We start from the raw sequence: 50,110 nt of genomic DNA, 5'->3' as shown, positions 1-50,110 counted from the left end.
GTGGCTGGTTCTGCTGGTTGGTCTCGGTTTTGTGTGTCGGGGCTTGGTGTGGTAGGGTTGGTCGGGTCGCCTTGGGGTGGTCCTGCTTGTTGGTGGGGTTGTTCTGTGGGTGTGATGTTTGAGAACTCAACAGTGTGTCTTTGATAGTCAATGATTTTTTGATGCATCTTTTTGGTGTGTCGGATTTGTTTATGGATTCCTTTGTGATTCTGGACATGGACTGGATTTTTTGGTCAGTGTTTGGGGTTAGTGTTTTGGATTCTTCATGTTGACACCGTTGCCCTGTGCCTGTGTGGTGTGGGGTGGGTGATATTTTTTCATTGGAGAGTTTGATCCTGGCTCAGGACGAACGCTGGCGGCGTGCTTAACACATGCAAGTCGTACGGAAAGGCCTCTTTTTGGGGTACTCGAGTGGCGAACGGGTGAGTAACACGTGAGTAACCTGCCCACAACTTTGGGATAACGCTGGGAAACTGGTGCTAATACTGGATATGTGCTCCTGCTGCATGGTGGGGGTTGGAAAGCTTCGGTGGTTGTGGATGGGCTCGCGGCCTATCAGTTTGTTGGTGGGGTAGTGGCCTACCAAGGCGGTGACGGGTAGCCGGCCTGAGAGGGTGACCGGCCACATTGGGACTGAGATACGGCCCAGACTCCTACGGGAGGCAGCAGTGGGGAATATTGCACAATGGGCGCAAGCCTGATGCAGCAACGCCGCGTGCGGGATGACGGCCTTCGGGTTGTAAACCGCTTTCAGCAGGGACGAAGCTTGTGTGACGGTACCTGTAGAAGAAGCACCGGCTAACTACGTGCCAGCAGCCGCGGTGATACGTAGGGTGCGAGCGTTGTCCGGATTTATTGGGCGTAAAGGGCTCGTAGGTGGTTGATCGCGTCGGAAGTGGAAACTTGGGGCTTAACCCTGAGCGTGCTTTCGATACGGGTTGACTTGAGGAAGGTAGGGGAGAATGGAATTCCTGGTGGAGCGGTGGAATGCGCAGATATCAGGAGGAACACCAGTGGCGAAGGCGGTTCTCTGGACCTTTCCTGACGCTGAGGAGCGAAAGCGTGGGGAGCGAACAGGCTTAGATACCCTGGTAGTCCACGCTGTAAACGGTGGGTACTAGGTGTGGGGTCCATTCCACGGATTCCGTGCCGTAGCTAACGCATTAAGTACCCCGCCTGGGGAGTACGGCCGCAAGGCTAAAACTCAAAGGAATTGACGGGGCCCCGCACAAGCGGCGGAGCATGCGGATTAATTCGATGCAACGCGAAGAACCTTACCTGGGTTTGACATGGACTGGGAGTGCTCAGAGATGGGTGCGCCTCCTTGTGGGGCTGGTTCACAGGTGGTGCATGGCTGTCGTCAGCTCGTGTCGTGAGATGTTGGGTTAAGTCCCGCAACGAGCGCAACCCTCGTTCACTGTTGCCAGCACGTTATGGTGGGGACTCAGTGGAGACCGCCGGGGTCAACTCGGAGGAAGGTGGGGATGACGTCAAGTCATCATGCCCCTTATGTCCAGGGCTTCACGCATGCTACAATGGCCGGTACAAAGAGTTGCGAGCCTGTGAGGGTGAGCGGATCTCGGAAAGCCGGTCTCAGTTCGGATTGGGGTCTGCAACTCGACCTCATGAAGTCGGAGTCGCTAGTAATCGCAGATCAGCAACGCTGCGGTGAATACGTTCCCGGGGCTTGTACACACCGCCCGTCAAGTCATGAAAGTCGGTAACACCCGAAGCCGGTGGCCTAACACGTTGTGTGGGGGAGTCGTCGAAGGTGGGACTGGTGATTAGGACTAAGTCGTAACAAGGTAGCCGTACCGGAAGGTGCGGCTGGATCACCTCCTTTCTAAGGAGCGTTTTGTAAGGGCTCATTCAGTGCGTCTCGTGTGGGGCGTTGGTGGATGGGTTGGCTTCTTGTGGAGTATTGGCGTCCTGTGTGTTGTGGCAGGGTCTTAGGCATGCTGTTGGGGTTCTGGGGTATCACACTGTGTGTGGTGGCCTGGTGCGGTGATGCTGCGTCTGCTGTGTGGTGGGTGTGGTGTTGATTCGTGTGGTGGTTGAGAACTGTATAGTGGATGCGAGCATCTTATTATTTTTGTGTTTTGTGTTGTGTAAGTTGTGTAGTGCGATCGGTGGATGCCTTGGCACCAAGAGCCGATGAAGGACGTTGTAACCTGCGATAAGCCCTGGGGAGTTGGTAAACGAGCTGTGATCCGGGGGTGTCCGAATGGGGAAACCTGGAATGTCCGGAGTAGTGTCCGGTGGCCCTGCCCTGAATGTATAGGGGTGTGGGAGGTAACGCGGGGAAGTGAAACATCTTAGTACCCGTAGGAAGAGAAAACAATTGTGATTCCGTGAGTAGTGGCGAGCGAAAGCGGAGGAGGCCAAACCGTGTGTGTGTTCAAGCCGGCAGGTGTTGCATGTGCGGGGTTGTGGGGGCCTTTGGGTTCTGCTGCCGCAGGATCGGCCAGTGATAAATGTTGCGTGAAGGTGAAGCGTCTGGGAAGGCGTACCGGAGTGGGTGAGAGTCCCGTAACTGTAAGCGTGGCACTGGTGAGGGTTGCCCCAAGTAGCGTGGAACTCGTGGAATTTTGCGTGAATCTGGCGGGACCACTCGTCAAGCCTAAATACTCCTTGGTGACCGATAGTGGATGAGTACCGTGAGGGAATGGTGAAAAGTACCCCGGGAGGGGAGTGAAATAGTACCTGAAACCGGTCGCATACAAGCCGTCAGAGCCTTGTGGGGTGATGGCGTGCCTTTTGAAGAATGAGCCTGCGAGTTAGTGATGCGTGGCGAGGTTAACCTGTGTGGGGGAGTCGTAGCGAAAGCGAGTCCGATAAGGGCGCTAGTCGCGTGTTCTAGACCCGAAGCGGTGTGATCTATCCATGGCCAGGATGAAGCGTCGGTAAGACGTCGTGGAGGTCCGAACCCACTTCAGTTGAAAATGGAGGGGATGAGTTGTGGATAGGGGTGAAAGGCCAATCAAACACCGTGATAGCTGGTTCTCCCCGAAATGCATTTAGGTGCAGCGTTGCGTGGTTCTTGTCGGAGGTAGAGCACTGGATGGTCTAGGGGGCCTATCAGCTTACCGAAATCAGCCAAACTCCGAATGCCGGCAAGTGTGAGCGTGGCAGTGAGACGGCGGGGGATAAGCTTCGTCGTCGAGAGGGAAACAGCCCAGATCATCAGCTAAGGCCCCTAAGTGGTGACTCAGTGGAAAAGGATGTGGAGTTGCGTAGACAGCCAGGAGGTTGGCTTGGAAGCAGCCATCCTTGAAAGAGTGCGTAATAGCTCACTGGTCAAGTGATTCCGCGCCGACAATGTAGCGGGGCTTAAGTTATCCGCCGAAGCTGTGGCAGACCCTGTGTGGGTTTGGGTAGGGGAGCGTCCTGTGTGAGGTGAAGCTGCCGGGTGACCGTGTGGTGGATTGTGCGGGAGTGAGAATGCAGGCATGAGTAGCGAATGACGGGTGGGAAACCCGTCCGCCGATTATCCAAGGGTTCCAGGGTCAAGTTAATCTGCCCTGGGTGAGTCGGGACCTAAGGCGAGGCCGACAGGCGTAGTCGATGGATAACCAGTTGATATTCTGGTACCGGCTTGTCACCGTTCGTGTCGAGGTGTGTGATGCTAAGCGTGCGAGCCTGCCATTGTGGCATCGTTGATGTTGTGGTGGTGTGGTGAGTGTGTGAACCGATCATGTAGTAGGCAAGCTGCGGAGGGACGCAGGGAGGTAGCTCATCCCCGGCGATGGTTGTCCGGGGCTAAATGTGTGGACCGTCTGGTAGGTAAATCCGCCGGGTGTGTGGTTGAGGCATGATGGCGAGCCCATGTGTGTGGGTGAGTGAGTGATCCTGTACTGTCGAGAAAAGCTTCGTGAGCGAGGTGGCTGGTCCGCCCGTACCCTAAACCGACACTGGTGGATAGGTAGAGTATACCGAGGCGATCGAGATCATCATGGTGAAGGAACTCGGCAAAATGCCCTCGTAACTTCGGGATAAGGGGGACCTGAGCTGTTGCTGCCACGTGCTGGTGGTTGCGGTGAGGGGCGCAGAGACCAGGGGGAAACGACTGTTTACCAAAAACACAGGTCCGTGCGAAGTCGTAAGACGATGTATACGGACTGACTCCTGCCCGGTGCTGGAAGGTTAAGGGGAACTGTTAGCGTGTGCGAAGCGGTGAACTTAAGCCCCAGTAAACGGCGGTGGTAACTATAACCATCCTAAGGTAGCGAAATTCCTTGTCGGGTAAGTTCCGACCTGCACGAATGGAGTAACGATTTCCCTACTGTCTCCACCATGAACTCGGTGAAATTGCATTACGAGTAAAGATGCTCGTTACGCGCAGCAGGACGGAAAGACCCCGGGACCTTTACTATAGTTTGGTATTGGTGATTGGGACGACTTGTGTAGGATAGGTGGGAGACTGTGAAGTGGCCACGCCAGTGGTTGTGGAGTCATTGTTGAAATACCACTCTGGTCGTTCTGGTTATCTCACTTTGGGCCGTGATCCGGTTCAGGGACAGTGCCTGATGGGTAGTTTGACTGGGGCGGTCGCCTCCTAAAAGGTAACGGAGGCGCCCAAAGGTTCCCTCATCCTGGTTGGTAATCAGGTGGTGAGTGTAAGTGCACAAGGGGGCTTGACTGTGAGACTGACAGGTCGAGCAGGGACGAAAGTCGGGACTAGTGATCTGACGGTGGCTTGTGGACGCGCCGTCACTCAACGGATAAAAGGTACCCCGGGGATAACAGGCTGATCTTGCCCGAGCGCTCATAGCGACGGCATGGTTTGGCACCTCGATGTCGGCTCGTCGCATCCTGGGGCTGGAGTCGGTCCCAAGGGTTGGGCTGTTCGCCCATTAAAGCGGCACGCGAGCTGGGTTCAGAACGTCGTGAGACAGTTCGGTCCCTATCCGCTGCGCGCGGAGGAATCTTGAGAAGGGCTGTCCTTAGTACGAGAGGACCGGGACGGACTGACCTCTGGTGTGCCAGTTGTTCTGCCAAGAGCATGGCTGGTTGGCTACGTCGGGTCGTGATAACCGCTGAAAGCATCTAAGCGGGAAGCATGCTTCAAGATGAGGGTTCCTACAGGTTTCTGGTAAGGTCTCCGGTAGACGACCGGGTTGATAGGCCAGGCGTGGACGCATCGTAAGGTGTGGAGCTGACTGGTACTAATAGACCGAGGACTTACACATTCTGTTTTGAGACGTCAAGAATGGTGTTGTGTCGCATCCACTGTACGGCTCCCAGCCCCCACGCGGGGTTGCGCCAAGCCTGACTGGCCCCATAGTTTTCCGGTGGTCATGGCGGAAGGGAAACACCCGGTCCCATACCGAACCCGGTAGTTAAGCCTTCCAGCGCTGATGGTACTGCATGAGGGATCATGTGGGAGAGTAAGACACTGCCGGACTCAATTCATTTCATGAAAAACAGAGGGTGTGGGGAAGAATATGATTCTTCCCCACACCCTCAGTCTTTTTTCCTTTCCTTTCCTTTCCTTTTCTTTTCTATGCGCCCCCACACCAACACATAAGACCCCCCAGCATATGTTGATGTATCGGTGGTTTTTGCGTTGGTCAGGTACGGATTGAGTGCGGTTGGGATTCCGCCGGGCTACCGTTGACGCGAAGCATCGTCAGGTGATTGTTTTCGGTGGAGACCTCAACGAATCCAGCCTTGCGATAGATGGTCATGGCTGGTCTATTTGCGGCGTCAACGCTTAGGCTCACGGCACGGGTGCCGTGGCGGTGGCATTCGGCGAGGAGGCTGTCCAGGAGATACCCACCGTGGCCCCGACCGCGCTGCTGAGGAGAGATGGCCATGGTCAATTCTGGGATACCCGGGGCGACGAAACCATAACCGGGATCGCAGGCCGGCAGGTTTCGTAACCAAGCTGCCCCGATGGGGGATCCATCGGCGAAACAGATCATCCCGATCTGGTCCGGGGTCCAACCGTTGATGTAATGGGCGATGGCTGGATTGGTTTGGCATTCCTTGACGTCTAGTGGTTCCGATATCCCGCCGGCCGCGTGGCGCAGCACATGGACCATGAGCGGAAGGTCAGCTGTGGTCGCGCGTCGTGCTGTGGCCATGCCCTCAGGGTATCGGCCGGTGGCGACGCTCCTTGATCCAACTGTAAAAATGGATTCGTGGCGACGAGTGTGAAGCGAATCCGCGACAGGAGGACTTCCCGTCGCTCTGCCCCTCGCGTCTTTGCCAGAGGTTGCTTGACGATTCACTCCGCCCTGCCCTTCCCGCTGTCAGGGCTCCCCGTCACCTTCATCGGCTACTGCATCATCAACGGACTCGGGTTCCTCATCGATATGAGCCTGCTTGCCGTCTTCTTCCGCGGCGTCGGAATGCCGTACCCGATTTCGGTGTCGCTCGGATACGGGCTGTCGGCCATCTACTCCTTTGTCGTCAACAAGTGGCTGAATTTTCAGTCTCACGGTAATCTGAGCCGTCAGGGCGGTCGCTACGTCATCACGATGGTGACCAATTACGTCTGTCTCACCCTGGGGTTCTCGTCCTTCTTGGAACACATAGGTGTTCATTTCGAACTTGCTCGCTTCACCGCTGCGTGTGTTGAAGGCCTGTACGTCTATTTCATGCTGAGCCTTTGGGTCTTTCCGAAATCTGGAAGACGGCAATTGGCGTGACTGGCCGCGCCCTGTATACCTTTGGGGCCCTGACGGTGGCATAGTAGTCAGGTCAACCTACGGAAGAAGGGGAGCATGTCTGACCTATCGAGCGCATCCACGTCGGCCGAGCCGTCAGGGTCATCAGTACGTGAATTAACGCTCCGGGGCATCATCCTCGGTGGCCTCATGACGTTGGTATTCACCGCGGCGAACGTGTATCTCGGGCTCAAGGTCGGCCTGACCTTCGCCACGTCAATTCCGGCAGCTGTCATCTCGATGGCTGTGTTGCGCCACTTCAAGGGGCACTCGGTTGCAGAGAACAACATCGTCCAGACGATTGCCTCGGCTGCTGGAACCCTTTCCGCAATCATCTTCGTGCTGCCAGGCCTCATCATGGTCGGTTGGTGGACGGGATTCCCGTACTGGACCACCCTCGCAATCTGTCTGGTGGGTGGCATCCTCGGCGTCATGTACTCCATCCCGCTGCGACGAGCTCTCGTCACCGGCTCCGACCTTCCTTACCCGGAAGGCGTTGCTGGTGCTGAGGTCCTCAAGGTTGGCGATTCCGCGGGTGCAGCCGAGGCCAACAAGGTGGGTCTGCGGGTCATCATCGTCGGCTCCTTGGTGTCTGCCGGATACGCGCTGCTGTCTGACGTCAAGCTGGTGAAGTCAGCTCTCACCAAGCCTTTCAAGGTCGGCAACAGCAGTGGCTCGATGGTTGGGGTGAGCATGTCGATGGCCCTCATCGGCGTCGGTCACCTCGTCGGTGTCGCCGTCGCGGCAGCCATGCTCGTCGGCATCATCATCTCCTACGGGGCAATCCTGCCCTGGCGAGTTTCCGGCAAGGTCGGTGGCAACCTCGACGTCATCAAGGAGGTCTTCACCAGCGACGTGCGCTTCGTCGGCGCCGGCACGATCGGTGTGGCTGCCATTTGGACCCTCGTCAAGGTCATCGGGCCCATCACCAAGGGCATTAACGCTTCTGTAAGGTCTTCGAAGACTCGTCATGAGGGTGGCGAAGTCCCGCTCACCGAGCGCGACCTGCCGGTGTCGGTCGTCCTGACCGTCGTGCTGCTCTCGATGATCCCGATCGGGTTCATGCTGTGGGGATTTGCCCGTGACATGGTGGTCTCGAGGTCCATGACCGGCGTCATCATCGTCAGCCTGGTCTTCATCCTGCTCGTTGGCCTGGCGGTTGCGTCGGTCTGTGGCTACATGGCCGGCCTCATTGGTGCCTCTAACAGCCCGATATCCGGTGTCGGTATCCTCGTCGTCCTGGTGGCCGCCCTGCTCATCAAACTCACCTACGGTGCTGTCGGTGGCGACGAGACCGTCAAGCTGGTGGCGTACACCCTGTTCACTGCGTCTATCGTCTTCGGTATCGCGACGATCTCGAATGACAACCTGCAGGACCTCAAGACCGGCCAGCTGGTCGGCTCCACCCCCTGGAAACAGCAGGTCGCCCTCATCATCGGTGTCGTCTTCGGATCGGCGATCATCCCGCCCGTCATGCAGCTCATGCAGACCGCCTTCGGGTTCCAGGGCGCTCCGGGTGCCGGACCGAACGCTCTGCAGGCCCCGCAGGCCACCCTCATCTCATCCCTGGCCACCGGCGTCTTCGGCGGCTCCTTGGACTGGGGTCTGATGGGGATCGGCGCACTGATCGGCGCCGGTGTGATCGTCGTCGACGAGATCTTCACCCACACCACCAAGAAGTTCTCGCTTCCCCCGCTGGCTGTCGGCATGGGCATGTACCTGCCGATGACACTGTCGCTGACCATTCCGATCGGTGCTGCCCTCGGTTGGCTGTTCGACAAGTGGGCTGCTCACACCGGCGGCGACGCCGAGGGCAAGAAGCGCACCGGCATCCTGCTGGCTACGGGCCTGATCGTCGGAGAGTCGATCTTCGGCGTCATCTACGCTGCGATGATCGCGGCCGCGGGTTCCGAGGAGGCCATCGCGATTGCGCCAGAGTCCTGGGACAGTGGCGCCGGGATCGTCGGCGTCGTCGTCTTCGTCGCTGCACTCGCGGTCCTCTACCAGTGGACCAAGCGCGAGGCGAATGAGCGCGTCGAAGCCTGATCTGGGAACGACGCATGGGGCCACCGGAGGATTCCGGTGGCCCCATGCGCCATTCTGTGACGGCGTCATCGTTCGCGTCGTACCACGGGATGAGTCCTTCTGCCGAGAACATCACGACAGCAATTCAGACCAGGGAGAACCTGACCCGGCGTTGTCAGGGCATCTGCTCGCCGAAGATGAGCAGCCCCACCAGGAACTGCAGGATCGGTGCGATGTACTGCAGGATTCCCAACGTCGTCAGGCTGATGCGGGAGGTCGTGAAAGCGAACATCGGCAGTGGAACCGCCGTCAGGATGCCGGCGCTGACAAGCAACAGGCTGTAGGAGCCGGTGAAGGTGGATTCTTCATGGGCGACGACCCACTCGATGTACACCAAAAGCCAGGGGAGTGGTTGCCAGAGTCCCGACAGTGAGTCCGACGGTGGGGTTCACCGTGACCCCGAGCACCTTCTTGACCAGGCCGTGGAATCCGAAACTCATCGCCAGCCCCAGCGAGATGAGCGGCGTGGAAGAATGACCCGGCATGAGGACGACGACGGCAACGATGCCGATGCCGAAGGCCCTGGACGCTCCAGCAACCGGAAGTAGAGGGGGGAAGAACCCCCACATGAGGTTAGAGGGCGATACCGGTCGTCAGTCCCCGTCTTGCCTCCACGTCGTCATGCACCCGGGGATCATGTCATGGCCACCGGGTGCATCGACACATCCGCCACAGGGTGATCGTCAGGGAAGCCGAGCGAGCTCCTCGTCGGTCAGGGAGAGATCGACGGCCTTGAAGGAGTCGAGGATCGTCTCCGAGCGGTGAGATCCCGGGATCGGGACGACGTGATCGCCCTGGGCCAGCTCCCAGGCCAAGATGACCTGGGCCCGACTGACCCCACGCTCATCGGCGACGCGTTGGAAGGCGGTGAATGCGTCCTCCTTGAGGGGACGGCGGTAACCACCCAGCGGGCTCCACGCGACGAATGCCAGACCGAGTTCTCCGCACAACTCCAGCTCGTGCCGTGAGGACAAGAAGCCGGGAGAGAACTGGTTCTGCACGGCCACCAGACGATCTCCGAGAATGCTTTGGGCAAGCTGGATCTGGTCGGTGCTGGCATTCGAGATGCCAGCGGTTCGGGCCAGGCCGTCGTCGAGGATGCCTGCCAGAGTTCTCACCATCTCCTCGTACTCGACCTTCGGGTCAGGACGGTGCAGGTAGAGCAGGTCGATCTGGTCGGTGCGCAGGGCCTCGGCCGAGAGCGTGGCGTCACGGCGCAGTCTCTCCGGGGAACCGTCAACGTCCCAGACGGCCTCTCCGGCATCGTTGAAGCAGCGGTAGTGGCCGACCTTGGTGGCCACCGAGATCGTCGAGCGATCGCCGTGCCAGGATTCCAAGGCGTCGGCCACGAGCTTCTCGCCGTACTGCTCCTCGCCACCGGAGGTGTAGTAGGCCCACGCAGTGTCGATGTGGGTACATCCAGCGTCCAGGACGTCATGGAGGACCTTGATCGCGGTCTCGCGGTCCGGGCGCCCCTCGATCGACAACGGCATCGAGCCATAGGCGATGGCAGAGGCACGGAAGGGTCCGATCGTGCGGTACTTCATGTGTTCAATCCTCCTCGATGGGTGGTCATGTCCATCATGCCCGCGCGGGGGACACCCCGGTTGCGTGGACGGGGCGATAGCCGAAAGGATTCCCCGACAGCTGTGAAAGCAGTCATGGTACACGAGGGCATTGGTGGCGTTGATTGGTCTGTAGGCGGTCGGTGGACAGGCAGTTGCACAGATACATTGAGAAGCTCGATTCCTCAGAGCACGCCAGCCGCGCTGAAGGTGACCACAGCCTCGACCTCACTCGTTGTTCCGTGGCCAGGGCAATCGGGGGGTTCGGCCAGCCACCACAGAATCTTCGAAGGTCACCATATCTTCGAGGGTAACCATCGCGGCGTTGCAACGATGGTCATAATCGGCTCGGGCTGCCAGTTTGGTATCGAGTCATGGTAGCTCAGGAGCCACAGAGACATTCCTGAGCCGCCCCTCCGCCTCCCAGCTCGGCTCGCCTCACTTGCGGGCGTCATGCCCGAAGCGTACGTGAGTAACGCCCGGTCATGTGGCGAAAAGCACAATGTGGGACCAGGTCATAGGCCATGTGGTGCGCATGAGACCCCAGTCCGATGGTCGCATGCGTAGCCCATCGGATTGTCCTCGAGGTACTGCTGATGCTCGGCCTCAGCCAGGAAGAACTCCACGCCGTTGGCCATCGAGATGGTCGTCGTGATCTCCCCGTACCCGGCATTGAGCAGGTTGGCCTGGAAGGACCCCCTGAGGGTGGTGGCCGCCATGAACTGCTCGGTGGTGGTGCACCAGATCGCCGAGCGGTACTGGGTACCGACGTCGTTGCCCTGACGCATCCCCTGGGTGGGGTCGTGGTTCTCCATGAAGAGGGTGAGGATCTCCTCGGTGGAGATTTTGGTCGGGTCGTAGGTGACCCGGACGGTTTCGGCGTGCCCAGTGCGTCCGGTACACACCTCCCGGTAGGTGGGGTTGGGAGTGAAACCGCCCATGTAACCAACGGCGGTTTGCAGCACCCCGTCATTGTTCCAGAACAGCTTCTCGGCTCCCCAGAAACACCCCATGGCCAGGTAAATCGTCTCGGAGCCGGGGAAGGAGCGGTCGAGCCGGTCCCCAGTCACGCGGTGGAAGAACGGCATTTCCAACACTGGGGTTCGGCCTCCGGGCAAGGCGTTGTCGGGTGAGACCATCTCGTTCTTGTTCATGCGTCCCTTTCCTCACGACGTCGACACGGGTGTAACGGACATCGGCTCGGATCAATTCCTGTTATCTCAATGTGTGGTCCATGATCTGATCCCACCTCATCACCATGTGAGACTGGGGGTCAAAGTTCACCGGTGGAAAGGATCAACATGTCTGACCCCGCGCAGCCTGGCGCGACCGTTGCAGGTGACGGAACCACCATTGGAAAGCCCCAGCGGCGTGAGAGTTTCACCGGCCGGGGAGCCTTCCTCATCGCTGCGGTTGGTTCCGCCGTCGGGCTGGGAAATATCTGGAGGTTCCCCTACGTCGCCTACAGCAATGGCGGCGGAGCCTTCATCGTGCCCTATCTGATTGCGCTGCTGACGGCCGGTATCCCGCTGCTCTTCCTCGACTATGCCGTCGGACACAAGTTCCGTGGCTCGCCGCCCATGGCCTTGCGTCGTCTCAACAAGCGCACGGAGGCCATCGGATGGTGGCAGACCCTCATCTGTTGGGTGATCGTCATCTACTACGCCGCCATCATCGCCTGGGCCATTCGCTATGTCGGGTTCTCGGTGACGAAGGCATGGGGGGACGACCCCGAGGGATTCCTCACAGGCAGCTTCCTGCACGTGGCCAGCAACATTGACGTCGAGTTCCACTTCGTGCCCGGAGTCTTCTGGCCGTTGCTGATCCTGTGGCTCGTCGTGTTGGCCATCATGGCCACCGGCGTCGAGAAAGGCATCACCCGCGCCTCGTGGGTCTTCATGCCGATCCTCGCGGTGATGTTCATCGCACTGGTCATCGTCGCCCTCACCCTGGACGGCGCATCGACTGGCCTTGACGCCCTGTTCACCCCGGCGTGGAATGCGTTGGGGAACTACCAGGTGTGGATGGCCGCCTACGGCCAGATCTTCTTCTCCCTGTCAGTGGGATTCGGCATCATGGTGACTTATGCCTCCTACCTCAAGCCGAAGTCTGACCTGACAGGTTCCGGCCTGGTCGTCGGGTTCGCCAACTCCTCGTTCGAAATCCTGGCTGGCCTCGGCGTCTTCGCCGCCCTGGGCTTCATGGCAACCGCCTCCGGCAAGCCGGTGAGCGAGGTTGCTGGCTCGGGAATCGGCCTGGCGTTCATCGCGTTCCCACAGATCATCAGCCAGGCGGGTGCTGTTGGACCGATCATGGGCGTGCTCTTCTTCGTCTCCTTGGTCTTCGCCGGCATCACGTCGATGATCAGCCTGCTGGAGGTCGTCATCGCCGCCTTCCGTGAGAAGACCGGCATGACGCGAGTTGCGGCAACCTGGGTCATCGGTGGCGTGACGGCTGTTGCGTCGATCGTTCTCTTCCCGACGACGACGGGCCTCAACCTGCTCGACGTCACCGACCACTTCATCAACAACATCGGCATCGTCGGTGTCGCTCTGCTGGCCTGCCTCGTCATCACCTGGGCGCTGCGCAAGCTCCCGGTGCTGCGCGACCACCTCAACGAGTACTCCTCGTTCAAGGTCAACAAGGTATGGATGGCCCTGGTCGGCGTCGTCGCCCCACTGGTCCTGCTGGGCCTGTGGATCACTGAGATCGTCACCGTCTCCACCAAGGGTTACGGCGGAATGCCCGGCAACTTCGTCGGACTCTTCGGATGGGGAGTGTCGGTCCTCGTCGTCGTGCTGGCAATCGTGCTGTCCCTCATCCCGTGGCCGAACCGCTCGGCCATTCACCACGAGCTCACTCACGAGGAAGAGCTCGCTCGGGCGAATGCCCAGGCATCTCAGGAAGGAGCGTTGTTATGAGTGGATCTGCCATCGTCATGATGATCATCGCGATGCTCACGGTGTGGGGCGGGTTGGCTGCATCAGCCGTCTCCCTGTTCCGCCATCCCGAGCAAGACTGACACCCCGCCGGCGTGAGGGGCCGGCCCGATCAGTGGGAGGAAAGATCCCAGTCGATCGGGTCGGCTCCTTGCCGTACCAGCAAGTCGTTGGTACGGCTGAAAGGTCGAGACCCGAAGAAGCCGTATCGGGCCGACATGGGGGAGGGGTGTGACGACTTGATGATCGGGACCTTGTCCAACATGGGTTCCAAGGATTGCGCGTCGCGTCCCCACAAAATGGCCACCAGCGGACCACCACGCGCCGCCAAGGCCTCGATGGCGGTCTGGGTGACCTCCTCCCACCCCTTACCGCGATGCGAGGCGGGCCGGCCCGGCTGGACGGTGAGGCACCTGTTGAGGAGCAACACTCCCTGCTCGAACCAGCCGGTGAGATCGCCATGCTCGCAAGGGTCAATTCCCAGGTCGGACTGCAATTCAGCGTAGATGTTCTGCAGCGACCGTGGCAACGGACGCACGTCGCGCTCCACCGAGAAACTCAGGCCGACGGGGTGGCCAGGTGTCGGGTAGGGGTCCTGACCGACGATGAGTACTCGAACATTCGCCATGGGACGGGAAAAAGCGCGCAGGATGCGATCCCCGTGAGGCAGGAAACCTCGTCCGGCAGCTGTCTCGGCGCGTAGGAAGTTCCCCATCTCATGGATGCGTGGTTCCACCTGCGTCAACGCCTCTGCCCAGTCGGGGGCGACCAATGCGGCAAGGGGACGGGCTACCACGGTGACCTCCAGATGGATCATACGGTTGACGTGCCAGACGCTACACTGCGTAGACGCGTTCCGGGGCCACGACCCGTCTCACAATTCCGGAAGGATGCCATGAAGCTATTCGGCTCGGGCAAGAAGGCCCCAGACCCGACACGAGTTTCCCCGTGTGCCGGCGCTGAGGGGGAGACGATTGAGACCGCTGTCGGTCAGGAGGTGGCCGTGCCAGTTTCTCAGTCCGTCACGGCGACGGGCACCCCGGCCGAAGACATTCCCAACGGTGTACGTACCGCCGCTGGATGGTGCTGGCGTCTCATGGTCATCGCGGTCTTCATCTATGGGCTTTACCAGGTGCTTCACGCTGCGTCCGAGGTGTCAGTGCCCGTCGCGGTGGCCCTGATGCTGACGGCAGCCATGTGGCCGCTGGCGAACTGGTTGTCGCACCATCACATCCACCGAGGCATTGCCTCGGGGATCTGCCTGCTGCTGCTCATCATCCTGGTCGGCGGCGTGTTTACCCTCGTCGGCGCCCAGATTGCGATGCAGTGGCGGGAATTGGGCAATCAGGCGGTTGCGAGCTTCAAGCAGGCCCTGGCATGGCTGGCCGACAGCCCCCTGCACACCGACAAGGCCCAGCTCAATGACCTCGTGCACAAGGCCGAGACCGCCATGGCTGGATCCCAGGGACGTATCGCCTCGGCTGCGGCTGCCGCCGGAACCCAGATCGGCCGTTTCGCAGCGGGACTCGTCATGGCCCTCTTCGCCACCTTCTTCTTCGTGTACGAGGGAGACACCCTGGCTGAGAAGACGGCTGTTCTCATTCCGCGTGAGCATCGCGTCAAGATCCTCGATGCAGCCAAGCGTGGCTGGGTCGCCCTGGTGGCCTACGTGCGAGCCGCCGTCATCGTTGCTTTCGTGGACGGCCTGGGAGCCGGCATTGGAGCGGCCATCATCGGTTCATCGATGTCGGTTGCGATTGGTGCCCTGACCTTCATCCTCGCCTTCGTACCGATTGTCGGTGCGCTGACGGCCGGCGTCGTCGCGGTCGGTGTGGTACTGGTGACCCTGGGCTTCTTCAAGGCCGTCATCATGCTGATCGTCTTCGTTGCCGTCATGCAGATCGAGGGACACGTCCTGCAGCCTTTCCTGCTGGGCAAGGCAGTCTCGATCCACCCGCTCATCGTGCTGGTCGGTATCGCGGTCGGCGCCATCATCTCTGGGATCGTGGGTGCCCTGTTCGCCATCCCGATCGTTGCCTTCGGCGTGGCCTTCATCAAAGCGCTGAGCCCCGAGACCCCGGAAGATGAGGTCCCGCCACGCCCGGACGACCTCGCTGCCGAACACACGTGAGTTGGGCTCCCCCGTAAAGTTGATGTCATGAGCGCTGATATCACCGCCATCCTCGAGGACCTTGTTGCCGGGAGGATTGACACCGCCGAGGCCAACCGCCGTATCGCGGCTGCTGGAGGACAGGAGAAGCCCGCATCTGGGAGCACCAGCGGCCCCGACGAAGGCACCGGGCCCCGTCGCGGGGCGTCCGAAGACGAGACTTTCGCAGATGACAAGGGCCCCCTGGGCGGTTTCACCATTCCTCCGGAGGCCAAGGAGGGGCTTCGCTCCGCCTGGCGCATGGTTTCTGGGGTGGCAGAGAGCGTCGGTGAGACAGTCGCCTCGACGATGTCGCCAGGACCGCGTCGCGCCAGTGGCGAGAGCGAACCACAGAAGAACGTTGACGTCGCGACCGATCTGGACCGTGTCCGTCTGAACTGCACCGGACGTCGCATCCGTCTTGTCGGGGACCGCTCGGTCTCCGGTCTGCAGATCGAGGGCAAGCACACCCGCCGGCGGATCGGACGCGTCGTCGAGGTCGGTATTGAAGGTCACCTCGCCCCTGACCTGGGCGTCCTCAAGAGGTTCCGACTCCCGGCTGACATGGACGGGGTCAAGGATCTCGGTCTGGGACGGGAGGTGACGGTCCGGGTGCATCCCGATCTACCCGTTGACATCGAGCTGTCGGGCGGCTCGGTGCATGCCACTGGCGTGCAGCACCTCGGGCGGGTGCGCGTCACGGCTGGCGTCACCGAGATCGACGGCGTCCATCGGTTGGAGGACGGTCTCTTCCAGGCTGGAAGCGGCACCATCACCGGATGCATCGACAGTGGCCGTTCCCAGATCCGCGTCGAGTCGGGCAATCTACTGGTCAAGCTGGCCGGAGGGTCCAACGTCTCGGTTCGTGGCAAGGCCCAGACCGGCATGATCTCCTGGCCTGAGGGCGGAGATGTCGACGAGTACGTCATGGGTTCCGGAGCCGCCCGTCTTGACCTCACCTGCCTGGTCGGACGGATCGCGGTCCGCGCTATGTGAGCCCGTAACAAAGCACAATGAGGGCGGGGCGCCATGGCACCCCGCCCTCATGACGTCTGTGGACGTGTGTCACTCCTGGAACGGCTCGACATCAAGGATCGTCACCTTGATCGTCTTGCCGTTGGGAGCCTTGTACTCGGTTGATTCTCCCTTGGAATGACCCAGAACGGCGCCGCCGAGGGGGGACTGCGGGGAGTAGACGGAGATGTTGACGGAATCGTCGAGTCCCATCACCTGCCGCGATCCCAGCAGGAAGGTGTCAGTGTCGGACTCGTCGTCGAAGTAGCAGACGGTCACCTTGGAACCGGGCACGACCTCGTCCGGAGAGGACGGGGCTTCGCCCACCTCGGCGTTACGCAGCATCTGCTCCAACTGACGGATGCGGGCCTCGGCCTGTCCCTGCTCCTCCCGGGCAGCGTGGTAGCCGCCGTTCTCGGAAAGGTCGCCTTCGGAACGGGCGTCGGCAATCTTGGTGGAAATGATGGTGCGGCCCTCACCCTTGAGGTACTCGAGCTCTTGAGTGAGCTTGTCGAAGGCCTCTTGGGTCAGCCACACAGTGTCTTGGGACTCAAGCATTAATACATCTTACCGCGTGTGTCACCTCAATGGGCCCGCACTTGTCCAGCTCAGCGGTGAGGGCAGGCGAGAAGGCCGTGATGGGGGTGTGGATCGTCTCGTCCTTTGACGAGTCTGCCGGGAACGTCACCGGCATCTTCCCGACGCGCACGTGGTCAGCGCCGGAGGCGGCCAGCACCAGGATGAGGATCACCCACGGGGCGCGACGCTGTGTGGGGTAGCGGCGTGCGATGCGGTCGTGGTCCTCGTCGTTGAGGACGTGATCCTGGCTGCTGGTTGGGCCGACACGTGGGCTGTCGTGTCCCAGGGCCCACTTGGCCGGGAACGGGATTGTACTCGTAGGCTGACGACCATGCCCAACCACCTCGGCGAGTCCACCAGCCCGTATCTGCTCCAACACGCCGCGAACCCCGTCGACTGGTTCCCCTGGGGAGAGGAAGCGTTCGCCGAGGCACGCCGTCGCGACGTTCCAGTCATGGTCTCGGTGGGGTACTCGAGTTGCCACTGGTGCCACGTGATGGCCTTCGAGTCCTTCTCCGATCCGGACGCGGCTGAGGTCGTCAACGCCAATGTCGTCGCCATCAAGGTTGATCGCGAGGAGCGCCCCGAGGTTGACGCCGCGCTGATGCAGGTTACCCTGGCGATGACTGGCCAGGGTGGCTGGCCCAACACCGTCTTCCTGACTCCTGACGGCAAGCCTTTCTTCGCCGGTACCTATTTCCCGCCGGTGCGCCGGGGAGGTCAGCCTGCCTTCGTGGAACTCGTTGAGGCCCTCGGCGGTGCGTGGCGGGAGCGTCGCGACGAAGTGGTGTCCTCGGCCGACGCCATTGTCGAGCACCTGCGTCCCATCGAGAAGGCTCCTGACACCCCACGACCGATTGCCGGTGAGCTCATTGACGCCGTGGGAGCGGACTACGACATCGTGCACGGCGGGTTCGGTGGGCCGACGAAGTTCCCGAACGCCACCCTGCTGGATGCGCTGCTGGTCAAGGGAGATCCGACCAGCCTCGACATGGCGCAGAACACGTGTGAGCACTTGGTGCGCGGTGGCATCTTCGACCAGGTCGGTGGCGGATTCCACCGTTACTCCACGGATTCCCAGTGGGTGGTGCCCCACTTCGAGAAGATGCTCTACGACAACGCCCTGCTGTTGGGGACGATGGCTCGCTGCTGGCGCCGTACCGCTGACCACGACCCGGATCGTCGCGACCTGTACTCCCACGCCGCTCGTCGCACCGTGTCTTGGCTCAACCGGGAGATGCGGCTGCCGAACGGCCTGTACGCCGCAGGACTCGACGCCGACTCCGACGCCGCCGGCCACACTCGCGAAGGGATCTACTACCTCTGGAGCCAGGATCTCGTCACGGACGTCCTGGGGGCCGAGGAGGCCGAGTGGCTGCGTCCGCTGGTGCACCTGGAGCCCTTCGACGAGAACGGTCTGGGCACCCTTCAGCTGCGCGGACGGGTTGAGTGGGAGCGCATCAACGCTGACATGGACACTCTGCTGGAGGCTCGCGATCGGCGTAGTGCTCCTGCTCGCGACGAGAAGGCCATCACGGCGTGGAACGCCATGCTCGTCGACGGATTCGTCGAGGCCGGAATGATCCTGCGCGAGTGGTCCTGGGTGTCGCAGGCTCGCGATCTGGCCGAGGCGCTGTGGACATCCCACTGGCATGACGGCGACCTGTTGCGCACCTCCTTCCACGATCGTCCTGGACCGTCGGCAGTCTGCGAGGACTACGCGTGGGTTGGTCTGTCCTTTGCCAGTCTGGCTGGTGCGACGGGGAAGTCGGTGTGGCTTGACCGCGCGGTCGAGGCGCTTGACCAGGCCGTGACGCGGTTCGGTGCTCCCGATGGCAGCTTCGTGGACGCGGAGGGCTTGGATCTGCTGACGGTGACCGCTCACACCCTGACCGACGATGCCAGCCCCAGCGCGACGGCCGTCATGATGATGGCCCTGCGCCGGGTGGGCCTCATGGCTGAGCGTGACGACTTCGTCAGCCGTGCGGAAGAGGCTTCCGCTGCCCTGCTGCCGGTGGTGGCGTCCGCTCCTCGCTTTGCTGGATGGGCACTGGCCGACTTCCTCATCGCCGATGAGGCCCGTCGTGGTCTCAAGCCGGCTGGTGTCGTCATCGCCGACACTCAGGAGGAGCCCACGGATCTGGCCGTTGCGGCGTGGCGCATGGCCCCGGCTGGGTCGGCCATCATACGTCGAGTTGGTGAGGAGTCCGGGTTCGGTACCTGGTTCGAGGATCGGGTTCCGCGCGATGGTCAGCCGACCTGCTGGGTGTGCCGTGGCACGGTGTGCCTCGAGCCGGTGACCGATTACCTGGAGCTCAAGGAACCGCTCTGGCGGCGGGTTTGAGATCGTGCACCTGGCGGGTCAGCGACCGTAGCGCCGCTCCCGCTGGGTGAAGGAGCGGAGTGCCCGCAGGAAGTCGACCTTGCGGAAGTCGGGCCACAAGGCCTCGCAGAAGTAGAATTCGGAGTGGGCACTCTGCCACATGAGGAAGCCTGACAGTCGCTGCTCACCCGAGGTGCGAATGATGAGATCAGGATCGGGCTGACCGCGGGTGTAGAGGTGGTCCTCGATCTGGTCGATCTCGAGGGTTTTCGCGAGCTCGGCCAGACTGGTGCCCTTCGCGGCTTCCTCGGCAAGCAGCGAGCGGACGGCGTCGCGCAGCTCGTGACGACCGCCGTAGGCCACTGCGACGTTGATGTGCATGCCGACATGGTCCGCCGAGTTGCGACCGGCGCGACAGAGGGACTCGGCCATGTCGGCGGGAAGCAGATCGAGGTCCCCGACGGCCTGGACCCGCCAGCGTGGATTCTCTGCCAGGGAGTCGACGAGGGATCCGATGACCTTGAGAAGTGGTCCAAGCTCGCCCGTCTCCGCGCGCTGCAGGTTGTCGGTCGACAGAACCCACAGCGTGATGATCGGGATACCGACGGCGTCGCACCAGGCACAGAACTCCCGGAGGCGATCCGCGCCCGCCTCATAACCGGCCACCAACGGTTGTCCCGGCGCGTTGAGGCGAGCCCACCGTCGGTTGCCGTCGGCCAGCACGGCGACGTGCTGGGGCAGACGGCTGCGATCGAGCTGGTCGAGCAGTCGAGCTTCATAGGTGGTGTAGAGCAGTCCGGACGGGTGCATGCGGTCGAGGGTCTCACTGACCTTCGACAGACGGTGGTCCAGGCTGCTCATGGGTCCAGATTAGTCAATGCTTGGTGCAAGCGATCAGCACCTCACGCCGTGAGGCACAGATCGAGTCGTGGGCTGACCTCGTTGGCAGGGTAGGGTGGAGGTGGAACCTACCGAACCGTAGGTTTGTTGAGAAGAGGGGAGACTCGTCGGATATGTCGCCTCAAGGCAGTAGTGACGAGAGTCGTGGCACCGTGCTCCCCAAACCGAGGATGCGTGGATGGGTCCACACCGTCATGGCACCGCTGATCCTGTTTGCCGGAGTCGGTCTCATGATCGCCACGCCGACCTGGGGGAACCGGTTCGCCGTCGCGATCTGGATGCTCACCGGTTTGGAACTGTTCGGAAATTCGGCGATCTATCACCGGGTGCCGTGGGGCGAGACGATCAAGGACGTCCTGCGGCGCATCGACCACGCCAATATCGCGGTCTTCATTGCTGGTACGTACACCCCGTTGGCCGTTTCGCTGACGGCGGGCGCCTCCCGGGTGATCCTGTTGTCGATCATCTGGGCATGCGCCCTGCTCGGAGTGGCCTTCCGGTTCGTGTGGAACGGCGTTCCCAGATGGGCGTCGACGATCCTTTACGTCGTCATGGGATGGACGGCGTTGTGGTGGTTGCCGCAGTTCTGGCGTGTGGGAGGGCCGGCGGTGGTCATTCTGATCCTCATCGGAGGGGTGTTCTACACGGTCGGTGCAGTCGCGTATGCCCGTCAGAAGCCCAATCCGTCACCAACGTGGTTCGGGTTCCACGAGGTCTTCCACACGTGCACCGCGGTGGCTGCGATCTGTCATGCGGTTGCCATTGGTCTTGCTGTCATCTGACCGTCTGATGAATTCTGGGTGGATGGCCGGACCATCTGCTTCGGTGCCACCGATCGGGCTCTAGGTTTGATGCCAGAGGGGCCGCTTCCGACGCCTCGACGACGTTGCCTTCCTCGATGCGACCTCTCACGTCACGGGAGGTTTTCGTGTCCGTCCGTCCAGAAGGCTCCGAGCGAGCCCACAGCCCGATCCCGGAGGCACCTGAGGGGAGGCGGACCTACGTCATCGACACCTCGGTGCTGCTGTCCGATCCTCGCGCCCTGCTCAACTTTGCCGAGCACGAAGTGGTGGTGCCGATCGTCGTCATCACCGAGCTGGAGGGCAAACGTCATCACCCGGAATTGGGACATTTCGCCCGCGCGGCGTTGCGTATCCTCGACAAGTTGCGACTCGACAACGGCGGCCTCGTCGGTCCGGTGCCGGTCAATGACGAGGGAGGCGAGCTGTTCGTCGAGCTCAACCACTCCGACCCGAATTGCCTGCCGGATGGCTTCCGTCTCGGTGACAACGACACTCGGATTCTGGCGGTTGCCCAGAATTACAGACTGGCCGGGCATTCTGTCGTCCTGGTGACGAAAGACTTGCCGCTGCGCGTCAAAGCCTCGGCGATTGGTGTGGAGGCCGAGGAATACCGGCACGAACTTGTCCCGGACAGCGGATGGAAGGGGATGGCCACTCTTGAGGTTCCCGATGAGATGATCTCGACCCTCTACGAGGACGGGCACGTCGTTGACGCGATCTTTGACGAGATCCCGGTGCACGCCGGACTCGTGCTCGAGGGGCCAAATGGCAGTGCTCTGGCCCGTAGAATGCCTGACGCCTCGGCTCGGCTCATCCCCAATGATCAGGAGGCCTTCGGGATTCGTGGCCGCTCGGCCGAGCAGCGGGTCGCCCTCGACATGCTGCTCGATCCGCAGGTCGGCATCGTCTCCATGGGAGGACGAGCTGGTACCGGAAAGTCGGCGCTGGCTCTGTGTGCTGGCCTTGAGGCGGTGCTGGAGCGTCAACTCCACAAGAAGGTCATGGTCTTCCGGCCGCTGTACGCCGTCGGTGGCCAGGATCTGGGCTATCTACCCGGTGACGAGGGAGAGAAGATGGCCCCGTGGGGTCAGGCGGTCCTCGACACCCTCACCAGCGTGACGAACAGCTACGTCATCGAAGAGGTCATGTCGCGTGGCATGGTGGAGATCCTACCGCTGACGCACATTCGCGGACGTTCTCTCCATGACGCCTTCGTCATCGTCGATGAGGCTCAGTCCCTGGAGCGCAACGTGCTGCTGACGGTGCTCTCGCGAATCGGGCAGAACTCTCGGGTGGTACTCACCCACGACGTCGCGCAGCGAGACAACCTTCGGGTGGGTCGCTATGACGGTGTGGCAGCTGTCATTGAGCGGTTGCGCGGACACGATCTGTTCGGCCACGTCACCCTCACCAGGTCGGAGCGTTCGCCCATTGCCGCACTGGTGACCAACATCATGGAGGACATGGTCGGTTGATCAGCTGAGACGGCGCCGCGTGGCGCATCTGTAACGATTCGGGGGCGGTCGCTTCCTCGGAGGTCGTCGTTGTCGCCGATGCCAACTTGGGCTCTCACTGCCGACGCGGGGATGCTGAAGACGTCCTGACCGTCGTGGGTGCCCAGTCAGCCCTGGGAGTCCTCGGCCTCGGAACGTGCCGCCTCAATGCGGGCGCGCGCCCCATCGAGCCAGGTCTGACAGATGTCGGCGAGCGCTTCGCCGCGTTCCCACAGCTTCATGGTCTCGGCCAGGGAGATGCCGCCGGACTCCAGCCGGGTGACGATGCCGACCAGCTCGTCGCGGGCGGCCTCGTACGGGATCTCGGGCTCTTCGGAGGTGGGTTTCTCGGGTGTCGACTCGGACTTCTTCTCGCTCATGAATCCTCCTGGGACGGTGGTCGGTTCGGGGTACGTCGGTCAAGGGAATCGACGGTGACGCCGAGGGTCCCGTCGGACAGGTAGACCGACAGATTCGCCCCCGGATCGGTGTCATCGACGGAGGCGATGGAGTCGCCCTCGGAGTCGGCAAGAATGGCGTAGCCGCGATCCAAGGTGGCCTTGGGGGACATCGCTCGTACCTGCTCCAGCATGTGGTTGACCTCGCGGCCCTCGGAGTCCAGGGCACGGTTGGTTGCCAGGCGAAGACGCTGGAGGGCCGAGGCGAGTTTCTCGGCAGCGACGTCAAGGGTGGCTGTGGGATTGATCATCACCGGGCGGGAACGTATCTGAGCGAGGCGAACAACCTCAATGTCGACAAACCTCGTGACGGTTTGGCGAAGCCGAGTTCTGGCCGTCTCGATACCCTGGGCTTCCTCAGCGACGTCCGGGACGATGAGCTTTCCGGCATCGGTCGGAGTGGAAGCTCGTAGATCGGCGACGAGGTCGAGGATGGGGTTGTCACGTTCATGGCCGATGGCCGAGACGACCGGGGTTCTGGTGGCGTAGACCGCTCGGACGAGGGCTTCGTCGCTGAAGGGGAGGAGGTCCTCAAGGGATCCGCCACCACGTGCGATGACGATGACGTCGACGGTGGGGTCTGCGTCGAGCTCAGCCAAGGCCGCAATGATCTGCTGGGCAGCCATGAACCCCTGAACCAGGGTGTTGCGCACCACGAATCGGGCAGCAGGCCACCGCAGGGTGGCATGACGCTGAACGTCACGCTCGGCGTCGGAACCAGCTCCCGTGATGAGGCCGATTCCGCGCGGCAGTACCGGGATGGCCTTGTGAAGGGTGCCGTCGAAGAGTCCCTCGGCCTCCAACAGACGTTTGCGCCTCTCCAACTGGGCCAGCAGCTGCCCCTCGCCGGTGGGAGTGATCTCGGAGACCTCGAAGGAGAGCCGACCACTACGCGACCAGACCGTCGGGCGGATGAGGGCGGTGACCGTCATCCCTGACTCGATTGGCCCCGCAGCATCGAGGACGCGACGGTGGCAGGTTGCGCTGGCCGAGATCTCCTCGGTCGGGTCGCGCAGGGTGAGGAACTGGGTCGGGCCCGAACGGCGGGTGACCTCGATGACCTGGGCTTGCACCCAAATCGCCCCGCAGCGCTCCACCCACACCTTGACGGCGTTGACGACCCACGCCAAGGAGCGGGGATTGTCAGCGGTGTTCAGCTCTGCCATGGGCGACACGCTATCCGAGGATGACGACAGTCTGCAGGAAGTGGCTTGGGCGCGAGGTATCCTCCGGGCCCGGCGTCATCGCATCCTCGATAGGCGAATTCGAGGAGATTCGCCAGATGATGGCGTACCCGTAGACTCGGAGCCATGGCTGTTTCGGGGGCTGACACTGACAAGAGGCTGTTTCTCGCCGCACCGCGCGGTTACTGCGCTGGCGTTGATCGCGCGGTCGTGACCGTCGAGAAGGCGTTGGAGGCCTACGGTGCGCCGGTGTACGTGCGCAAGCAGATCGTGCACAACCGTCACGTCGTGGAGACCCTGGAGGAGCGCGGTGCCATCTTCGTCGACGAGCTCGACGAGGTGCCCGATGACGCCTTGGTGGTCTTCTCGGCCCACGGCGTCTCCCCCCAAGTCAAGAACGAAGCGGCCAATCGTGGTCTGCGGACCATTGATGCCACCTGCCCGCTGGTGACGAAGGTGCATCACGAGGCCAAGAGGTTCGCCAACGACGACACCCAGATCCTGCTCATCGGCCACGCCGGCCACGAGGAGGTCGAGGGGACGACGGGTGAGGCTCCCGAGAACATCACTCTTGTGCAGACCCCCGAGGACGTCGATGGTCTGCAGCTGGACCCTGATCGTCCGGTGGCGTGGCTGTCCCAGACGACCCTGAGCGTTGACGAGACGGTGGAGACCGTCGACCGGATCCGTCAGCTGCACCCCCAGCTCATCGATCCGCCGTCCGACGACATCTGCTACGCCACCCAGAACCGTCAGCATGCCGTCAAGCAGATGGCTCCCAAGTGCGACCTCGTCATCGTGGTGGGGTCGAAGAACTCGTCGAACACCGGCCGCCTGGTCGAGGTCGCCCTCGAGTCGGGGGCCAAGGCGTCCTACCGCGTCGACAATGCCGGTGAGATCGAGGAGTCCTGGCTCGACGGGGTCGACAGCATCGGTGTCACCTCGGGTGCGTCGGTGCCGGAGACCCTCGTCCAGGGTGTGCTCGACCTGCTCACCTCGAAGGGTTGGCCGCAGGCCGAGGAGGAGACCCTCATCGAGGAGTCACTGTCCTTCGCCCTGCCTCCGCAGCTGCGTAAGCGTCGCACGGCCGCCAACTGAGGTAGGGGAGTCGTCCTCGCCCTGATGCTCCGTCAGTTCCGGCGCTGTGAGGGGGCGTGCTGTCTCCTCGATCGGCGCAGGTGAGGAAATGTCCTCGTCGGTGACCCCGAGATCCTCGAACCGCCGGGCCTGGACGAGAACCCTTGTCTCCATGCCACCCAACAGGGTGTTGTATGCGCGCACCGTCGAGTTGAGGGATCGTCCCATCTTGTCGAGATTTCCGGCCAGGGTGCCGAGCCTCTTGTGCAGGTCGCGTCCCAGCGCGGCGACCTCCGCCGCGGACTGTGTGACGGCTTCCTGACGCCATGCCAGGGCGACCGTTCTCAGCATCGGGATGAGAACTGACGGGCTGGCGAGCACGATTCCACGACGGTTGGCGTACTCGTGCAGATCAGGCATTTCCTGCAGGGCGGCCTGGAGGAAGGCATCGGACGGCAGGAAGCACACCACGAATTCCGGGGAGTCCAGGTCTGTGCGCCAGTACCCCTTGGCCGACAACTGGTCGATGTGGGTTCGCACGTGGCGGGCGAACCGCGCCATCTGGGCGTCGTACTCCTCGGGATCCTCGCACTCGGCGGCGTCGAGGAAGGCCGCCAATGGAGTTTTGGCGTCGATGTGGATGCACCGATCACCCGAGAGCCTCACCGTCATGTCGGGACGCTGAGGAGTGCCCTGGGCGGTCGTTGTCTGCTGGGTCTGAAAATCGCAGTGTTCCAGCATTCCGGCCACCTCGGCGGTGCGCTGCAACTGCATCTCGCCCCAGGCGCCGCGCACCTGCGGTTTGCGTAGGGCGGTGACGAGGCTGGCGGTCTCCTTGCGCAGGTTCTCCCCGGCGTTGCTCACCCCGGCGACCTGCTCGCGGAGACTCGCCGTCATGGCTGTGCGTTCTTGTTCCACCTCGGCCAGCCGCCGGTCCAGCCGTTCCAAGGCAAGGGAGACGGGGGCGAGCAGGCGTTGGGCGTCACTCATCGTCCGTTGCGCCGCCCGGGTGGAGCGTTCGTCCTGATCGGCCATGGATTGGGCGGACAGCGCCCGGAACTGTGTGGCCAGGGCGTCACGGTCGGCGGTGACCTTCTCGGCAGCCTCCAGACGCTCGGTGGCAACCTGCGCCGTCGTGGTGGCTTCAGCGACCCGCTGGGAGGCCCTCAACTGGGCGATGAGCCAACCGATACCCACTCCGATGGCCAGACCGATGACCAGACCAATGAGCCCGACAACGATGTTCGTCATGGCACGAGGGTCGCAGCCGCCTCCGACATGGTTGACGACGGTCGTGTTCCACCGTGGAGAACAACGGATGATGGTTGAATGGTCGCCATGGTTGACACCGCGACTTCGGATCACATCCGCGACATCATCTCCTTCGTGGAGGCGTCTCCCACGTCGTATCATGCGGCCGCCGAGCTGGCGCGACGGCTTGACGGGGCCGGGTTCCAGAAGCTTGAGGAGACCGAGTCGTGGTCGTCGGTCGAGGGACGTTGCTACGTGGTCCGTGACGGAGCGGTCATTGCCTGGGTCACCCCGGAGAAGGTCACTGACAAGGTTGGCGTCAGGATCGTCGGCTCCCACACCGACTCCCCGTCCTTCAAGCTCAAGCCGAATGCCACCGTCACCAATCAGGACTGGCAGCAGGTCGGCATGGAGGTCTACGGCGGTGGTCTGCTGAGCTCCTGGCTCGACCGCGACCTCGGCCTGTCCGGCCGTCTCGTCACCAAGGATGGCCAGGTGCATCTCGTGCGCACCGGCCCGATCCTGCGCATCAGCCAGTTGGCCCCGCACCTGGACCGCACCGTCAACGACGACCTCACGTTGGATCGTCAGCGTCACCTCATGCCGATCCTGTCGGTGGGTCGCCCCGACCTCGACGTCGAGGACCTGCTGTGTGAGGAGGCCGGCATCAAGCGTTCCAACCTCGCCTTCCACGACATCTTCGCCCACCTGACCCAGTCCCCGGCCGTCATCGGGCCTTACGGGGAGTTTCTGGCCAGCCAGCGCATGGACAACCTGTCCTCGGTGCATTCCTCGGTGGCCGCCTTCGTCGATGTCACGCCCACTGATGACGTGGCGCTCATGGCGTGTTTCGATCATGAGGAGGTCGGCTCGTCGACTCGATCCGGCGCCTGTGGGCCCTTCCTCGAGGACGTCCTGGTGCGGATTGCTGAGGGTCTTGGCATGACGGGCGCGGCTTACCGGGCGATGATCGCGAGGTCGTCGTGCGTGTCCTCGGATGCCGGCCACGGCGTGCATCCCAATTACGTCGAGAAGTTCGATCCGGCCAACCATCCGCTGCTCAACGAGGGTCCGCTGCTCAAGATCAATGCCAACCAGCGGTACGCCACTGATGGTGTCGGCGGGGCGCTGTGGAAGCGTGCTTGTGCGACGGCCGGGGTGCCGACCCAGGAGTTCGTGTCGAACAATTCGGTGCCGTGTGGCTCGACGATTGGGCCGCTGACGGCGACGAGGCTCGGCATGCTGACGGTTGACGTCGGCGTTCCGCTGATGTCGATGCACTCCACCCGCGAGCTCGCCGGCGTCAAGGACCTGGAGTACATCACGGCTGCCCTGGCGGCATACTGGCAGGGAGCCTGAGGCCGGCGGTGTCGCCGTCGCCCTTGTCGCAGGCGGCGACTACCATGACTCGACGTGGCACTTACGATTGGAATCGTCGGTCTTCCCAACGCCGGCAAGTCGACCCTGTTCAACGCGCTGACCAAGAATGACGTCCTGGCGGCGAACTATCCCTTTGCGACCATTGAGCCGAATGTCGGCGTGGTCGGGGTTCCGGACAAGCGTCTGGACGTGCTGACGGAGATGTTCCACTCCGCCAAGACCATTCCCGCGACGGTGTCCTTCGTCGACATCGCTGGAATCGTCAAGGGCGCCAGCAAGGGCGAGGGGATGGGTAACGAGTTCCTCTCCAACATTCGTGAGGCCGACGCCATCTGCCAGGTGACGAGGTGTTTCGACGACGACGACGTCACCCACGTCAATGGTCACGTGGATCCTTCCGACGACATCGAGACCATCACCACCGAGCTGGTGCTTGCCGACCTGCAGACGATGGAGAAGCAGCTGCCCAAGCTGCAGAAAGAAGCCGCGATTAAGAAGGAGTCGCGCCCCAAGGCCGAGGCGTGGGAGCAGGCCAAGAAGGTGCTCGAGGAAGGCAGGACGATCTTCTCGGCTGGGCTTGATCCCGAGCCGCTGCACGATCTGTTCCTGTTGACGACAAAGCCCTTCATCTACGTCTTCAACTGCGATCAGGATCAGCTGGGTGACGCCGATTTCCAGGCCAAGATGGAGGAGCTGGTTGCTCCCGCTGAGGCGATCTTCCTGGACGCCGAGTTCGAGGCCGAGCTGGCCGAGATGGAGCCTGAGGATGCCGCCGAGTTCCTCGCCGACGCCGGTATCGAGGAGCCCGGTCTGGACAAGCTCGCCCGTGTCGGTTTCGACACCCTCGGTCTGCAGACCTTCCTGACTGCTGGGGACAAGGAGTCCCGAGCATGGACGATCCGCAAGGGCGACACTGCTCCCGAGGCTGCCGGCGTCATCCACACCGACTTTCAGAAGGGGTTCATCAAGGCCCAGGTGATGTCCTTCGACGACCTCGTCGAGTTCGGTGGAGAGAAGGAGGCCCAGGCCGCTGGAAAGTTGCGTCTGGAAGGCAAGGACTACGTCATGCAGGACGGTGACGTGGTCGAGTTTAGATTCAACGTCTGATAGCGGGCCTCAGTCGGCCCACTGCCTAGAATCATTCTCGCCTCTTGAGGGCCCGTTTTCTGGTCGTGCGTCGTCCCTCCGGGGGTAAGAACCTTCGCTCGCGTGTGAGCGCGAAGCCAGAGGTTCACGTTGTTAAATCAGGGTTGACCGCTCGTTTACTCCGGCTCCCTTCCCCGGAGACACCCCACCGGCATTGACCCGACGTCACTCATCGACTTCGGGCATCTACCCGAAACCTTCGTCGTTGGGGAGTTGCGCAAGCAGGCCTCCTGGTTGGAGGAGCCTGTCACGTTCGGGCACTGGCGCACGAGTGGTTCGTACGAATGGACTGGATGTTAGAGCATGGAACAATGATTGTTCCATGCATATTGGGACGCTAGTTGCCCTCTTAGTTGTCTGTGTAGTTGTCCGGATCGCGATGACGAAGTTGAAAGCTGCGTTCGCTCGTGACCACCTTCGAAGCCTCGCGGCCACGAAAGAGATCAGCATTGTGTCTGCGGCACTCGCCGTAGCGACCATGGTTATCGCTCCGAGGTCTGTGTTGGCGGTCTATCCCGTGGCGCTCATTGCTATGAGCACGGCGTATGTAACGTGCAGACTCCTCCAGGGAGCCGAGCGCCAGGGCTCCACAACAGTGCGCGCGTACGTGCGATATCGCTGCGATAGGACATGGCAAGAGACAAAGTCCAAGGCCAAACGGTTCTTCACACTTGCCGCGCCTTGCGGGTGGCGGGAAGTTCATATCACGGCCGACAGCTTCGACAATGTTGTCTCTATTCCCACAATGATCTGGATCGTAGGGGTGATATACATCGCAATCGTTGTTGTCGTATTAGTCGGGATTTTTGTGAGTATCACTGGTGTGAATGATGGCATCGTATCGGCGGTGCTCTCTGCTGCAATCAGCTACAACATGTTGGTGATCAGCTGTCTTCTCACCGTCTCAGCATTCATCTGCATCGCGCTCTTATCCCTCCTCCGGCGGATCAAATTCCTGCAGTTGCGTTTGGGAGTCGGCTCGTGTGTGCGTCGCATCGCCACATGGATTGGATACGGTGGAGCAGTCGGTGCCGTTATGGCCTCGCTCGTGCCTCTCGCGAGGCTTGTAATGCCGATCCTCACACAGCCGGCAAAGAGCGCCGCAGTACTTAACACGATCACGCCACGCTCGATGCTGGATTATCCTGCCGCCGGGGCTGTCGCAGGCTATGCGTTCGGTCTTATCGTCGCGATAGCGTCCTTGTTTCCAAATTCCACGAACAGTTGGCTTCGGCGCGTCCTATGTCCAGGACTGTTCGTCGTGGTTCTCGTCGGATTGAGCCATTTTTTGGGCGGCCCCCGTGGGCTCCTGCGACCAGTTATTGACGCCGCCGCTCTGCGATCTGGGGTCAGCCAGACATTCTGCACCAGCGCCGCACCGACGGATATCGCTTCGGGAAGTATTGACGCGAAGGCATGGGTTATCACGGCGATGGACCAATGCGGCGGCGGACTTCTCATCTCGACCACAGCCATTGGATGGATCGTTGGCGTAACAGCTCTCTTGGTCGGCGTCAGCCTGTTCGTCAGCGACATTTGCGGTCGGGCACCTGGGGCGCGTGGCATCAGTTCGGGAAATCGGCGACGGCAATCTCAACCTCGTCTTCCTGTTAAAAGATGAAGACGGGTGGGGTCTTTACATCAAGCTAGCGCTGCCATACGTCCGGATGACGGGCGAGGGGCGGCCTATGACTCCCGACCGGGCACGCCATGAGGTCGAATCTCTCCAGACACATGGGGCCTTGGTTCCCGATCTGGTACCCAAGGTCTACTTCTATGATCCTATGCGCTACATCTTTTGTCATCGAAGATATGTTCGATCACGAAGTATGGCGCGGGGCGCTCAACAAGTCCGAGGCCCACGATGGAGTAGCTGCAGAGGTCGGGCTCCATATAAATCTCTGCCCGCTCGGTCTGGTGGTTCGTGTCAGTGGAACGATCTGCACCACATTGGGTCTGCTGCGTAGCACATCGTCATTGATTCTTGTGGGTAATCACGGCTCGGATTTAAGGCGGCTGACGATAACGTGTGGGTATGGGGTCGATGGAAGTAACCGTCGCCGCCACGGAGCGTGAGGTGCATGAGGCGGCTGTTGCGTTGTGGCCGTTCGTGCAGTCGGGGCAGGTCGGTTTTCCTCTGGCCGGGAAGAAGTCGCGCGAGGGTGTGGAGCTCGCATCCAGAACGCGAAGGTGACGAGTTGTACATCGTTCGGTGCGGTCCTGTGATCATGGGGGCGTGTGGCTTCTTTCTGTCCGATGCGAAGAACGCTCAGACGGTGTGCGGCCCTGTCGCCGTCAACAGTCACGAGGCGGTGTATGCGCAGCTCCTCGCCAACATGCAGGAGCGACACCCACTCGCCTCGATCATTGTGGGGATCTCCCACCGTCATGTAACAGCGCGTGCTTGGTTGAAAAGTGCGGGAGAGCTGTTGGAACACTGTCTCCCGTTTGAGGGGATCAATCTGGCCGGTTCCCCAGAGGCGCACGTCTTTGCTGATGATGAGCAGGACGAGTTCGCGCGACTCTTCGACCGATTGACTGGTCACGGCTTCTGGTGGCGCGCCGATCGTATTCGGGCGCATTGGGGAGAGTGGATCTGCGTCACGGGAGGGGATGGCCAGCCGGTGTTGGCGGCGTCGGCTCTGGATGATGCGACCCTGCGTGCCATGCTCTCGACCTGGATCTCTACGGCTACCACCCGTGGGTACTCAGACTTCGTCTATTTCGCAGATCTTTCAGAGCGCGAGGTGGTTGAGTCCTTGGGGTTCTCGTGTGACGACGAGTATCTGGCCTTTCGCGTGCCCGCCTGTAAGTGAAGCGGGACTGGTCGGCCCTGCTCAACTCATGCCGACGGGCTCGATGGTTGTCGAGTTTAGGTTCAATGTGTAGTTGTCATGGCAGAGGCATGACCGAGTTTCCCGGACACTGATTCTGAGGCGATAATGGCCTCAGGAAAGGAGTCCGGGCTGCCTGTTGGTAAGCCGCCGGAGTTCCGGTGTCGTGAGCTGACCGACAACGCCATGCCACCGGTCCCAGGCATGGCGCGACACCTGAGACGAGTTAATGGATTAAGGGGATCAGGATACTAGGCTGAGGGCCGTGAGTGGTGACCCTTCCGGCTCGCCCAGAGCCGTCGACTGGACGCCGTCCAAGGCCCAGTGGGCCTGGATCAACTTGGTCGGTGTGGCTCTCACCGTGTTGGGATTCGTCGGTCACTTTGCAGCGTGGGCTCTGTCGCGCAGTGCCTCAGGAGGCCGCTTCGGACTGACCGATGTGGTCGTGGTTATCGCGGTCACCGTCGTCCTTATTGTTGTCCACGAGCTTGGTCACGGGCTGGCATTGCTCACCCTTGGGCATCGACCGACTTTCGGGGTGGCGCGTGTCGGCCGGGTTGTCGTGGGTTTGACGACGACCGCGCTCGGGGTTCGGACGTCCCGGCGTGCGTTCGATTACGTCGCCCTGGCCCCACTCGTACTGCTCACCTCGGCGACTCTTTCTTGGGCCGCCTACGGGCCGATGGGCGGGGCAGCGGTCGTGCCGGGGGCGATTCACCTGGGCGGGTGTGTCGGGGACCTCGCCCTCGTCGCCCGCGCGTCGCGGACACCGCAGGGCAGCTTCATTGAGGACCGTCAGACCGGGATTCGTATTCATCCGCCGGAGAACACTGCCGCCCGCGGGCATCGTGATTGAGTTGACGTTTCACCGGAAGCTTCCGGCTCAGCGTGGCTTCCGCCGGGGCCGAATGCATGGGAGCCGGAGCAGTCAAGACTGCCCGTAAGGTTCAGGGCACAGGTCTCAAGAGCGGACAAGACAAAGTGCTATACACTACCAAGTATTTACAGTTCTAGCCTCAAGCAACATAGTTAGCGCATAAAGGGAAGAGATTTATGGTGCACCCAAGGAAGTACGATGGTCGCTCTTGGCCTATGTATGACATGTGCGCTGTCCCTGGAGTGTTGCAACGAGGGCACTTGCGGATGGAATGGAGGCCAGGTCAACACATTCAGATCGTTTGTCTAGCCCCTTGCTCTCAGCTGCATACGAAGCAGGAATAGATGTCGATGGGGCTCGGATTGAATCACACGATGGATATACCATGGTATCAGAGGATGGATCTTGGATAATCGGTCCTTCTGGTAATCCAAAACAATCGTCCATATCGTCCAATAGATCATCATTTGATGCGGGAATATGTACGGGAAAGTTTCATACCGTTATGGTTATCAAGAATCGGCTTGAGTGGGGTGCGCAGACAAGCTGCGTTTCGACGGCGAGTCCAAATGACTTTTATAGACACTCTCTTCATATTGAGCTTCGCCAACAAGACGAGGGGCAGTTTCTTTTTAAAAAAGGTCAGCGGTTGTACCCCGCCAAATGGCCCGTACTCTCGTGTTATCTCTGCAGTGGCAACTAATCCTTGTAGAAACAGCCATAAGGCGCGATATGACGTGGTTGCTTACCCCATGTTCACAGTGCTCAGTTCGGGCTGGTGGTATCCAGTCTCAGTGGGGCTAAAAGTTGCAGAGTTGAGGCATGATGGACAATTTGAAGGCGGAGGCCGAAGTCTTTCGGTTAGCGGCAACCAGATTCGAGATAGACGAAGAATCGTTGATATCGACGCTGCATTACTTGGGAAACAAGTTGAATGAGCTCGGAGCCAATGTGAATGATGTGGCTGTACAGTTTGGAGTCTCACGCTCTTTCGCGACTCGCATTCTCGAGGAAACTGCAAAGCCTGACGAGATAGCAGCCTGGCGAGCTTCTGCCGTTGCTCATTTGGTCCAGGATGTGTATCACGATATCGACTCTTATCGGAATGGGCTTCTTTGTTGTCAAATTGATGACCTCCTAACTCTCACGATATCTGCAACTCACGTTTCGGAGGAGTTTCGGGCCAGGTACAACAGGAGAGCCAAGGAGCTCAATATATCAATATACTGGATGGAGTCAGAGATATCCTTGCTGGATCTGAAGGATATACTTCCAGAAATTGATAAGATGGCCGTCGGGGACGGTTTCGATGTCAGCGAAGGTGAGATCGCTTCTACCCGGATCACTCTCATCACTGAAGCGCCATCGATCCGCCATGACTCCATTATGAAATGGTACTCATGGTTGGATGTTAGATAGAACAAAATGCCACTATGGCAATAGTGTCGTTGCGTGGATTGGAGTGTGACTTGCGCTGTGTGGGACAAGTGTCTGATTCTATGAGATGATGGGGTCTCGTTAAAAGAACACATCACGTCCTGGGTCCAACCGGGGAACATTCCCGTCTTTCTCGGTGTGTGCCGGGAAAGACCGAAGATGGCAGCGAGTCATATCACCGCACTGCTCGGCATTGCCTCGATGGTCGCGGAGTTCCAGTTTAACGTGTAGCGCTATTGACGGAGCCCATTATATGCTGGGCGCGTGATCAGATCGTTCGGGAGCAAAGACACCGAGCGGGTGTGGCATCGTGAGCGTGTGCCCGCCATGATCCCCGAATCCTCCGGGTGGCATTGCGCAAGCTTCGTCAGGTGGGATCTGCGGAGATGCTCGAAGACCTCCGCGTTCCACCTGGTAACCGACTCGAGGTGCTCAAGGGCGACCGAGCTGGTCAGGACAGCATCAGAATCAATGACCAGTGACGGATTTGTTTCAGATGGACAGACGCCGGACCAGGGGAGGTGGAGATCGTTGACTACTACTGACGAGATCGAGCCGATCCATCCGGGAGAAGTTCTCATGGAGGACTTCATCGAGGGCTTCGGGATCACACAGCACAAGCTCGCTGTGTCGATAGGTGTGCCGCCGCGGCGGATCAACGAGATCGTGCACGGCAAGCGAGGGATCTCAGCGGACACCGCATTGTGACTCGCGAAGTACTTCGGAATCTCGGCGACATTCTGGACCAATGTGCAGAGCCACTACGAGCTCGACCGTGCGGAAGACGCGGCAGCTGAGCAGATCATGCCGCTGCACGTGGCGTGACTGATGTATGTTGCTGGCGTGGGCTCCAGCAGCGCCTCAAACGCAAGCGGTTATTCGTTTTCACATCGGGCTGTGAGACGGTGGCCATGGCAGAGGAAAAGAAGGATGAACGTGCGAATCGATGTGCTTGACGAGCGCATGGCAGATTGTGTCGCCGGGTGGCTTCATAGTCGCGCAGATGTCATGTTGTTCGGAGGGGCGCGTCTGCCTTTCCCGTTGACCGGGAGGGATCTGCTTGCTACGTCTGACGATGGCTGGGTGGTCTTGGCGATGAAGGTCAACGACATGCTGGTGGCGTCTGGTTCCTACAAGCTCTTGGCTAGTGGTCGGGTTCGAATCGGGCGCATTATCGTGGCCCCGGCCTGTCGTGGGCGAGGTCTGGGACGGGCGACGGTCGTTGGACTGATAGAAACGGCAACGAAAGCCGTTGATGCAAGCGTCGTCGAACTCGGCGTATACCAGCACAATACGAATGCCATCAACCTCTACGAGTCGCTGGGCTTTTGCCAAACTCGCGTTGGCGCTACGACCACTATTGATGGAAAACCCTTTACTGGCATCGAGATGGAATACCGCGTGGCATAAGAGGAATGGTGACTGAATCTGGGCGTGGGGTCCGGAATGTGGGCTTGCTGGCACGCTGGGTTCGATCGGTGATCGCGAATATCAGTTGAGGCTCGTCAGCAGGCGGGCTCGCGGGGCAGCTGCATGGTCGTGGGCCTCGATGAGCATCCGTCGCGACCAGGATCTCGGCCACCCCTCTTGTGCCTGGTGAGCGATCCGGTGTCGAACCGGACATGCACGTAGACCGGTAACTACTCACCCGGTGCGACATTGGAGGGTATGGCCATCGCCGTGAGCATCGACTGAGACGCGATCAGTCGCGCCGCGAAACGGCACAGCGTCGCGGAACTGGCCGTGTTTGGTCCTTTGGTGTGGGGAGGGCTCGACGCTGACAGTGACGTCGATTTCTTGGTCGACTTCATTCCTGGCCAGTCGGATCCCTTTGAGGATTTCTGTGGTTTGCGCGACGAGCTGGGGGGATTGTCGATCGTGACGTTGACCTTGTCGTGAAGCGATCGATCCGCAACCTGTACTTTCGTGACTCGGAGCTAGCTTAGCCGGAGACCATCTATGTTGCCGACGTCTAAAGCTCACCTGCGGGACGTGCTGAACTGACTTCGTCATACTGATCCGGAGACTGCTGACGAGGTGCCAGATCTCGGCCGCAGCGTCGGGATTCCCTGCTCGAACGCGACCAATGATCTCGGTCGTCGGTTGGGACTAGTGGTTGCGTGGTCGTGGTGAGCCGACTCTCGCTGGTTTCGTAACTTGGTGGAGCTTTGGTGCGGCGACCTTCCAGCCCGATGGTGATACCACTCTGGTATCATCATCTCGTGGCCATGACGTTGCGGTTGACAGAAGAGGACGAGCGGATTCTCGCGCGTCTTGCCGAGGATGACGGGATCAGTCGTCAGGAGGCGACGATTCGCGCGATCCATGAGGTGGCGGCGCGGAGGGGGCACACGAAGGATGTGGCTGACGCCTCGGCGAGGGCGCGGGCTCGGTATGCCGATGTCCTTGATCGGCTGGGTCGATGACCGTTTTTCTCACGGTTGAGGACCTTATGGCCTTGGTTGAAGACTTGGGGGTTGGTCCCGTACGTGATGTTGGTTTGCTTGAGTCTGCGGCGGCGCGTCCACGCACCTCGCTGTGGGGCGGTGATGCCTATCCAACACTGGGGTCCAAGGCTGCGGCTCTCCTGGACTCTTTGGTGAACAATCATGCGCTGGTGGACGGCAACAAGCGGTTGGGATGGTTGGCGATGGTGGTGTTCTTGGACCTCAATGGCTGGTGGGTGGAAGCTCCGGACGACGATGCATACAACCTCGTCGTCGCCGTGGCGAGTGGTAGGGCTGATCTGGATGAGGCTGCTGCGTCGCTTCGGTCGTGGTGCGTTGATCCCAAAAGACGTTAGTTCTGCCCGGAAGCCGGTGGAATTCCGCTTCAACGTGTAATTGAGTTTCGTTTCACGTTTAGATGGTGTCTGAGCTGGGCTTGGGACCTCTAGCTTGCCTGTAGTGAGTATGTCAACGGTGGTGGCTGATCCTGACGCCAACTGAACCTGTCCGCCCTTGCCCTGTGAATATGAGATTGGGACCGGAGGCGTCGGGTGGTCGTGGAAGTCGGCGCTGCGGTCCGTCAGATCGATGGCGAGGTAGGCGCCGCCCGAGCGGAGCATTGTGCGCACGCTGGTCATGAGGTGCTCGAGGTCGGCGACGTGGTGCATCGTCATGCGGGTGATCACCAGGTCGTACGCGGGGCTGGGGCGAACCCGGCGCCGGCCACGATCTCCAGGACTTCGTGGGTGGCTGAGGGGGTCACCCGCCCATGATGACCGCGGGGGCCTCCCCGCGTCGACCTGGCTTGTCGTCCTGGGTGCGGGCGCGCTCGTCGAACTCGCTGGTCACAGGGAGTGCATCGGCCTCTGGTCGGGCGCGAGGTCCCGGCGGTTGGTGATCTGCTTGCCGAAGGAAAAGCACGAGGCCGCCGCCCCGAAGGGCAGCGGCCTCGCCGAAGATCACGTGATATTAGCGGTTCAAGGTGATGCTGGACGCCTGTGGGCCCTTGGGGCCCTGCTCCACGTCGTACTCAACCTGGTCGCCCTCGTCCAGCGAGCGGTAGCCCGAGGAGTTGATAGCGGAGAAGTGAGCGAAGACGTCGGCGGAGCCGTCGTCGGGCTGGATGAAGCCGTAGCCCTTGTCGGCGTTGAACCATTTAACGGTGCCGGTTGCCATGGTGCAATCCTTCGATTTGTGGAGCGACCGCTTTTCGGCCGCTTCCGGATGTTGCTCTTCACACTTGCCAGAAGGAACTGCTCGGATCCGTGAGAACCCGTCTTGCGTAATGCAAACCAACCCTACTGTCGAACAATGGCTTCAGTCTACATGCCCTGGACCCGCCCGCTGCCCACGGGGCCAGGAAATTGGCTGTGTATTTGGTTCTCAGGTCTATGAGGATGGCTGTATGGCTCAGTAAGAAGACTTTGACGCCAAACCTCGCGCCTTCTACGCGAACTGCTCCGAGGCGGGCTGGTTGCGGGGTCGCCACACCGCCGGGCTGCTGGAATTGGAGGCGACGCGACACTACCTGAGCTTCATTCCGCCCGAGGCCCGAGTCTTGGACATCGGCGGCGCCACGAGTGTTTATGCCAGTTGGTTGGCGGCGCGCGGTCTCGATGTCGTCTTCGTCGGTCCGGTATCCGAGCAGGTGGGCATGGCCGCGTCGCCGCTGCAGACGATGGAGCGGATGCGCGAACTCGACCGCACTGGCGAGATTCGAGAGCGCCTCACCGAGTTGTCGGCGCACATCATGACGGTCGGGATGAATCCGCTGGCCTAGAGCGCGTAGTCCACGATGACGGGAGCGTGGTCACTCATGCGCGGCCGCGCGGCTGATACCCATTTCGGCGCCGACGTGGGTGATTGGACGGGTCTGACAGCGTTGGACCAGACGTCGGCGCCCCAACCGACAGGGGTGCATGAGCGTGAGTGCTCAAGGGTAGGCTCCTTCCAAGGCTGGATGGTTTCGCAACTCCCATCCTGACGAAGGGCGGCCCCTACGTCATCTCCCCAGCGTCAATAACGTCATGCGCCGTAACAGTCAGCCTTCGCTCGCTCAGCGGCGATCAGCTCGTCGAGATGGGCGGTGTCAGTGATGATTGTTCCTCCCGGTTTGAGCGGCTGTCCGGCCGCAGATTGGTGATGCGCTTCTTGATATACCAGTTGTCGGTCGACCAGTCCTCGCGGATGGCGTGGAAGTTGCGGGTGCCCCACTCGGGAATGAGCGCGACGACGGTGACGGCGACCTCTGCACCGTGCTTGCGAGGGGCCTCGGGATGGTGAGCCAGCCCTGGCGACGGTGTCGTCGGAACCGGTGAGAATCTCTCCCAGTGCAGCGCGGTTGACCACGAGGCTGGCGTGGGCACGGACTTGCCCGTGGTGGCGAAGGTCAAGGTGTCGACGGTGTAGTCATGGAGTCACTTCACGCAGCCTCGACACAGGATGAGGCTCGCGGTCGAACTCGATGGTCTGCTGCTTGTGGGCGAGGACTGGTGAGAAGCCCAGACAGTTGTGGACGCGGGTCAGATGATCAATCGACGGGAAGACCCTCATTGTCGCCGGTAGGGCCCCCGTCACGGGAGACCATCAGCGCCTCACGGACTCGCGTCACAGGTCTGACAGCCTGTACAGCTCCAGACCATCCACCACGGGCAGCTCAGCGTCAGTAATGAACCCGCCGGTCCTGCAGCTCGTCAAGAGCGGCCAAGAGCACAGCACGGGTCAGGCTCCGGGTTGCATGTGACCACCGCCGCGTGAGGTCTTGACATCTGTGACTCGGAGGTGGATAGTATCTGTTATCTTTGAAGCGCTTCAAAGTCGTTCTCAATCCCGCGTGCCTACCTCCATGGCGCGCAAGGCCAAAGTTGTCCGGAAGGAAATCATGAAGCGTCGACATGGTCTCGCGGTCGCGAGCCTCGCAACCGCCTTCGCACTCGCCGCCGCTGGATGCGCCGGCGGCAACAAGTCCACCGCCTCGACGGGGTCCGCTTCGGGCGCTGCCTCGGACGTCTCGGTGGCTTTCGTCCCGAAGATCCAGGGCATCCCGTTCTTCGAGGCGATGAACAAGGGCGGTGCTGACGCCGCCAAGGAGTTCGGCTTCAAGTGGGTCTACAGCGGCCCCACTACCGCCGATCCTGCCGCCCAGGGCGACGTCGTCCGTTCTCTCATGCAGCAGAAGGTGGGCGCCCTGATGGTCGCCTCCAACGACCCCGACTCCATGGGGCCCCTGCTCAAGGAGGCGCAGGACAAGGGTATCAAGGTCGGCACCTCCGACACTGACGCTCCCAACTCGGCGCGTGAGGTCTTCGTCACGCAGGCCACTGAGGACGGCATCGGCGCCGCCCTCCTCGAGCAGATCGCCAAGCCCATCAACGGTGAGGGCGAGATCGCCATCGTGTCCTGCGGCCAGACCGCCTCGAACCTGAACGCATGGATCAAGGTCGTCAAGAGCAAGGCTGTCTCGGACTACCCGAAGATCAAGATCGTGGACACGGTGTACGCCGACGAGGACCAGGCCAAGGCAGTGACCATGGCCAAAGACCTCATGAACGCCAACCCCAACCTCAAGGGCATCATCGGCCCCTGCACCACCGCGGCCCCTGGCATCGCTCAGGCTGTCCAGGAGTCCGGCAAGACCGGCAAGGTGTTCACGGTTGGTGTCGGCACGCCCAAGGCCATGCTGCCCTATCTCACTGACGGTTCCTCCAGCGCCTCCGTGCTCTGGAACGTCGAGGATCACGGCTACCTGACCGCCTGGGCCGGCTTCCAGCTAGCCTCGGGCAAGAAGTTTGAGCCCACCCAGGACGTCGGCCGACTCAAGGGCATCAAGTACGACGAGTCGACCAAGACCCTGCTGCTCGGGGAGCCCCTCATCCTGACCAAGGACAATGCGGGCAACTTCAACTACTAGTAATCCCAGGGTGGATTGAGCCACCCAGTTGAACCAATCAGGGTGGGGCGCGGTCCCCGCGCCCCACCCTCACAAGGATATGAGATGGCAGCACCAGTGACGGAGACCACCAAGACGGGCACGCCCGTGCTCGAGATACGCAACATCGATAAACGGTACGGCGGCGTCCACGCCCTCAAGGACGTGAGCTGGAAAGTCTACCCGGGCGAGGTCTGCGGCCTCGCGGGAGAGAACGGCGCCGGCAAGTCGACGCTGATCAAGATGATCAGCGGGGCGGAGTCTCCCGACACGGGGACGGTCCTCATCGACGGCAGTGAGCTGGTCCACGGGAATACGAAAGCTGCGCTCGCGGCGGGCGTCTCGGCCGTCTACCAGGAGCCACAGCTGTTCGCTGACCTGACCGTCGCCGAGAATGTCTTCCTCGGTCGCGAGCTCACCAAGGTGGGGCGTGTTGCGTGGGCCGAGCAGCAGGGGCGTGTGGCCGATCTCCTGGCCCGCCTCAACCTCAGCCCGGACATCATGCACACCCGCGTCGGCGATCTTGCGGTGGGAGAGCAGCAGCTGCTCTCCATCGCCAAGGCCTTCGTCGCCGACGTCCGTCTCCTGATCCTCGACGAGCCCAGCGCCATCCTCACCAACCACGATATTGAACGTCTCTTCGCCACGGTCCGCGGGCTCCGTGAGGAGAACATCGGTGTCATCTACATCTCTCACCGGTTGGACGAGCTCACCGAGATCACCGACCGCGTGACGGTGATGCGCGACGGCGCGATCGTCGGTGACTACCCGACGGGGGAGATGTCGCCCGCGAAGATCGCCACGGCGATGGTGGGGGACAAGTTCCAGGTCGCTGACCGCGGCGAGCGTCCCAGCCACGTGAGCGACGAGGTCATCCTGTCGGTGAAGGACCTTGGCTGCGGAGACCGTCTGCAGTCGGCCAACTTCGAGTTGCACCGCGGTGAGGTCCTCGGCGTGTACGGCCTGATCGGCTCAGGTGCTACCGAGCTCGCCCGCTGCCTCTTTGGCATCTTGCGGCCGGACCACGGCGAGATCGCCGTCGACGGTTTCCCCCGTAGCTTCTCCTCTCCGCGCTGCGCCATGGATGCGGGGATCACCTTGCTGCCGGGCAATCGCAAGACGCAGGGCGTCTTTCTTCCCAAGTCGCTCGCCTTCAATCTTTCGTCGAGCCATCTGCGCTACTTCTCCAAGGGCGGTGTCTTCGACCACAAGCGCGAGACGTCCGTGATGCGGGAGATGATCGATCGTCTCCGCATCAAGGCTCCTGGCCCCGACACCGTGATCGGGGCGCTCTCCGGTGGCAACCAGCAGAAGGTCGTCATGGCACGTCAGCTCGTTGAGGAGGCCAAGATCCTGGTCGCCGAGGAGCCGACGCAGGGCGTCGACGTCGGCGCCAAGGCTGAGATACATCGGCTCATCCTCGACCACGTCGCCGAGGGGCATGCCGCGGTGGTGCTCTCCACAGACCTCGAAGAGATCCGCTTTCTTTGCGATCGCATCATCGTGCTGCGACGAGGCGTGACCGAGCAGGAGCTGCCTGCAGACGTCTCTGCCGCCTGCCTGCTGTCCGCGGCGTCGGGCGAAACTTCGGATGGGGAGGTTGTCACCGGTGAGCACTGACACACAAGCCGTGAGTGGCGTCAAGGCCGCACCGAAGCAGCGCCGTCCCTGGATCGAAGGTCAGGAGATTGTCCTGGTCGGAGTGATCGCAGCCTTGTGGATCATCATGGCGATCGTCACTCCAACCTTTGTCGAGCCCAGCAGCGTCTTCTCCATCTTCTACGGCGTGGCTCCCATCATCGTGATGGGCGTCGCCATGACAGCGATCATGTGCACGGCGGGGATTGACGTCTCTGTGGGCTCCATGCTCGCCGTGGTCATGGTGGTGGTAGGGCGAATGCTGCGTGACCTCCACGTCAGCGCGCCGGTCGCCATCCTCGTCGCGATCATCGTGGGTGCCCTGCTGGGCGCCATCAACGCCGCGCTCATCTCGTTCGGGCGAGTCCCCGCCATGGTCGTGACTTTCGGCACCCTCAACATCTTCCGTTTTGTAGCGCTTCAAATCTTCGGAGACACCCAGCTGGCTGGGGTGCCGAATACGCTCGGCTTCCTCGGAGGTGGTGTCGACGCCTCCTTCCTCGGCATACCGAACGCCATGTGGTTGGCCCTCCTGATCGCCCTGCTCGCGTGGTTCTACATGCGTGACTGGTCAGCAGGCCGCCATATCTATGCCATCGGCAATGACCCCGTCGCCGCCCGACTGGCTGGCGTGAAGGTCCAGCGCCGGGTGTTCGAGCTCTACGTCTTCAGCGGCATCGCCGTCGGCATTGCCGGCGTCATGTTGATCGGCAACGGCGGACTTGTCCAGCAGAACATCGGTACCGGGCTCGAGATGTCTGTCATCGCCGCCTGCGTTATCGGCGGCACGTCGGTCATCGGCGGCCGAGGCACCGTCTTGGGGACCGTGTTGGGAGCCATTCTGGTGTGCAGCGTTCAGGCGGCCGTCACGCACCTGCATCTCCCCAGCCAGCTCACCCAGCTCTTCGTGGGTGTCATCATCATCATTGCGGTCGGGGTTGACCTGGCCCGTCAGGCAAGGAGAAACCGCAAGTGAGCACCACTCCTGCAGACATGGCGGTGGCCACGCAGCCCAAGAAGGAATCGACGGGTGCGCGCTTGCTGCGCATCGCGCTGACTGAGCGCGTCGCGGCGCTGGCGGTCCTGACCGTGATCCTCGTCATCGTGTTCTACCTGCTGGGGAACAACGGCAACCTGTATGCCCCCTTCGACCTTTCCTACATGGCGTCCTCGCTCGAGGCCTTCGTCCCTGTAGCCCTGCTCGCCCTGGCGGAGATGTTCGTCATCACGTCCGGCCGGTCCGGTATCGACCTGTCTGTCGGCGCCATGGTCTCGTTGAGCGGCCTCGTCTTCGGCGCGCTTGTCCAGCACGCTGGCGTGCCGGTCCTCCTCGCGGCCCTCGTGGCGATCATTGTCGGCGGGTTGATGGGTCTGCTGAACGGCGTGCTCGTGGGATACTTCGGCTTCCCACCCCTCATCGCCACGCTGGCGACCTCGTATGCCTTCGCGTCGATTGCCATGGTGGCCAGCGGCCAGGCTCCCATCTCGGGGCCGGTGATCGCCGCCACGCACGAGCTCACCCGCAACCTTTCGCTGTTCGGAGACGTGCAACTGCCGATTCAGGTCCTGAGCTTCCTCCTGCCGGCGATGGTGATCTCATGGTTCATGCTGGAACACACGACGTGGGGACGCTCGCTGCTGGCCATCGGCACCAATGACACGGCCGCTGCGTACGCCGGGCAGAGTATTCGCTGGACGAGGGCCTCCGCCTACATGGCCTCCGGGCTCCTGTCCGGCGTGACAGCTGTCGTCAACGTGGCTCAGTTCGCCTCCGCACGTCCCGATGCCGGCACGAGCGGTAACGGCATGGCGCTGCCTGCCATCACGATCGCGGCGCTCGGTGGCGTCCTGATCTCCGGTGGTCTCGCTCGGGTGAGTGGTGTCATTACCAGCGCGCTGCTGATCACGTGGCTGAACGCGGCCCTCCTGATCTCCTTCCAGGGAAGCCTTGGCCCCCGCACCCAGTTGCTGGCGCTCGGTCTCCTGCTGATCTGCGCCGTCCTGATGAACAGCTACGCCGCGCGCCGGTACGGACTGCGAGCCTGACATGACGGAGGGGAACAACGCGAGCATCTACTCGGTGGCGCAGGCTGCTGGCGCCTCGGTTGGCACAGTCTCGAACGTTATCAACCATCCCGAGCGCGTGAGCCCTGCTCTTCGAACTCGGGTGGAGACTGAGATGGCGCGGCAACGCTATTGGCCGCGACCGGCGGCGCGGGCGCTGGCCCGTCAGCGCTCACGCCTCCTCGGGGTGGTGGTCTTCGACATCTCCAACCCCTTCTTCTCCCACGTGGCCAATCTCATGGACCAAGAGGTCCAGGCGGCGGGCAGCTCACTGATGCTGGCCGGGACCCAGCAGTCCAACCAGGCCGAGCGGGCCGCCTTGGAGAGCATGAGCCGCGCTGGGGTGGATGCCTTCGCCGTGTGTACCTCGGGCGGCAGTTTCGACCTTCTCAACCGCCTCCAGGAGCGAGGTCACCCCGTTCTCCTCTTCGCTCAGCGCAGCGAGGACGAGCGGATCAGAGCGGTCACCGTCGACGACTTTGCGGGCATGGGACTCATTGCCGGCCACGTCGTGGACCGGGGTGCCCATCGGATCTGCTTCGTCGAGGAGCCCGTTCACGCGGTCCAACACCGCGATCGCTGGGCGGGGTTCGTGGCCGCTCTGGACAGCCGCGGCCTGGATCCGGACCAGGTGCGCCGGGTGCCCGCGGCCGGCCCGACGTGGGACGGCGGTTTCCGGGTCGTGAGCGAGATCCTCGCGCAGCCTCGGTCCACGTGGCCGGACTGCATCGTGTGCCTGAATGACTACACCGCCATCGGTGCATGCCGGGCGGTCCGCGGCGCGGGACTGGTGGTCGGCCGGGACATCCTCGTCACCGGCTATGACGACATTCCCTACGGTGCGGTTCTCGACGTGCCGCTGACGACCATCCGTCAGCCCTTTGGTGAGATGAGTGCTCACCTCACCACCCAGTTGCTCGAGGCAGCCGAACGCAGCGATGTCGCGGTGGAAGGCCGCCTGTTCACACCCGAGCTCATGATCCGTGAGTCGGCATAACCATGAAAGGAACACCCATGCAGAACGTCGACGCCTGGCGCGAGGAGATCCGCAAGGAGTACCTGACTGCCAAGAAGGAGGACCCGGCTCGTTTCGAGCCGCGGTTGAACATGTCCTGGTCCAACTGGGGATTCGGTCTGGAAGACCTGGATGACTCGTGCGCGCGGCTCAGCGCCAATGGGCTGGAGTACATCGAGCTGCACGGCAATCACTATGGCGACGACCTCGGCTATCAGGTTGAGGAGACCAAGGCCGTCCTGGAGCGTCATGGCCTCAAGACCTCCGGTGTATGCGGAATGTTCTCCGAGGACAACGACCTGGCGTCGAACCGTCCCATCCAGCAGCAGGAGGCCATCGGCTACATCCGTCGCGAAGCCCGGTTCACAGCCGCCATGGGTGGCCACTACCTGCTGGTTGTGCCGGGGGCCGTGGGTCGCTCCCAGGCCTACGACGCCTACGAGGTCGAGCGCAGTTATCGCGCGCTGCGTCTCGCTGCCGGTGTCTTCACCGAGACCGGCGTCAAGGCTGCCATCGAGCCCATCCGGGCGGCTGAGGTCTCCATCGTCCACACGGTGCAGGAGGCCGTCGAGTACATCGAGCGGGTAGACCACCCCGGCGTTGCTCACATCAACGGTGACGTTTACCACATGCAGGTCGAGGAGCCCAACATTCCCCGCGCTATCCTGGAGGCGGGCGAACGGCTGGTGAACCTGCACCTGGCGGACTCGAACCGTCGTGCTCTGGGGGAGGGGTCCATGGACGTCGACACCATGATCATGGCGCTCTATCTCATCGGGCACAACGCGCCCGGCCGGTTCGTCACTCCGGAGCCGCTCGGTCCCGGGGCTGGTCCCTACCCGGCGCGCAACGGCATGCCCGACCCGAAGGCGCTCGACGCGCTCGTCGGGCAGACTGTGGGCTACTTCCGTGAGCGTGAGAATGCCGTCCGTGCCATGACCGAGGAGAACTGACATGCTGAGGTTGACGGAGCTCTCGCCCGACGTCCAGGCTGCGGTGGCCCAGACCCGGGAGCGCGTTGTGGCGTTGCACGCCGAGCTGCCGCGCTGGGGCCTAGTGGTCTGGACCGCCGGCAACGTGTCGGAGCGTGTTCCCGGGGCCGACCTCTTCGTGATCAAGCCCTCAGGCGTGACCTACGACCAGCTAACGCCGGAGGCAATGGTCGTCTGTACCCTGGACGGGGCGAAGATCGACGACGGAACTGCAGCATCGCTGAAGCCGTCGTCGGACACGGCGGCCCACGCCTACGTCTACCGGCACATGCCCGAGGTCGGAGGTGTCGTCCACACTCACTCCACCTATGCCACTGCCTTTGCAGCCCGCCGTCAGCCGATCCCCTGCGTCCTGACCATGTGCGGTGACGAGTTCGGGGGAGAAGTCCCGATCGGCCCGCTCGCGATCATCGGCGACGATTCGATCGGTCAAGGAATCGTGGGGACTCTGCGTGGCAGCAGGTCGCCGGCGGTCCTCATGGCCCAGCACGGACCTTTCACCGTCGGCAAGGACGGCACAGCCGCGGTCAAGGCTGCGGTCATGGTGGAGGAGGTCGCCCGCACGGTTCACGCGGCGCTCCAGCTCGGGCCGGTCGAATCCCTGCCCGACGAGATGGTCGACCGGCTCTGGGAGCGGTACCAGAACGTGTACGGCCAGCACTGATCCAGTCAATGCACAACGAGAGGTAACCCCCATGAAGGCACGCTACCCCGACGAGCGGCGAGACGCCCTGGCCGAAGGGCGCACGGCGTTGGGCATCGAGCTCGGTTCGACCCGCATCAAGGCCGTCCTGGTCGACGATCATGGGGCTCCCGTCGCAACCGCGACCTCCTCCTGGGAGAACCATCTCGTTGACGGGGTGTGGTCCTACGAGATGAGTGACGCATGGCACGGGATCCAACAGTGCGTGGCAGGAGTTCTCGCGACGGTGAGGACCGAGTACGGCTTGGAGCTGAATCGCCTGGGGTCTATGGGTGTCTCAGGCATGATGCACGGGTATCTGCCGTTCGACAGCGCGGGCAATCAGTTGGTGCCCTTCCGTACCTGGCGCAACACCAACACCGGCTCTGCCGTGTCCGAGCTGTCGGCCCTGCTTGGCGTAAACATTCCGCATCGCTGGAGCGTGGCACACCTGTACCAGGCGGTGATGGACGGCGAGGAGCACGTCTCCCGCGTCGACTTCCTGACCACCTTGTCCGGCTATGTGCACTGGCGTCTGACGGGGGAGCGGATCCTCGGCATCGGCGACTCCAGCGGCATGTTCCCGATCGACGATGCCACCCGCGATTACGACGAGCGGCTCCTGTCCATCTTCGAGGAGCGTCTGGAGGAGCGAGGAGTTCCGCTGCGGCTGCGCGACGTGCTCCCACGTGTTGGCCTGGCCGGTCAGCCTGCCGGGTCTCTCACTGCCGAGGGGGCTGCGCTGCTGGACCCGAGCGGCACAATCCAGCCGGGCGTACCGCTGTGCTCTCCAGAAGGTGATGCTGGGACCGGAATGGTGGCGACCAATGCCGTCGCGCCGCGCACGGGCAACATCTCCGCGGGGACGAGCCTCTTCGCCATGGCGGTTCTCGAGCACCCCCTGAGTGCACCTCACCGCGAGCTGGACATGGTCACCACGCCTGCCGGAGATGTGGTTGCCATGGTGCACTGCAACAACGGCACCTCCGACATCGACGAGTGGGTGGGGCTGTTCAGCGAGTTCGCGAAGGCCGCTGGCGTGGATGTGCCTCCCGACGACCTCTACGGTATCCTTTACCGCTCCGCGCTGGAGGCGCCAGGTGACGCGGGCGGTATCGTGACCTACAACTACGTCGCGGGGGAGCCCATCACCGACACGACGGCAGGGCGCCCGCTGCTGATGCGGCTGCCCGACGCTCCCTTGCACCTGGCTCCTCTGATGCGGGCCCACTTGATGAGCATCATGTCCACCTTGCGACTGGGGATGGAGATCCTCTTCGAGGAGGGTGTCGAGATCGACTGCTGGGTGGGGCACGGCGGCCTCTTCCGGACCCCTAGTGTGGGACAACGCCTGATGGCAGCCGCGCTGGAGGCGCCCGTCGCCGTCGGGACGAATGCAGGCGAGGGTGGGCCGTGGGGCATGGCATTGCTCGCGCTCTACGGCGTGGCCGGGCGGGGCAGGCGGCTGGCCGATTTCTTGGACGAGGTCGTCTTTGTCGGCGGCGCGTTTGAGTCGGTTTACCCGGTCGCCGAGGACGTCGCCGGTTTCCGCTGTTTCCTAGAGCGGTACCGTCGCGGCCTCCTGGTGGAGAGAGCCGCGGTGGAGGCACTGCCCGACTAAGGTGGGGCCGCGACCACGACCGTCGACTTCTGGTTCGATCCCACCTGCCTCTTCGCCTGGGTGAACTCCCGCTGGATGCTGGAGGTCGAGGGTGCCCGCGACGTCGGTCAAGTCCCTCGTAGTGGTGTAGCGGTGTGTTCCTTCGCTTGGGCGGGTCAGGTAGTAGGTGCGGGCAGATCATCAGCTCCGATCTCGGCTTCGGTGGTGGGCACGACATTGATGCGGCAACGGGCCAGGGCTTCGAGTCGAGGTGACCGACCGGACTCCAGACAGGCCGCGGGCGGACCAAGTCTGCGAAGAACTCGTTCCACGCCGCACCGGTCTCGTTGGTGACCACCTGCATACCGAAGACCTCACGGTGAACGGTCCTGCCGCATTGAGCGGTCGGTGGCGGAACTGCTCGACGTGTTCGTCCGGGTCGGCTGCCATTCGGGACACCTAGGTGTAATCGCCGGACAGGTTAGGTACGCGGTCGGCGGGTGATTTGCCTTTGAGCGCGGTGTGTCCGCGGTGGTGATTGTAGTGGTGCAGCCAGCCGGGGAGTTCGGCCAGGCGGTCGGTCTCGCTGGCGTAGGGCCGTGCGTAGGCCCACTCGGCGACCAGGGTCCTGTTGAACCGCTCGACCTTGCCGTTGGTCTTGGGCGTGTAGGGCCGGGTGTACTTGTGCGTGATGTGGGTGTCTTTGAGTGCCTTGTTGAAGGCTTTGGACCGGTAGCAGGAGCCGTTGTCGGTCAGGACCCGCTTGACGGTGATGGCCTGGCTGGCGAACCAGGCCTGGGCCCTGGTCCACAACCCGGCGGCGGTGTCCTTGCGCTCATCGCTGAGGACCTCGACGTAGGCCAGGCGGGAGTGGTCGTCGACGGCGTTGTGGATGTAGTGATACCCACCCCCGCTGGCGGATCGGCCACGGTTGCGTACTCCTTGGGCGCGTCCGACCATGCGGTGGCCGCCGCCGTCGGGGATCCGGCCCAGCTTCTTGATGTCGAGGTGGACCAGTGAACCGGGGGTGTCGTGTTCGTAGCGGACGGGTGTGGGTTGGGCGCGTAGCCGGGCGCCGGTGGCCTTGTCGATCCAGGTCAGGGGTGGGCATCCGTAGCGTTGCAGGATCTTGCCGACGGTCGAGACGCTGAGGTGTTGGTGGCGTAGGTGGTAGGCGATGCGTGCTGGGCCCCACTGGTGGGTGATGCGCAATCCCACCACCCGTCGTTGCGTGCGACGGCAGACCCGTCGGGGCTGGTGGTGGGGTCGGCTGGAGTGATCACGCATTCCGGCCGGCCCGTGGGCGCGGTAGCGCTGTGCCCAGCGTTGGGCCGTGGTGACGCTGACGTTGAAGCGTTCGGCGGCCCGACGCAGGGGCCAGCCATCCTCGACGATGCAGCAGGCCAGGCGCAAACGTCCGGTTTCGGACAACGGGGCATTACGGTGGGTCATGAGGGCCTCTTGGGAGTCGTGCTTTGTGTGGTAGCAACACACTTCACCCAGAGGCCCTCGCCCGTGTCCAGCCAGAGCTGTCTCTGACCAGCCCGATGTACCTAACCTGTGTGGTGGTTACACCTAG

47 protein-coding genes, 3 rRNA genes and 1 pseudogene are annotated in these 50,110 nt (G+C 62.1%); 34 read left to right on the top strand and 17 right to left on the bottom strand.

The genetic code is table 11. The annotated features are described in order from the left end of the window. A partial coding sequence (locus ACSJJT_RS11955) for a hypothetical protein (protein ID WP_435916370.1) occupies window positions 1–217 on the bottom strand: 217 nt, incomplete at its 3' end. Window positions 218–317: 100 nt separating this feature from the next. Between ACSJJT_RS11955 and ACSJJT_RS11950 the strand changes: the two genes are divergently transcribed. The 3 genes from ACSJJT_RS11950 (at window position 318) to rrf (ending at window position 5,404) form a co-directional block, all read left to right on the top strand. Beyond that, a 16S ribosomal RNA gene (locus ACSJJT_RS11950) occupies window positions 318–1,843 on the top strand. A 263-nt stretch (window positions 1,844–2,106) separates the two neighbouring features. Further along, window positions 2,107–5,189 (top strand): 23S ribosomal RNA (locus tag ACSJJT_RS11945). Window positions 5,190–5,287: 98 nt separating this feature from the next. Beyond that, a 5S ribosomal RNA gene (gene rrf / locus ACSJJT_RS11940) occupies window positions 5,288–5,404 on the top strand. Together the 16S, 23S and 5S rRNA genes form the textbook arrangement of a ribosomal RNA operon. A gap of 166 nt (window positions 5,405–5,570) precedes the next feature. On the opposite strand, the gene ACSJJT_RS11935 is transcribed toward rrf, so the two are convergent. After that, entirely contained in the window at window positions 5,571–6,086 is a 516-nt protein-coding gene (locus ACSJJT_RS11935) for a GNAT family N-acetyltransferase (RefSeq protein WP_435918488.1), read from the bottom strand. Between the two features lie 135 nt (window positions 6,087–6,221). On the opposite strand from ACSJJT_RS11935, the gene ACSJJT_RS11930 reads away from it, so the two are divergent. After that, window positions 6,222–6,653 carry a GtrA family protein gene (locus ACSJJT_RS11930; RefSeq protein ID WP_435918487.1) on the top strand — a complete coding sequence of 144 codons (432 nt, stop codon included), beginning with the start codon at window positions 6,222–6,224 and terminating at the stop codon, window positions 6,651–6,653. Window positions 6,654–6,728: 75 nt separating this feature from the next. Then, window positions 6,729–8,717, top strand: a complete 1,989-nt coding sequence (locus ACSJJT_RS11925) for an OPT family oligopeptide transporter (RefSeq protein WP_435918486.1) — start codon at window positions 6,729–6,731, stop codon at window positions 8,715–8,717. Between the two features lie 154 nt (window positions 8,718–8,871). Here the strand turns inward: ACSJJT_RS11925 and ACSJJT_RS11920 are convergent, their stop codons facing one another. The 4 genes from ACSJJT_RS11920 to msrA all read right to left on the bottom strand — a co-directional run bounded on the left by ACSJJT_RS11920 (window position 8,872) and on the right by msrA (window position 11,475). Continuing rightward, window positions 8,872–9,090 carry an EamA family transporter gene (locus ACSJJT_RS11920; protein ID WP_435918485.1) on the bottom strand — a complete coding sequence of 73 codons (219 nt, stop codon included), beginning with the start codon at window positions 9,088–9,090 and terminating at the stop codon, window positions 8,872–8,874. Next, entirely contained in the window at window positions 9,062–9,325 is a 264-nt protein-coding gene (locus tag ACSJJT_RS11915; protein ID WP_435918484.1) for an EamA family transporter, read from the bottom strand. Before ACSJJT_RS11915 ends, ACSJJT_RS11920 begins: the two co-directional genes overlap by 29 nt. Before the next feature lie 114 nt (window positions 9,326–9,439). Next, complete coding sequence (locus tag ACSJJT_RS11910; RefSeq protein ID WP_435918483.1) at window positions 9,440–10,303, bottom strand: aldo/keto reductase; 864 nt, start codon at window positions 10,301–10,303, stop codon at window positions 9,440–9,442. Between the two features lie 533 nt (window positions 10,304–10,836). Further along, window positions 10,837–11,475 (bottom strand): peptide-methionine (S)-S-oxide reductase MsrA, encoded by a 639-nt coding sequence (gene msrA / locus ACSJJT_RS11905; protein WP_435918482.1) that lies wholly within the window; start codon window positions 11,473–11,475, stop codon window positions 10,837–10,839. A gap of 147 nt (window positions 11,476–11,622) precedes the next feature. Between msrA and ACSJJT_RS11900 the strand changes: the two genes are divergently transcribed. Next, window positions 11,623–13,242: a sodium-dependent transporter gene (locus ACSJJT_RS11900; RefSeq protein WP_435918481.1), complete on the top strand. Its 1,620-nt coding sequence runs from the start codon at window positions 11,623–11,625 to the stop codon at window positions 13,240–13,242. Beyond that, window positions 13,239–13,343: a methionine/alanine import family NSS transporter small subunit gene (locus ACSJJT_RS11895; RefSeq protein WP_435918480.1), complete on the top strand. Its 105-nt coding sequence runs from the start codon at window positions 13,239–13,241 to the stop codon at window positions 13,341–13,343. The genes ACSJJT_RS11900 and ACSJJT_RS11895 overlap by 4 nt, the downstream gene beginning before the upstream one ends. 29 nt (window positions 13,344–13,372) lie before the next feature. On the opposite strand, the gene ACSJJT_RS11890 is transcribed toward ACSJJT_RS11895, so the two are convergent. Beyond that, window positions 13,373–14,077: a uracil-DNA glycosylase gene (locus ACSJJT_RS11890; RefSeq protein WP_435918479.1), complete on the bottom strand. Its 705-nt coding sequence runs from the start codon at window positions 14,075–14,077 to the stop codon at window positions 13,373–13,375. Between the two features lie 78 nt (window positions 14,078–14,155). Between ACSJJT_RS11890 and ACSJJT_RS11885 the strand changes: the two genes are divergently transcribed. Together ACSJJT_RS11885 and ACSJJT_RS11880 are read left to right on the top strand one after the other, a co-directional pair. Next, a complete protein-coding gene (locus ACSJJT_RS11885) occupies window positions 14,156–15,391 on the top strand; it encodes an AI-2E family transporter (RefSeq protein ID WP_435918478.1) in 1,236 nt (411 codons plus the stop codon). Between the two features lie 27 nt (window positions 15,392–15,418). Beyond that, window positions 15,419–16,405 (top strand): hypothetical protein, encoded by a 987-nt coding sequence (locus tag ACSJJT_RS11880; RefSeq protein ID WP_435918477.1) that lies wholly within the window; start codon window positions 15,419–15,421, stop codon window positions 16,403–16,405. Between the two features lie 69 nt (window positions 16,406–16,474). Here the strand turns inward: ACSJJT_RS11880 and greA are convergent, their stop codons facing one another. Further along, window positions 16,475–16,981 carry a transcription elongation factor GreA gene (greA, locus tag ACSJJT_RS11875; protein WP_435918476.1) on the bottom strand — a complete coding sequence of 169 codons (507 nt, stop codon included), beginning with the start codon at window positions 16,979–16,981 and terminating at the stop codon, window positions 16,475–16,477. Next, window positions 16,974–17,288 carry a hypothetical protein gene (locus ACSJJT_RS11870; RefSeq protein ID WP_435918491.1) on the bottom strand — a complete coding sequence of 105 codons (315 nt, stop codon included), beginning with the start codon at window positions 17,286–17,288 and terminating at the stop codon, window positions 16,974–16,976. Before ACSJJT_RS11870 ends, greA begins: the two co-directional genes overlap by 8 nt. A gap of 45 nt (window positions 17,289–17,333) precedes the next feature. Here ACSJJT_RS11870 and ACSJJT_RS11865 point away from each other — a divergent pair, with 45 nt between their 5' ends. Beyond that, on the top strand, window positions 17,334–19,346 hold the full coding sequence (locus tag ACSJJT_RS11865) for a thioredoxin domain-containing protein (protein WP_435918475.1): 2,013 nt from the start codon (window positions 17,334–17,336) through the stop codon (window positions 19,344–19,346). Window positions 19,347–19,364: 18 nt separating this feature from the next. Here the strand turns inward: ACSJJT_RS11865 and uppS are convergent, their stop codons facing one another. Beyond that, entirely contained in the window at window positions 19,365–20,186 is an 822-nt protein-coding gene (uppS, locus tag ACSJJT_RS11860) for a polyprenyl diphosphate synthase (RefSeq protein WP_435918474.1), read from the bottom strand. A gap of 152 nt (window positions 20,187–20,338) precedes the next feature. On the opposite strand from uppS, the gene trhA reads away from it, so the two are divergent. Together trhA and phoH2 are read left to right on the top strand one after the other, a co-directional pair. Next, on the top strand, window positions 20,339–21,007 hold the full coding sequence (trhA, locus tag ACSJJT_RS11855; protein ID WP_435918473.1) for a PAQR family membrane homeostasis protein TrhA: 669 nt from the start codon (window positions 20,339–20,341) through the stop codon (window positions 21,005–21,007). Between the two features lie 116 nt (window positions 21,008–21,123). Next, window positions 21,124–22,503 carry an RNA 5'-3' helicase PhoH2 gene (phoH2, locus tag ACSJJT_RS11850; RefSeq protein ID WP_435918472.1) on the top strand — a complete coding sequence of 460 codons (1,380 nt, stop codon included), beginning with the start codon at window positions 21,124–21,126 and terminating at the stop codon, window positions 22,501–22,503. Between the two features lie 146 nt (window positions 22,504–22,649). Here phoH2 and ACSJJT_RS11845 read toward each other — a convergent pair whose 3' ends face one another. Together ACSJJT_RS11845 and xseA are read right to left on the bottom strand one after the other, a co-directional pair. Continuing rightward, window positions 22,650–22,901 carry an exodeoxyribonuclease VII small subunit gene (locus tag ACSJJT_RS11845; protein WP_435918471.1) on the bottom strand — a complete coding sequence of 84 codons (252 nt, stop codon included), beginning with the start codon at window positions 22,899–22,901 and terminating at the stop codon, window positions 22,650–22,652. Further along, complete coding sequence (gene xseA, locus ACSJJT_RS11840) at window positions 22,898–24,145, bottom strand: exodeoxyribonuclease VII large subunit (protein ID WP_435918470.1); 1,248 nt, start codon at window positions 24,143–24,145, stop codon at window positions 22,898–22,900. Before xseA ends, ACSJJT_RS11845 begins: the two co-directional genes overlap by 4 nt. Window positions 24,146–24,289: 144 nt before the next feature. On the opposite strand from xseA, the gene ACSJJT_RS11835 reads away from it, so the two are divergent. Continuing rightward, window positions 24,290–25,261 (top strand): 4-hydroxy-3-methylbut-2-enyl diphosphate reductase, encoded by a 972-nt coding sequence (locus tag ACSJJT_RS11835; RefSeq protein WP_435918469.1) that lies wholly within the window; start codon window positions 24,290–24,292, stop codon window positions 25,259–25,261. On the opposite strand, the gene ACSJJT_RS11830 is transcribed toward ACSJJT_RS11835, so the two are convergent. Beyond that, entirely contained in the window at window positions 25,205–26,491 is a 1,287-nt protein-coding gene (locus ACSJJT_RS11830) for a DNA recombination protein RmuC (protein ID WP_435918468.1), read from the bottom strand. The two genes, ACSJJT_RS11835 and ACSJJT_RS11830, sit on opposite strands and share 57 nt — an antisense overlap. A 78-nt stretch (window positions 26,492–26,569) precedes the next feature. Between ACSJJT_RS11830 and ACSJJT_RS11825 the strand changes: the two genes are divergently transcribed. The 12 genes from ACSJJT_RS11825 (at window position 26,570) to ACSJJT_RS11770 (ending at window position 36,968) form a co-directional block, all read left to right on the top strand. Next, the gene (locus ACSJJT_RS11825) at window positions 26,570–27,850 is read left to right on the top strand and encodes a M18 family aminopeptidase (protein ID WP_435918467.1); all 1,281 of its coding nucleotides are present in this window, start codon (window positions 26,570–26,572) and stop codon (window positions 27,848–27,850) included. A gap of 54 nt (window positions 27,851–27,904) precedes the next feature. Beyond that, complete coding sequence (gene ychF, locus ACSJJT_RS11820; protein WP_435918466.1) at window positions 27,905–28,978, top strand: redox-regulated ATPase YchF; 1,074 nt, start codon at window positions 27,905–27,907, stop codon at window positions 28,976–28,978. A gap of 418 nt (window positions 28,979–29,396) precedes the next feature. Continuing rightward, a complete protein-coding gene (locus ACSJJT_RS11815) occupies window positions 29,397–30,638 on the top strand; it encodes a hypothetical protein (RefSeq protein WP_435918465.1) in 1,242 nt (413 codons plus the stop codon). An 808-nt stretch (window positions 30,639–31,446) separates the two neighbouring features. Further along, complete coding sequence (locus ACSJJT_RS11810; RefSeq protein WP_435918464.1) at window positions 31,447–31,833, top strand: hypothetical protein; 387 nt, start codon at window positions 31,447–31,449, stop codon at window positions 31,831–31,833. A gap of 283 nt (window positions 31,834–32,116) precedes the next feature. Beyond that, a complete protein-coding gene (locus tag ACSJJT_RS11805; protein WP_435918463.1) occupies window positions 32,117–32,707 on the top strand; it encodes a DUF3267 domain-containing protein in 591 nt (196 codons plus the stop codon). Between the two features lie 843 nt (window positions 32,708–33,550). Then, entirely contained in the window at window positions 33,551–34,147 is a 597-nt protein-coding gene (locus tag ACSJJT_RS11800) for a hypothetical protein (RefSeq protein ID WP_435918462.1), read from the top strand. 404 nt (window positions 34,148–34,551) lie between these two features. Continuing rightward, entirely contained in the window at window positions 34,552–34,647 is a 96-nt protein-coding gene (locus ACSJJT_RS11795; protein WP_435918490.1) for a hypothetical protein, read from the top strand. A gap of 49 nt (window positions 34,648–34,696) precedes the next feature. Further along, window positions 34,697–34,873: a HigA family addiction module antitoxin gene (locus ACSJJT_RS11790; RefSeq protein ID WP_323457809.1), complete on the top strand. Its 177-nt coding sequence runs from the start codon at window positions 34,697–34,699 to the stop codon at window positions 34,871–34,873. Between the two features lie 222 nt (window positions 34,874–35,095). Next, the gene (locus tag ACSJJT_RS11785) at window positions 35,096–35,575 is read left to right on the top strand and encodes a GNAT family N-acetyltransferase (RefSeq protein ID WP_023035070.1); all 480 of its coding nucleotides are present in this window, start codon (window positions 35,096–35,098) and stop codon (window positions 35,573–35,575) included. Between the two features lie 333 nt (window positions 35,576–35,908). After that, window positions 35,909–36,064 (top strand): hypothetical protein, encoded by a 156-nt coding sequence (locus ACSJJT_RS11780; protein WP_435918461.1) that lies wholly within the window; start codon window positions 35,909–35,911, stop codon window positions 36,062–36,064. A 329-nt stretch (window positions 36,065–36,393) separates the two neighbouring features. Next, complete coding sequence (locus ACSJJT_RS11775; protein ID WP_435918489.1) at window positions 36,394–36,591, top strand: CopG family transcriptional regulator; 198 nt, start codon at window positions 36,394–36,396, stop codon at window positions 36,589–36,591. Continuing rightward, window positions 36,588–36,968 (top strand): type II toxin-antitoxin system death-on-curing family toxin, encoded by a 381-nt coding sequence (locus tag ACSJJT_RS11770; protein ID WP_435918460.1) that lies wholly within the window; start codon window positions 36,588–36,590, stop codon window positions 36,966–36,968. The genes ACSJJT_RS11775 and ACSJJT_RS11770 overlap by 4 nt, the downstream gene beginning before the upstream one ends. 613 nt (window positions 36,969–37,581) lie before the next feature. On the opposite strand, the gene ACSJJT_RS11765 is transcribed toward ACSJJT_RS11770, so the two are convergent. After that, window positions 37,582–37,788: a cold-shock protein gene (locus ACSJJT_RS11765; protein ID WP_435918459.1), complete on the bottom strand. Its 207-nt coding sequence runs from the start codon at window positions 37,786–37,788 to the stop codon at window positions 37,582–37,584. Between the two features lie 298 nt (window positions 37,789–38,086). On the opposite strand from ACSJJT_RS11765, the gene ACSJJT_RS11760 reads away from it, so the two are divergent. After that, complete coding sequence (locus ACSJJT_RS11760; RefSeq protein ID WP_435918458.1) at window positions 38,087–38,392, top strand: class I SAM-dependent methyltransferase; 306 nt, start codon at window positions 38,087–38,089, stop codon at window positions 38,390–38,392. Between the two features lie 286 nt (window positions 38,393–38,678). Here the strand turns inward: ACSJJT_RS11760 and ACSJJT_RS11755 are convergent, their stop codons facing one another. Further along, window positions 38,679–39,005 (bottom strand): DCL family protein, encoded by a 327-nt coding sequence (locus ACSJJT_RS11755; RefSeq protein WP_435918457.1) that lies wholly within the window; start codon window positions 39,003–39,005, stop codon window positions 38,679–38,681. A gap of 488 nt (window positions 39,006–39,493) precedes the next feature. Between ACSJJT_RS11755 and ACSJJT_RS11750 the strand changes: the two genes are divergently transcribed. From ACSJJT_RS11750 to ACSJJT_RS11715, 8 genes are all read left to right on the top strand, one after another. Next, on the top strand, window positions 39,494–40,522 hold the full coding sequence (locus tag ACSJJT_RS11750; protein ID WP_435918456.1) for an autoinducer 2 ABC transporter substrate-binding protein: 1,029 nt from the start codon (window positions 39,494–39,496) through the stop codon (window positions 40,520–40,522). Window positions 40,523–40,606: 84 nt separating this feature from the next. Then, on the top strand, window positions 40,607–42,160 hold the full coding sequence (locus ACSJJT_RS11745) for a sugar ABC transporter ATP-binding protein (protein ID WP_435918455.1): 1,554 nt from the start codon (window positions 40,607–40,609) through the stop codon (window positions 42,158–42,160). Continuing rightward, the gene (locus ACSJJT_RS11740) at window positions 42,150–43,154 is read left to right on the top strand and encodes an ABC transporter permease (RefSeq protein ID WP_435918454.1); all 1,005 of its coding nucleotides are present in this window, start codon (window positions 42,150–42,152) and stop codon (window positions 43,152–43,154) included. Before ACSJJT_RS11745 ends, ACSJJT_RS11740 begins: the two co-directional genes overlap by 11 nt. Further along, the gene (locus ACSJJT_RS11735; RefSeq protein ID WP_435918453.1) at window positions 43,151–44,224 is read left to right on the top strand and encodes an ABC transporter permease; all 1,074 of its coding nucleotides are present in this window, start codon (window positions 43,151–43,153) and stop codon (window positions 44,222–44,224) included. Before ACSJJT_RS11740 ends, ACSJJT_RS11735 begins: the two co-directional genes overlap by 4 nt. Before the next feature lies 1 nt (window position 44,225). Beyond that, window positions 44,226–45,239 (top strand): LacI family DNA-binding transcriptional regulator, encoded by a 1,014-nt coding sequence (locus ACSJJT_RS11730; protein WP_323462599.1) that lies wholly within the window; start codon window positions 44,226–44,228, stop codon window positions 45,237–45,239. 17 nt (window positions 45,240–45,256) lie between these two features. Then, on the top strand, window positions 45,257–46,210 hold the full coding sequence (locus ACSJJT_RS11725; protein ID WP_435918452.1) for a sugar phosphate isomerase/epimerase family protein: 954 nt from the start codon (window positions 45,257–45,259) through the stop codon (window positions 46,208–46,210). Window position 46,211: 1 nt separating this feature from the next. Next, the gene (locus ACSJJT_RS11720) at window positions 46,212–46,913 is read left to right on the top strand and encodes an L-ribulose-5-phosphate 4-epimerase (protein WP_323462601.1); all 702 of its coding nucleotides are present in this window, start codon (window positions 46,212–46,214) and stop codon (window positions 46,911–46,913) included. Window positions 46,914–46,944: 31 nt separating this feature from the next. Next, window positions 46,945–48,552: a xylulokinase gene (locus ACSJJT_RS11715; protein WP_435918451.1), complete on the top strand. Its 1,608-nt coding sequence runs from the start codon at window positions 46,945–46,947 to the stop codon at window positions 48,550–48,552. A 201-nt stretch (window positions 48,553–48,753) separates the two neighbouring features. On the opposite strand, the pseudogene ACSJJT_RS11710 reads toward ACSJJT_RS11715, so the two are convergent. Further along, window positions 48,754–48,990 (bottom strand): annotated as a pseudogene (locus tag ACSJJT_RS11710) (transposase); the annotation flags it as partial. Further along, on the bottom strand, window positions 48,991–49,983 hold the full coding sequence (locus ACSJJT_RS11705; RefSeq protein ID WP_435916977.1) for an IS481 family transposase: 993 nt from the start codon (window positions 49,981–49,983) through the stop codon (window positions 48,991–48,993). Window positions 49,984–50,110: the final 127 nt, after the last annotated feature.

The organism is Cutibacterium nasicola, assembly GCF_051303185.1.
GTDB lineage: Bacteria > Actinomycetota > Actinomycetes > Propionibacteriales > Propionibacteriaceae > Cutibacterium.
This window is presented reverse-complemented; position numbering and strand designations above follow the sequence as displayed.

Bases quoted from the DNA above. Each gene is read 5' to 3' on its own strand.
- uppS (WP_435918474.1), bottom strand. From the start codon at position 20,186: ATGAGCAGCCTGGACCACCGTCTGTCGAAGGTCAGTGAGACCCTCGAC.
- ACSJJT_RS11895 (WP_435918480.1), top strand. From the start codon at position 13,239: ATGAGTGGATCTGCCATCGTCATGATGATCATCGCGATGCTCACGGTG.
- ACSJJT_RS11720 (WP_323462601.1), top strand. From the start codon at position 46,212: ATGCTGAGGTTGACGGAGCTCTCGCCCGACGTCCAGGCTGCGGTGGCC.
- ACSJJT_RS11800 (WP_435918462.1), top strand. From the start codon at position 33,551: ATGATGGACAATTTGAAGGCGGAGGCCGAAGTCTTTCGGTTAGCGGCA.
- ACSJJT_RS11915 (WP_435918484.1), bottom strand. From the start codon at position 9,325: ATGTGGGGGTTCTTCCCCCCTCTACTTCCGGTTGCTGGAGCGTCCAGG.
- greA (WP_435918476.1), bottom strand. From the start codon at position 16,981: ATGCTTGAGTCCCAAGACACTGTGTGGCTGACCCAAGAGGCCTTCGAC.
- msrA (WP_435918482.1), bottom strand. From the start codon at position 11,475: ATGAACAAGAACGAGATGGTCTCACCCGACAACGCCTTGCCCGGAGGC.
- xseA (WP_435918470.1), bottom strand. From the start codon at position 24,145: ATGGCAGAGCTGAACACCGCTGACAATCCCCGCTCCTTGGCGTGGGTC.
- ACSJJT_RS11775 (WP_435918489.1), top strand. From the start codon at position 36,394: ATGACGTTGCGGTTGACAGAAGAGGACGAGCGGATTCTCGCGCGTCTT.
- ACSJJT_RS11795 (WP_435918490.1), top strand. From the start codon at position 34,552: ATGCTCGAAGACCTCCGCGTTCCACCTGGTAACCGACTCGAGGTGCTC.
- phoH2 (WP_435918472.1), top strand. From the start codon at position 21,124: ATGCGACCTCTCACGTCACGGGAGGTTTTCGTGTCCGTCCGTCCAGAA.
- ACSJJT_RS11765 (WP_435918459.1), bottom strand. From the start codon at position 37,788: ATGGCAACCGGCACCGTTAAATGGTTCAACGCCGACAAGGGCTACGGC.
- ACSJJT_RS11825 (WP_435918467.1), top strand. From the start codon at position 26,570: ATGGTCGCCATGGTTGACACCGCGACTTCGGATCACATCCGCGACATC.
- ACSJJT_RS11830 (WP_435918468.1), bottom strand. From the start codon at position 26,491: ATGACGAACATCGTTGTCGGGCTCATTGGTCTGGTCATCGGTCTGGCC.
- ACSJJT_RS11880 (WP_435918477.1), top strand. From the start codon at position 15,419: ATGAGCGCTGATATCACCGCCATCCTCGAGGACCTTGTTGCCGGGAGG.
- ACSJJT_RS11705 (WP_435916977.1), bottom strand. From the start codon at position 49,983: ATGACCCACCGTAATGCCCCGTTGTCCGAAACCGGACGTTTGCGCCTG.
- ACSJJT_RS11900 (WP_435918481.1), top strand. From the start codon at position 11,623: ATGTCTGACCCCGCGCAGCCTGGCGCGACCGTTGCAGGTGACGGAACC.
- ACSJJT_RS11885 (WP_435918478.1), top strand. From the start codon at position 14,156: ATGAAGCTATTCGGCTCGGGCAAGAAGGCCCCAGACCCGACACGAGTT.
- ACSJJT_RS11715 (WP_435918451.1), top strand. From the start codon at position 46,945: ATGAAGGCACGCTACCCCGACGAGCGGCGAGACGCCCTGGCCGAAGGG.
- ACSJJT_RS11750 (WP_435918456.1), top strand. From the start codon at position 39,494: ATGAAGCGTCGACATGGTCTCGCGGTCGCGAGCCTCGCAACCGCCTTC.
- ACSJJT_RS11865 (WP_435918475.1), top strand. From the start codon at position 17,334: ATGCCCAACCACCTCGGCGAGTCCACCAGCCCGTATCTGCTCCAACAC.
- ACSJJT_RS11730 (WP_323462599.1), top strand. From the start codon at position 44,226: ATGACGGAGGGGAACAACGCGAGCATCTACTCGGTGGCGCAGGCTGCT.
- ACSJJT_RS11910 (WP_435918483.1), bottom strand. From the start codon at position 10,303: ATGAAGTACCGCACGATCGGACCCTTCCGTGCCTCTGCCATCGCCTAT.
- ACSJJT_RS11725 (WP_435918452.1), top strand. From the start codon at position 45,257: ATGCAGAACGTCGACGCCTGGCGCGAGGAGATCCGCAAGGAGTACCTG.
- trhA (WP_435918473.1), top strand. From the start codon at position 20,339: ATGTCGCCTCAAGGCAGTAGTGACGAGAGTCGTGGCACCGTGCTCCCC.
- ACSJJT_RS11770 (WP_435918460.1), top strand. From the start codon at position 36,588: ATGACCGTTTTTCTCACGGTTGAGGACCTTATGGCCTTGGTTGAAGAC.
- ACSJJT_RS11745 (WP_435918455.1), top strand. From the start codon at position 40,607: ATGGCAGCACCAGTGACGGAGACCACCAAGACGGGCACGCCCGTGCTC.
- ACSJJT_RS11845 (WP_435918471.1), bottom strand. From the start codon at position 22,901: ATGAGCGAGAAGAAGTCCGAGTCGACACCCGAGAAACCCACCTCCGAA.
- ACSJJT_RS11935 (WP_435918488.1), bottom strand. From the start codon at position 6,086: ATGGCCACAGCACGACGCGCGACCACAGCTGACCTTCCGCTCATGGTC.
- ACSJJT_RS11925 (WP_435918486.1), top strand. From the start codon at position 6,729: ATGTCTGACCTATCGAGCGCATCCACGTCGGCCGAGCCGTCAGGGTCA.
- ACSJJT_RS11890 (WP_435918479.1), bottom strand. From the start codon at position 14,077: ATGATCCATCTGGAGGTCACCGTGGTAGCCCGTCCCCTTGCCGCATTG.
- ACSJJT_RS11835 (WP_435918469.1), top strand. From the start codon at position 24,290: ATGGCTGTTTCGGGGGCTGACACTGACAAGAGGCTGTTTCTCGCCGCA.
- ACSJJT_RS11785 (WP_023035070.1), top strand. From the start codon at position 35,096: ATGAACGTGCGAATCGATGTGCTTGACGAGCGCATGGCAGATTGTGTC.
- ACSJJT_RS11815 (WP_435918465.1), top strand. From the start codon at position 29,397: ATGACGAAGTTGAAAGCTGCGTTCGCTCGTGACCACCTTCGAAGCCTC.